The sequence below is a fragment of the Anaerobiospirillum sp. NML120449 genome (assembly GCF_023051105.1).
Taxonomy (GTDB): domain Bacteria; phylum Pseudomonadota; class Gammaproteobacteria; order Enterobacterales; family Succinivibrionaceae; genus Anaerobiospirillum.
In genome coordinates, this window is sequence record NZ_JALKIL010000040.1 from 1 (window position 1) to 44,648 (window position 44,648).

The 44,648-nt window shown below is 51.0% G+C and carries 22 protein-coding genes, 3 tRNA genes and 1 rRNA gene; 13 read left to right on the forward strand and 13 right to left on the reverse strand.

The annotated features are described in order from the left end of the window. Positions 1 to 88: ribosomal RNA gene (locus MXE41_RS10445) — 16S ribosomal RNA — on the reverse strand; the annotation flags it as partial. Positions 89 to 1,200: 1,112 nt separating this feature from the next. Continuing rightward, positions 1,201 to 3,078, reverse strand: a complete 1,878-nt coding sequence (locus tag MXE41_RS10450) for an ammonium transporter (RefSeq protein ID WP_247100450.1) — start codon at positions 3,076 to 3,078, stop codon at positions 1,201 to 1,203. A gap of 2,089 nt (positions 3,079 to 5,167) precedes the next feature. On the opposite strand from MXE41_RS10450, the gene MXE41_RS10455 reads away from it, so the two are divergent. Beyond that, positions 5,168 to 9,070 (forward strand): SpoIIE family protein phosphatase, encoded by a 3,903-nt coding sequence (locus MXE41_RS10455; protein ID WP_247100451.1) that lies wholly within the window; start codon positions 5,168 to 5,170, stop codon positions 9,068 to 9,070. A 450-nt stretch (positions 9,071 to 9,520) separates the two neighbouring features. On the opposite strand, the gene MXE41_RS10460 is transcribed toward MXE41_RS10455, so the two are convergent. Next, a complete protein-coding gene (locus MXE41_RS10460; RefSeq protein WP_247100452.1) occupies positions 9,521 to 9,844 on the reverse strand; it encodes a YcgL domain-containing protein in 324 nt (107 codons plus the stop codon). 847 nt (positions 9,845 to 10,691) lie between these two features. On the opposite strand from MXE41_RS10460, the gene MXE41_RS10465 reads away from it, so the two are divergent. The 7 genes from MXE41_RS10465 (at position 10,692) to MXE41_RS10495 (ending at position 17,672) form a co-directional block, all read left to right on the forward strand. Continuing rightward, positions 10,692 to 11,531, forward strand: coding sequence for a hypothetical protein (locus MXE41_RS10465; RefSeq protein ID WP_247100453.1), 840 nt, complete (start codon positions 10,692 to 10,694; stop codon positions 11,529 to 11,531). A gap of 972 nt (positions 11,532 to 12,503) precedes the next feature. After that, positions 12,504 to 13,328 carry a septum site-determining protein MinD gene (gene minD / locus MXE41_RS10470; protein WP_246977447.1) on the forward strand — a complete coding sequence of 275 codons (825 nt, stop codon included), beginning with the start codon at positions 12,504 to 12,506 and terminating at the stop codon, positions 13,326 to 13,328. Positions 13,329 to 14,123: 795 nt separating this feature from the next. Continuing rightward, positions 14,124 to 14,492 (forward strand): cell division topological specificity factor MinE, encoded by a 369-nt coding sequence (gene minE / locus MXE41_RS10475; RefSeq protein ID WP_246977394.1) that lies wholly within the window; start codon positions 14,124 to 14,126, stop codon positions 14,490 to 14,492. A 480-nt stretch (positions 14,493 to 14,972) separates the two neighbouring features. Continuing rightward, a tRNA-Leu gene (locus tag MXE41_RS10480) sits at positions 14,973 to 15,060 on the forward strand. An 857-nt stretch (positions 15,061 to 15,917) separates the two neighbouring features. After that, a tRNA-Leu gene (locus MXE41_RS10485) sits at positions 15,918 to 16,005 on the forward strand. Positions 16,006 to 16,852: 847 nt separating this feature from the next. Then, positions 16,853 to 16,940: transfer RNA gene (locus MXE41_RS10490), tRNA-Leu, on the forward strand. A 459-nt stretch (positions 16,941 to 17,399) separates the two neighbouring features. Next, positions 17,400 to 17,672, forward strand: coding sequence for a hypothetical protein (locus MXE41_RS10495; protein WP_247100454.1), 273 nt, complete (start codon positions 17,400 to 17,402; stop codon positions 17,670 to 17,672). Positions 17,673 to 17,679: 7 nt separating this feature from the next. Here MXE41_RS10495 and MXE41_RS10500 read toward each other — a convergent pair whose 3' ends face one another. From MXE41_RS10500 to MXE41_RS10520, 5 genes are all read right to left on the reverse strand, one after another. Beyond that, entirely contained in the window at positions 17,680 to 18,867 is a 1,188-nt protein-coding gene (locus MXE41_RS10500; protein ID WP_247100455.1) for a hypothetical protein, read from the reverse strand. Between the two features lie 268 nt (positions 18,868 to 19,135). Beyond that, positions 19,136 to 20,368, reverse strand: coding sequence for a phosphoglycerate dehydrogenase (gene serA, locus MXE41_RS10505; protein WP_246977396.1), 1,233 nt, complete (start codon positions 20,366 to 20,368; stop codon positions 19,136 to 19,138). Positions 20,369 to 20,879: 511 nt separating this feature from the next. Further along, complete coding sequence (aroG, locus tag MXE41_RS10510) at positions 20,880 to 21,992, reverse strand: 3-deoxy-7-phosphoheptulonate synthase AroG (RefSeq protein WP_246977397.1); 1,113 nt, start codon at positions 21,990 to 21,992, stop codon at positions 20,880 to 20,882. Positions 21,993 to 23,726: 1,734 nt separating this feature from the next. Next, positions 23,727 to 24,209 carry a GNAT family N-acetyltransferase gene (locus MXE41_RS10515; RefSeq protein ID WP_246977398.1) on the reverse strand — a complete coding sequence of 161 codons (483 nt, stop codon included), beginning with the start codon at positions 24,207 to 24,209 and terminating at the stop codon, positions 23,727 to 23,729. A gap of 601 nt (positions 24,210 to 24,810) precedes the next feature. After that, on the reverse strand, positions 24,811 to 25,623 hold the full coding sequence (locus MXE41_RS10520; protein WP_247100456.1) for an exodeoxyribonuclease III: 813 nt from the start codon (positions 25,621 to 25,623) through the stop codon (positions 24,811 to 24,813). Positions 25,624 to 26,042: 419 nt separating this feature from the next. On the opposite strand from MXE41_RS10520, the gene ybaK reads away from it, so the two are divergent. The 4 genes from ybaK (at position 26,043) to pfkA (ending at position 30,478) form a co-directional block, all read left to right on the forward strand. Then, positions 26,043 to 26,594 (forward strand): Cys-tRNA(Pro) deacylase, encoded by a 552-nt coding sequence (gene ybaK, locus MXE41_RS10525; RefSeq protein ID WP_247100457.1) that lies wholly within the window; start codon positions 26,043 to 26,045, stop codon positions 26,592 to 26,594. A gap of 516 nt (positions 26,595 to 27,110) precedes the next feature. Continuing rightward, the gene (locus MXE41_RS10530; protein WP_246977401.1) at positions 27,111 to 27,320 is read left to right on the forward strand and encodes a Nif11 family protein; all 210 of its coding nucleotides are present in this window, start codon (positions 27,111 to 27,113) and stop codon (positions 27,318 to 27,320) included. Between the two features lie 706 nt (positions 27,321 to 28,026). After that, positions 28,027 to 28,791, forward strand: a complete 765-nt coding sequence (gene tpiA, locus MXE41_RS10535) for a triose-phosphate isomerase (RefSeq protein ID WP_247100458.1) — start codon at positions 28,027 to 28,029, stop codon at positions 28,789 to 28,791. Positions 28,792 to 29,512: 721 nt separating this feature from the next. Continuing rightward, positions 29,513 to 30,478, forward strand: coding sequence for a 6-phosphofructokinase (pfkA, locus tag MXE41_RS10540; RefSeq protein WP_247100459.1), 966 nt, complete (start codon positions 29,513 to 29,515; stop codon positions 30,476 to 30,478). Between the two features lie 413 nt (positions 30,479 to 30,891). Here the strand turns inward: pfkA and MXE41_RS10545 are convergent, their stop codons facing one another. From MXE41_RS10545 to fabB, 5 genes are all read right to left on the reverse strand, one after another. Then, a complete protein-coding gene (locus tag MXE41_RS10545; protein WP_246977404.1) occupies positions 30,892 to 31,707 on the reverse strand; it encodes a copper homeostasis protein CutC in 816 nt (271 codons plus the stop codon). A 1,178-nt stretch (positions 31,708 to 32,885) separates the two neighbouring features. Beyond that, positions 32,886 to 33,842, reverse strand: a complete 957-nt coding sequence (locus tag MXE41_RS10550; RefSeq protein WP_247100460.1) for a D-2-hydroxyacid dehydrogenase — start codon at positions 33,840 to 33,842, stop codon at positions 32,886 to 32,888. A 2,335-nt stretch (positions 33,843 to 36,177) separates the two neighbouring features. Continuing rightward, positions 36,178 to 36,627, reverse strand: coding sequence for a hypothetical protein (locus MXE41_RS10555; RefSeq protein WP_247100461.1), 450 nt, complete (start codon positions 36,625 to 36,627; stop codon positions 36,178 to 36,180). A 957-nt stretch (positions 36,628 to 37,584) separates the two neighbouring features. Next, complete coding sequence (locus MXE41_RS10560) at positions 37,585 to 38,709, reverse strand: pseudouridine synthase (protein ID WP_247100462.1); 1,125 nt, start codon at positions 38,707 to 38,709, stop codon at positions 37,585 to 37,587. 1,006 nt (positions 38,710 to 39,715) lie between these two features. Continuing rightward, entirely contained in the window at positions 39,716 to 40,930 is a 1,215-nt protein-coding gene (fabB, locus tag MXE41_RS10565) for a beta-ketoacyl-ACP synthase I (RefSeq protein WP_247100464.1), read from the reverse strand. 1,824 nt (positions 40,931 to 42,754) lie between these two features. Here fabB and MXE41_RS10570 point away from each other — a divergent pair. Beyond that, positions 42,755 to 43,651 carry a formate/nitrite transporter family protein gene (locus MXE41_RS10570; RefSeq protein ID WP_247100463.1) on the forward strand — a complete coding sequence of 299 codons (897 nt, stop codon included), beginning with the start codon at positions 42,755 to 42,757 and terminating at the stop codon, positions 43,649 to 43,651. Positions 43,652 to 44,648 lie beyond the last annotated feature (997 nt).

The window sequence follows — 44,648 nt, forward strand, 5'->3', positions numbered from 1 at the left end:
GCAAGCTCCTCTGCTGTTACCGTTCGACTTGCATGTATTAGGCCTGCCGCCAGCGTTCAATCTGAGCCATGATCAAACTCTTCACTTTAATGATTCGTTTGAAGTGCAACTGTAACCAGTTGCCAGTTTGTTGGCAAAACTCAAAGTTCTTAACTTAAAGAACCCACACAGATTGTCTGTACTTACTGATTTTCAAAGAACTCAAAAGCGCCGGGCTTTTGCAGCTTCACGCCTCAGTGCGTGACAGCGGAGACGTATTTTAATGATTTCCAACCCCACGTCAACAACTTTTTTAAAGTTTTTTCATACAAACTTAATATTCTACAGCCCATGGGGAGGGATAAAACCCCATGCATATGAGCTTTTGTGACCTGAATCACGCCCTGAAAATTTTTTAAAAAAAGTTTATGACAGCCTGTAATTTTTAGTATCACCCCATCAAAAAATCCCTGTTAACCACCAATAAGTACCATTACTTTGACTACCCCACATATTTAAGCCACCGACAATGCCAGCTCTACACCAGAAAAATACTGTAACCTGGTCTGTACCAGGGGAAAAACCTGATCAACTTTGCAGGCCCGGGCCGACTGTGACATCCCTTGCCAGCACACTGTTAAGCCGAATACTTGCCGCGCCCTCACTCCTGTACCCAAAGCCGCTGTTGCTCCCGGCCGACATTCCCCAGTCTTTACCATGCGCAGCGCTGCAGCAGCTGCCGCTGCTGCAGCTGCTGCTTATTGCGTCTCTTAAATATGCAAAATCCCGGGACGCATTGCCCGGGAAAATGAAAGGCTGATGATCCTTTCCTTTCATACTGATAATACCGGATGGTGTGATTCCGGCATATGGCTCACTGATTGTCTGTCAGCCAGGTCTGACATGGCCAATGTTCCCCAACTCCCACGCTTATTGCTGTGCGACAGCCAGAGCGACAGCAATTGACACGGCAATTGTAATTGGCTTGTAATTGCCGTTGCAAGAGCAACTGCCAGAGCCACAGGCATTTCCGGTCATTGCTGCAGCCGGTTTTATACCTGAGGCCTTAGACTCGACCAGCAGTGTCGACCTGACTTGCCGGTGCGGCCTTTGACTCTGACAGGGCAATGCATCTGCTCTGTCATGGCTTTGCCATCTCTCGCACAGTCTTGCAGGAGACTGGGGGATGAATATTGAGATGACAGACAACAGTCTGAAAAGTTAAGAGGTATAGCCGCGCTCACCGTGGCAGGTCAGGTCAAGTCCAATGCGCTCGTCCTCACCTGAAACGCGCAGACCGCCAAACAGTTTTCCTGCAATCCAGAACGCAGCTACTGATACTGCTCCTGACCAGGCAACTGTAATAATGATGCTTCCTATCTGACCCATTGTCTGGCTTAACATGCCGGTATGAGAGCCTTTAAAGCCGGTACCCCCCAGATCAGGGGAACAGAAGATACCGGTAAGTATGGCTCCGGCAATGGCTCCAAGGCCGTGGACACCGAAGACATCAAGACTGTCATCTACTCCGGTCATGCGCTTGAAGCCTCTTACGCCCCACAGGCACAGCAAAGCTGCCAGTACACCTATAATGATTGAGGCTGCAGGGCTGACATAAGCGCAGGCTGGGGTAATACCAACAAGACCTGCCAGTACGCCTGATGATGAACCCAGTGATGATGTAGTGCCATTGAAAAATTTCTCGGCAAGTGACCAGGTAAGGGCTCCTGCTGCCGGTGCCAGAACGGTGTTGATAAAAGCCAGAGCACTTACACCATCAGGTGAAAGCTCAGAACCGGCGTTAAAACCAAACCAGCCTATCCAAAGCAGGGCACAGCCGGTATAGGTAAAAGGCAGAGAGTGTGGAGTTATGGCAGTGCGGTGCAGGTCAATACGGGGACCTGTCATCAGGGCTGCCGTAATACCGGCTACGGCGGCATTAATATGAACTACGGTACCGCCGGCAAAATCCCAGGCCTCAAAGAGATGTTCGATAAGTCCAAAGCCCCATACCATGTGAGCCAGGGGGAAGTAGGAAAAGACTGCCCATATGGCAATACCGGTCATGAGAGCGCCAAAACGGATACGTTCTGCGGTGGCTCCCACGATAATGCAGGCTGAAATAGCACAGAAAGCGCCCTGGAATACAATAAATACAAATTCAGAAAGGGAGCCTGATAATGATTCCGAAGTGATGCCCCTCAAAAAGATCTTGTCGTTACCACCTAAGATCAAAGAGAACCAGCTTTCTTCGGCATCTGCAGGACCAAATGCCCATGAGTACCCGAACAGGAACCATAAGATGAAGCAGATACCAAAGGCTACTATGCTCTGCTGAATAATGGAGAGCACATTCTTACTGCGCACCAGGCCACCATAGAATAGCGCTATACCCGGGACTGACATGAGAATGACCATGATGGCACAGACAATAACAAAACCATTGGCAGCACTGTCCGGTCCTTCAGGCGCTGCAGCAGACTGCACTGCACTTTCACTTTCAGCTGCTGAATCTGCAGCTGCTGGTGCGCTTTCATTTTCAGCTGCTGAATCTGCAGCTGCTGTTGTGCTTTCATTTTCAGCTGCTGAATCTGCAGCTGCTGTTGTGCTTGAAATTACAGCTGTTTCTGCAGGTGTCGCAGCAGCTGCCCCCTCGTCATATGTGCTGTCTGCTTCCTTGCTATCAGCTTCAAAATCGTTGTTGGACTCGCTGTGCAGCTGCTGGTAGCGCTCTATCTGCTCAGCTGCGGCAAATTCATCACTTATCAGCTTCTGGATAATATCTGCGGCATTACGCAGTGCCTCTTCGGTAAGGGCATAGTCATTGATCTCACCTGAATAACCGTAGTGCCCCTCATCCAGACTAAGATGCTCACGGCTGGCCATTTCAAAACTGTTCAGGCCCCTGGACGGCTCAGCTGTGCTGACCTGTTTAACTGCATCAATAATATTATCTGGGGTCGACTGCAGTCGTGCATTAAGACTGGTCATGGAACTTAAGGTTTCGGCAGCGACCCCTGCCAGAGGCTCGGCCGAAGCGGCCCCACAGATCATCATGCTCACAGCAGCGACCATGATGGAACAAAATTCACATCGCATAGATTGCATCCTCTTGTAGCTGAAACTATGCTTTTATTTTTCTTCGTTACATTTTTAAGTTCAAATTTTAGTTTTATATGCACAGCGAAAGCGCGCAATTACGGTATTTCTCCCCACTGAAAATGCAATTTTGCTGCAATTTAAAGCAAGATCTCCATCACACGCCCGATTAATGCACACAGCTTATGCTGCACAGGCGCAGATTTTTGCTTACAGCTCAGAGGCGCAGACTCAAATACCAGAGCTGACCCTGTGCACGCGCCCGCAGGCACGACCACTGCGCGCCCGCCAGCACGACCGTGACCTCGCACAAAACTGTTTGCGCAACCGCGATCTCGACAGCTTGCACAACCGCAAAGTCTGCCACGTACTCAGCCTCGATCCCGACTGCGCCAGGCATGGGCCAGCTATGCAACCAATATGCAGCTGCGCTGCAAACGGTATGCACCCGAACTGCAGCCAGCATGTACCCGAGCTGAAACCGGCATGCGCCAGAGCTGAAGCCAGCATGAGCCCGAACTGCAACCGGCATGCGCCAGAGCTGAAGCCAGCATGAGCCCGAACTGCAACCGGTATGCGCCCGAGCTGCAGCCAGCATGCGCCCGAGCTGCAACTGGTATGCACCCGAGCTGCAGCCAGCATGTACCTGTTATGCAAGCTGGCTCCTGCAGATGCCATGAACGTACGAAACCAGCCATATTTGCTTTGACTGCGCCCGGCAACATGGTCAGCTGCACCTGTTCATGACCATTTGTCTCACAGGTTTGCAATGAGTTTTAGCGGGATGATGCGAATATTGGAAAGGTGGCCATGGCGCACATATGAAGCTCAAGGAGTATGTTAAGTACAGTGCATTATAGATATATCGATATGTTACAGGGAGTTTTAACCACAGCCTGCCCTAAAAAGTCCTTATAAGGCGATCTGAGTAGGATTTTTGACTTTAAATAAAGGGGCTTTTGGGTCAAAAGTAATATGATCTTTCTATTCTGAGCTCATTGTGACTGATCAGCTGCCACAGAGCTTCCTGTGTTAACACATTCCAGCTGACCGGGCACAGGTAAAGGCCAATGCCGCCGCTGTCATGTCATGACATATGAAAGATCCAAGGCCTCAAGAATGGTCTACTGCATGCAACCCGGCTCAGGCAGGAGTCTTACTTGAGTCACGGCAATTTCCTTAACGCAGCATAGCGTACACCCCCGGGAGTTATTGCCCGACTGTCAAAGCTTGCGTAATATTGATTTAATAAGCCGTTCAGCCCTGTGCAGACAGTACTCAAGTCACTTTCTGGTTAAACACAGCTGGTGTCTGCTCATGCACTGTCATTTCAGTGCACTAAGCTCCTGCAGCTAATAGCAGGCTGTAACGACAAAAGCATTACCGCTTCAATCCCTAAATGACGCAACAGGAATGAATCTGAGCCCCGGATCCAACAAAAGCCTGTGGTCTGGAAACCAGCCTGAGCAGCCTGACGGGTTCTAATTGTTTGAAATTAATTTAAACGCTACATCTGCTAAGACAGAACTGTTCTCATTACAGTAATCAGAAAAGATGCAGACCGCCTCAACGCAATTCCGGATCAGCACATATCCCCTGTAAGGAAGTCACTCAGCTGTCCCGTGCATCATTGTCCAGCTGATTAAGCTGTGCAGTTTGGCTGTCCTTGTCGACAGACATAAGGCCTGACCGCAGGCTGATGCCCGATCACATGGCAGGTGTGACCCGACGTCTGGTGGGCATATCAGACGGTTTGCTCAGCGTATGGACTACAGCTGTGTCGGCCTGCCTTAAATACAGGGCAGTTCAGACATTTGGCTGCTTAACCAGCAGTCTGTTGAGCCCGTCAGCTTTGTGATTATCGGTTTTCGAACCAATGGGCTGGAGGGGCTGTCGGCTGCCTGCTGCCGACCTGGCTGCCGTTGAGGCAGTTGTCTGTCTGGCAGTGGGCTGTGCAACGGCCTGTGCAGTGGGCTGAGCAACGGCCTTTTCAGTGACCTCTTCTATTGAAGGCCTTTTTCTGCATAACAAGTCTCTGTTTATCTGCTTGAGACGGTCCAGGAATCAACATTTTCAGGCGTGGAATATCATGCGTTTGAATATCACCTCACTTAAGAGCCGCATGCTCCTTGTATCATCTTTGAGCCTGACCATCCCTGTTGTGGGCATGGTCCTCATCAGCTATGGCTACTGGGATAAAAGACAGCAGGAAGAACAGTTTCTTCAGCAGCAGCATGCCCTTAACTTCTGTATCCAGGATCTGGAAAACAGCATCTTCTACTCGCGTGTTTCCGAGCTTTCCAACCTTTCCATAATCAGAAATGAGCTCTTCCGCCTCTATCGCATAGTTGATCTTTCAGCTCAGTACACCCGTGTAGCTGATCTCAACCTGTCAGCCTCACATGCCCGCAGTGCCCTTATTGCGCCATCGCCATCTCCACACGCCATGTCTGTAGCATCCAATCAGGAAAATACTGACAGCGGCAGGACCATACCGCCATCGCGTCTGGAGCGGGATGACAGGAGCAAAGCCCCACTTAATGACTCAGCCGGTACCACGGGCCAGGGCACAACCATCAACCGTAATACTGGCCGTGTTGACTCTCCTTATATTACCGACCTCAAGGAAACTGTAGCGCTGCTGGACGGCACTACTGGTGCCTCTATTATTTCGGCTCTTGATAAAGCTCACTCAGGCGACTTTACGTACCACAGTCAGTATGATGGCAGCGATGTCACCATTCCAATGCCTCTGGATGCCCGCCATACCGAAAACAGCACCAGTTTTGCCGAAGCTCTTGATGCTGCCCACAACACAGCCTCAGATCCATCCCGTTTTGTAAACAGTGAAGGTCAGAGAGTAGATGCCATAAGTCAGGGCGGTCTGGCCACTATTGGCGCAGCTCCATTTAAAAACCAGTACACCCCTGCAGGACGGTATCACCCTGATTACGTCAAAACAGGATCAGCATCCGTCCCTGGCATGGATAAAAGCGCCACTTCATCTGACCTTTACCTCGAGTCTCTGGCTCACAGCATGGAGAATAAAAGCAAGGATGCTTCAGCTGCAGGTGGGGAAAATGATCAGGTGACCGCCGGTCCTGTTGAAGAAGAAAATGACGGCGGCAATATTGTCAAACTCGATCCGCTGTTTGACCGCTCACTGCTGGCAGAGCGCCAGCGTCAGCTGGATAACGGTCAGGCTCAGACAGATGATGCTGATGTCACAGGTGAATCCGATACCGCCAGTTCTCACCCAGTCTCTGACGTACAGGCAGTGGAAAGCTCCGATGTCATCTCATCACCAGGTGTTCGTGAGGCACATGAGGAATCAGGCCTCGCAGGCCTTGAGGACCTGGCAAGACGCATGACTGAAGGTGGCGCATCTGCTCCAGGCACTGCTGCCTCTGCAGCAAGTGCCGAGAAGGCTGCTCACTCATCTGCCGCCGAAAAGGAGGCAGTATCTGAGAACTTTGGCATTATCTACAGCCCTATTCCTCAGCTCAGCCGCACCAGCTCCAATGATGGATATGGCCCTTCTGCATCAACTCCATACGGCACAGGCATTCATGGATCCGCCCGCAATCTTGGCGATGCCATCAGGGCTCCTGGTGATGCTGATGTTGCTGCTGCAGCCGCTCAGGCTGTTGCTTCGGGTGATCTTGACCTTAATGAGGAAGACAACTCTCTGAGTATTCGTCGTCCTATTGTTGACCGCAGCCTTGAGCGCTACAGCAATTTCTTTATCAGCCCGGCTGATGATCCAAATGAGTCCTTTCTCATTGGTGCTGAAAGCCCTGACTTCAATAACAACAGAATCAAGCTGCAGAGCCATCTGACTCAGCTAAACAAGCTGGGCTTCATTGCTTTTTCCATCAATACCAGAAATCCTGAGCAGGACATTTTCATCAAGAACCGGGACCGTGTACTCCTTGATGAGCTGGCCAATGATGAGCGAACACTGAGCAACATTCTTTATAACAACAACAATGCTGATCACTCTTTCTTCGTTATTCTCAAAAGCGTACGTAATGCTGATACAGATGACAGTCCGGTCGCTCCAGGCATGTATAACCGCCTGTCAGGTGAGTACGAAGAAGACGAAGATATACATCGCGTTGACGTCCTGACCTCAGACGGTGACAGCTTTATCTCTGCAAACATGGGATCACCTGTAACTGCTGATAACATTGTTGGGCTGGACAGTGACGGTTCTGTTATTAAAAGCGGCACTGTCATCTCAGACTCTCAGGCCAGTGGTCCGCATCACAAAGATGATGGTCACAATCATGCCTTTAATGATGATGACCCTCGTTTTAACAACGACATCCAGGAACGTAACCTGCGCTACTCAACAGCTGCATCCATTGCAGCAGAGCGTGATTATCTACAGCAAAGAGATGTTTACTCTTCCAGTAGTGGCGCCCATGCTGAAAATGAAACTGATGCCATAACCACCGGCGCCAAAGCTGCAGAAGAACAGCCGCTTTCTTACCGTCAGGCGCAAAGGCGTCACAGTGTAAACAATGAGCGTGCTTTCCTTGCCATTGTGGCACCACTGAGCCTGAGCTCCAATCAGCTCATAGTCATCATTACCGACATTTCCAAGCTCAAACAGCAGGAAGATACCCTCAAACGCCTTATATCAAACTCTCTTAATGAGACTGTATTGTCCAACAGCATTACCAGTCCGTATAACATCACCCTGATCGACTCTGATCTCAATCCTCTGGCAGGAACTCTCAAGAACAGAGACGATATTGTCTCCCTGCTTGACGAGGATCTGATTCTCGAGGCCCGTCTTCGTGGTGCTGTTCAGTTTTATGACCCTGATACCGGTCAGTACGCCTCGCTGGGAGCCTTCAAGAATTACAACTGGTTTGTGCTGATTAACAGCGATAACAGCCGCATGACCACCCAGCTGTACTGGTTCCTGGCACTGGTGGGCATAGCAGGTCTGATCTTTGCCCTTATTATTGTCATTGTTCTGGTCAAAACGACCAGCCGTGATGCTGATGATATTAAGCTTATCAATAACAAGATTAAGCATCTTGCAACCCTGCTTCAGGATCCCGTCCTGCTGCAGCGTATATGCGACAGCCTGCCTAAGCGCAATGACGAAATCGGCGCACTGTCGTCCCACATAAGACTGATGGGCAAAACCGTGTACCAGTCGATCCAGGAAATTCTCCAGATCAACAAGGCACGCGACATGGAGGAAAGCGAGAAGCACTATATTGACCAGCTGCGTCACAGCGCGGTCAACCGTGAGATTTTCCTCAAGGAGAGCTTCAGCAATACCCTTAATGTCCATACTGAGGCCTGTTATCAGGGAGCATCGGACTTTTATGATGTCTTTGAGCTTGGTGACCACCGCCTGGCCATTTTTGTCGGATCAATAAATGATGCCGGTGCCCTTTCAACCAATATTGCTCTAATCAATATTGCTCTGATACGTCAGCTTATACGTCTGTCCGAGTCCATCAGACTGCCTCTGGGACGAGCCATGCAGGAGCTCAATCAGAACATTGTGGATAACAATCCAAAGTCCATTCTGACTTCTGTATGCATCATCATAGTTGACCAGCGCAACGGTAATGTTGAGTACTTCAATGCCGGTCACAACCTGCCTATTATCTACAAGAAGGAGCAGGGCTTTGACTACATTGACTGCCGTACCGCACCTGTCATCGGTGCGGCTGCCTCTGAGAACTTCAAGAGTATGACATTCAGCATCGATGATGGCGACAGCATCCTGCTGTATACCGACGGTGTGATGGACTGCGAGAACTTCAAAGGCGACAGCCTTGGACAGGTAGGTTTTGAAAACATGCTTCATGATGAAAGCTTTATCAGTCCTGTTGAGACTGTTAACAGCCTCACTACCAAGATTAAGCGCTTCACCAGGGACCGCAAGCAGACCAGGGACTACACTCTGCTGTGCTATCAGCTCAGCAAGATCAAGACAGGCGAGAGCAAGAAGAAAATGTAACGGCCGCTGGCAAGTCATGACAGCCCTGCAGTAAGTTCACCAGTCCTGATGTCAGGGCTGCTGCCATGCCCTATGACCAGGCTTATGCCATGGCTGATTCCGGCCCTATGACCGGCTTATGCCATGCCATATGACCAGACTGATGCCATGCCCTATGACCGGCTTATGTCAGGGCTGATGCAATAGCTGATTCCATGCCTTATGCCGGGCCAGCCCTTAAGTCATAAGGCAGTATCAGCCATGAGACTGATGTCCCAACAGCAGCCTTATGAACTGCACAATGCTTAACTGTCGGTACGATACGAAAAAAGCGCCCTCTCACCAGCCATGAAAGGGCGCTTTTCTATTGTGATCAGGTCAGCCGCTCTTTTGCAGCTCAGGCCTGGATAATGGAGGCCGCCTGCAGCTTCAACTCAACTGCATCTGCAGGACAGCCCCATATGCCGAAATCTAGTGGAAATAATCGGCAATCTGCTCGCGCTCAAGTGGAGGCAGGCCCAGACGCTTGCGCTCCTGATTGAGCATGTTCTCCTCTTCATCCTGCAGGTCAATACGCAGGAAGAAGCCCTTTTCATCCAGAGCCTTGCTAAGCTCCTCAGGGGTGATTTTCTGCAGCTTGCGGTCAGCATGGAGCTTGAAGACCATGACAAATTCAGGAGCACCAAAGGCATCCATCAGACCTGATGGAATATGGGAAAAAACGTCCTTTTCCACAATATAAAGGAAGCTGCGCAGCTTCTTGTTGCTCTTATAAACGTATACCAGACGGTCCATTGAAAGTGCTCCTCATCACTTAATTTCCATGGCCCTATTATGATTACCCATGCCCCAAGGTGCAACTGACTTGATCACAACTGCCCTGAAAAAAGGCTTTTGCATGCCTTACCGGCTGACCTGTCCCTGCATGACCACCTGTCTGTCCCTGCCTGCCTGCAAAGCGGCACCTTAACTTACAAGCTCGCTGTCATCTTAACTGACTGTTCACAGCCGCCACATGTATATCGCTCTCTCACTGCTTATACATGCTACGCCGCTGTGTAAGATGCAGAACTGCTGTGCTTTTGCACGGGCAGCCCACCTGCCGGTGCAGGGCAGCCCATCTGATGATGCACTGGCCGGCAATCTGATGGTGCACGGGCAACAGCATCCTGTCGTGAACAGGATTCTGCACTGGACTGCGCAGTTGTCTGGGAGGATGCTGGTCGGGGGAGTTGCTCTCAGGTAATTAATATGTACTTGTAAATCTGGCCAGTGCGGCTTTGGAGCATGATTTCAGCACAGCAAACTCCCTGGTAAAGCACCTGGGAAAGAGAGCTGTTTGGCCCTGTATTCCTTATATACAGGCCATCGAGGCCATCAGTAAAACTGTGATAGAATGTTATGATGTGCTAGAATCGAGTGATTTGACTAAGATACAGCATAAAAATTGCTTGTCATGGGCTTGCAAAGGCATGAGAAAGGCGTTTTACGTCGTATATTTGCCTGAGCTCACTCCTGACCTCAGGAACCTGGCATAGTTCATAAAGACAGGTCGTACTGAATTTTGCAGAAACCATTAACTGCGCTATTGCTGTAACATCCGGTCAGCATACGAAATTTCAGAATAACAAGGATTTTGATAATGGACTCAGCGCCAACAGGTAGCAAAAAGGTAATTCCTCTGGGAGACATCTCCCATACAGGTTTTTCCATAGCCGTCATAAAAATACGTGAAGGTACTGCCGCTGAGCTTGAGTCAATCCTGGCCTCAAAAATTGACGGCTCCATGGGAACATGGCGCAACTCACCTGTAGTACTCAATGTCGAAGACGTTGGTAACCTCAACTCTTTTGACTTTCTGACACTGCAGAGCGTCTGCCGGGAGCATGAGCTCTTCTTAATCGGCGTAACTGGTGTGGTCAACGAGGACCGAGCCGAATCACTGACCCGCCGCCGTATTCCTGTGGTTAACTCCTCACGCTACAACCGTATCCGTGAGTCCAACCTCAAGCCAAGGATCATTACCCAGTTTATCGAAGTTAAGGTCCCTGTTCCTATTATTAAGCCTTATGAAGTGCAGGTGCCTTACGAAGTAAAGGTACCAGGTCCGGTAAAAATCATCCGCCGCAATGTACGCTCAGGTGAGTCAATCAGTGCCCAGAACAGCTCCATTGCAATATACGGCTCGCTTGGTTCTCATGCACGAATCATTGCCTCACACCACATTTTTGTTTTCGGCAATGTAAACGAGGCTGACCTCTGTGCCGGCGCACCAATGGATGACGATGATCCAGGAATGGCAGACTCTCTTATCCATGTTCAGGGCAACTTCAACCCAGGCGTTGTCGCAATTGCCGGAAACTACAGCTCAGGCGAGGATCTTTACAACGATCCACTGCTTACTGCAGTGCGCAACAAAAATCGCGGCGTTGTAATTTCACTTGATGATACCAATCTTAAGTATCAGAGCGTGATCGACTGATTTGCCGGGCATTCCCTGATCAGCATGCAGCGCCCCAGCCAGGCCCAAAAGCCTGACGGCCAATGCGGCAAAGAGCGCAATATGCTCTGTAACAGACTTCAGGAAGCATCCTCAGTCAGTACCCGTCAACACCTGCAGGATAACAGTCAGCAGGGCTCAATAACACAGGAATGACGGGATAGAGCCCAAACAACGATCAATAATCTCATGGTCCCTGTCCTGCGCCGGTCAAAGCGTTGCCCGTGATTATGCGCAGCACAGGACCTCATCAGGCATGAGCACATGCATATGCCTGCCATTACCAAATTTTTCACCAACAGGTTGCCAAGGTAAGATTAAATGGCCCGTTCCAAGAAAAACTCCAGAGCTCAGACCTATACCTCCAGGAATGAAGCAGGCCTGTCTGCTGAAGCAGAAAAGGATACTGCCCTGACCGCTCAAAGCAATGCAGCTTCAGACAAGTCTGAAAGCTCCACTGCTGGCAAGGCCGACACCGGCACCGTAACAGACACTGACAAGGCTGAACAGAGCAAGGCTGCTGACAGCAATAACGACAGTGCCGATAAGGATAACAAGGCTGCTGATACTGTCAGCGATGACAAGGCTGCTGATGCCTCCAGCTCAGAAAAGTCCGACAAAAAAGCTGATGAAAGCGCAGATGATGAATCTGAAAAGGCCGTGACTGAGGCTGAAACTGACAAGGACGAAGCTGATAATGACAGCAAGTCCAAGAGCAAGAATGCAGATAACAAAAAGGGATCTGCCAGAGCAGCCAGGTCTGCAAAGACAGAAAAAGATGATTCAGCCGAAAATGATGACTCATCTGAAGATGACCAGAACAAAGTAGAGGCTGAAACAAAAGCTCCTGCAGCAAAGAAGGCAACTCCGGCCAAAAAGACTGCTGCTCGCGGAACAGCCCGCACTACCAGGAAGAAGGAGACCCAGAGAGTGTCTAACCAGGACGATGTCCCAATTAACGAGAAATTCAAGGCCAAGATCATCGTTGTAACATCAGGCAAGGGTGGCGTAGGCAAGACAACCTCTGCAGCCGCTATCTCCACCGGTCTGGCCTTAAAGGGTCACAAGACAGTAGTTATCGACTTTGACGTCGGTCTGCGTAATCTTGACCTGATTATGGGCTGTGAGCGCCGTGTAGTTTATGACCTGATCAACGTACTGCATGGTGATGCTACCCTCAACCAGGCTCTTATTAAGGACAAGCACTCAGACAATCTGCGTATTCTTGCTGCCTCCCAGACCAAGGATAAGGACAGCCTGAGCTACGAAGGCGTAGGCAAGATTCTTCTTGAGCTGTCAGAGATGGGCTTTGAGTACATTATCTGTGACAGCCCGGCAGGCATTGAAGCCGGTGCGCTGATTGCCCTGTACTATGCTGATGAAGCGATCATCACCACCAACCCTGAGGTTTCCTCAGTACGTGACTCTGACCGCATCATTGGCATTATCGACGCCAAGTCACGTCGCGCTGTAAACAGCTGGGATCCGGTAATTCCTAAGCTGCTGCTGACCCGCTACGACCCTGAGCGAGTTGCCCGTGAGGAAATGCTGTCACTGGAGAGCATTCAGGAACTGCTTACCATCCAGCTGCTGGGTGTAATCCCTGAGTCTGCAGAGGTTCTTACTGCCTCCAACAGTGGTGTAACCATCATCATGGACAAGAAGAGCAACGCCGGTCAGGCCTATCAGGACACTGTTGACCGTATTCTGGGTAATGAAGTCCCAATGCGCTTTACTACCGAAAAGAAATCATTTTTCAAGAAGCTTTTAGGTAAATAAGCCACGGCTTACACCCCTGGGCAGTAAATACTCTGCCATGGGCATCATTAAGCCCGGTTCTTAATCTGCCCTTTATCAGTATCCCGTTCATGCACGTGCATACTCAGTTGCGCCAGCTACAGAAACTGAAACTATGGGCTGACTGTTTACCCGCAGCCTGTTCTTCAGTGAACGACTATGCCTGTACCGACAGCCAGAGGCTCTCACACTGAGCCCGATAATGCAGCAGGCATTAGCACGGAAATCAGCTCATAAGAGCTTCATATTTCAGCAGTTGCTGACAAAACAGCTGTGAGTCTGCAAGGCAGGATCAAGCATGAGCCAGATGCATGAAACCATACCAGTGCCCTTTCACTGGCTGCAAGGCCGGTACCTGAGGCACAGGAAAAGGCCATAGCGATGGCGATGACAAATGCAGACAAGTGGCATATGTGCCCTAACCTGAACTTTTACATGCCCGACTGGCCGTACAATCAGCGGCTCTCAGGCAAAATCAGGTTGAGCACATGACATGCAGATACTGAAATAAGTAACAGTAAAGTCACACAGTGCTCAGACCAGAACCGTCAGAACACAGGCGTTATAAGCTTACGAACTGTATCTGAAGGTGAGGGTAAGTCTTTCAGAGCCACGGTTACTGACAGGGATCTTTGTGTGACAGCCGCCCCATGGGTAAGCCCGAACATAATTTCATTGCTGTTATGCCCGTAATTAAGTCCCGCAAGGGACAGTAGAGACAGTAAGGCGCAGTGCAATGTTCACAATTTGCTCAGAAAATTCACAGGACAAGCAACAATGTCTTTCCTTAATCTGATTAAGTCAGCTATTTCTTCAACGTCCTCATCTGCAGGCAAGCCGGCTGCACAGCCAACTGGCACAGCGCAGGCCGCCAAAAACCGTCTGCATGTACTTCTTGTAAATGATCGAGCAGGTACAAACTGTCCAGATTTTTTTCCTCAGCTGAGGATGGAGATAATGGAAGTGATCAAGAAGTACGTACCTCTGGTCGACATTCAGGACGTAGAGATCAAGTACGAGAACACGATGGACGCCCACATTCTTGAGATGTCCATTTCTCTTGAGAACGCCATGACCAACCGCTCCGCCCCAGAAAGCGATGGCGAAGAGCCACGTGAAGAGGAAGGTCAGAATATCCAGCAGTAAGCCGCCATGCTGGCTGAAACTCCAGCTCAGCCATCAACCGGCTCTGCTGTGCTCAGTCACAGCATGACAGGCTGCATAAGGGCGGAAATGCCTTATGTCAGCACCGTCTTATGCCTGTACTGAAGCAGATGCTTTTGATGTCATCCCGGGGCACCTGCCCCGGAATGTCATCCTCCCACGCTACAGGTGAAAATCTACAAATAGAGAGCGCCTGTCTACAGTTTCCAGCCCACCTGTCACTGCATCATTCATAACTGAATAACCTTAATACACTCACGTATCTGACCATATTCAGCCTTTAGTCGGTTATACCGTCATTTATATAGATAAATATAAATACATCGATAATAAAGCTGTTTTCATGGCAGCCGAAAAGTCAGATTTTGACCTGCTGTTTACATTTATTTTAAAAAAGACCTTGATTGCGCCAGTGAAATCCTTATAATGTGCACCGTTGTCGGCGACCAGACAACAAATTATGCCCAGATGGTGAAATTGGTAGACACAAGGGACTTAAAATCCCTCGGACTAAACATCCGTGCCGGTTCGACCCCGGCTCTGGGCACCACTCCAAAAAAGATGCTTCAGGCATCTTTTTTCATTTTAGCCCTGCCAAAAAACAGGCCGCTCAGGCCCCATCTTGCCAAGCTTTCAGCAACTCCAGGTCTAAGCCCCAATCAGGCCCTTTCTACCCTTTCCCTGCAATCAAAGCCCACCAAATCACATACACCTTCCAGCATGCAGCTGCCCTGCCTGCAGATTACCTAATCAAGACCACCAGTACCTGCAATGCAGCCATGCCGCCGCAATTTCATCTTGCTGTGGGGTCATGCTGAGGTGCAGTCATAATGAAGTGCAGTCATGCTTGAGTGCAGCCATTACGAAGTGCAGTCATGCTTGAGTGCAGCCATTATGAAGTGCAGTCATGCTCGAGTACGGTCATGCCAAAGTGCAGTCATGCTCGAGTACGGTCATGCCAAAGTGCAGTCCTGGTGCCATGCAGTGCAGTGTATTGACCTTGTACCTGACCTCATCAGGCCGCCCCGTCAGGCCTCCTTATGTCCAAACGTCTCCACCAGGGCGGCAACGCGCAGGGGTATAAAGTACTGCCATAGTGCTGTGCCTTACCTGCAAAGTGCAGCCCCAGTAAGCATAGCCTTAAAAGGTTGCACAGCAGCCCGTAATGGCGTGACTGATGTATGCAGTGAGCTGCCATGTTCATAAGCTGCTCATAAGCTCATCGCCTTTTACCCGTATGCCGAGGCATCTGCAGTTGCACTATAAAACACATAAGTACTAAGCAATCCTGCCTGGAATCTGGCAGTCTGATGACAGTTGGCCTTTCGCTCAAAAAAACACTTGCACAGCGGCCAATAATCTCTATAATTAGGTGCGTTGTCGGCGACCAGACAACATCAGAGTTTTGCCCAGATGGTGAAATTGGTAGACACAAGGGACTTAAAATCCCTCGGACTAAACATCCGTGCCGGTTCGACCCCGGCTCTGGGCACCACTCTCAAGAAGATGCTTTAGGGCATCTTTTTTCGTTTATGGCCCCTGTAAACTACAATCCCCATCCCCTGAGCAGCTCTGACCGGATTTGGGCAGACATGGCCTGATGTGGCCGGGCCTGGCCAGACTGTCCCCATCTCGCCTCATCCCCTTCTTTCGGACCTAATCCCATCCCATCCCATCCCATCTCATCCAATACCATACAATCTCATCCCATCCTTTCCTATCCTTTCCGACTCAATCCTGCTGCATCCAATCCATTACTACTTCATCCCATCCAGTACAGTCCAATGCAGTCACATACAGTCACATCTCGACCCTTCACATAGCAGCTATTTACCTGATATCTGTCTTTACAGCTGTCGACTGTGCAGCCTGAATCATGGCTGCCTGAACAAAGATATCTTCAAGAAAACAGGGATAGCTTTAGTTTAAGAACTGGCTTTCCGTAAGTCTGGCCGACCTGAACTACATGAGTCTCAGTAGGTATACCTCCGCACAAATACTCACCAGAACTCAGCACCAGACTCTACCTCCAGCCCAGGACAGCCAATCGTCCCGGGGGCCTGACAACTTGCAGTCATAAAAGTCAGCTCCCCTGCGGATGCAGGGGTTTGGCGCCAGCTCATCTGAGCGATAAAGCAAGCTTCTGCAATGAGTGACTAGGAGTGATTCTGCCATGCCTGCCGGTATGAATAGCCCAATTTGCTCAATCGCGCAAAGAGCAGCCCACAACTGTGGGGTTATTTGCTTAAATTTTGGTTAATTTTTTAAAAAATGCTTGCATGAAGTTAAATAATCACTATAATGGTCTGCGTTGTCAGTCACGACCGACAGCAAAAGATTAAGCCCAGATGGTGAAATTGGTAGACACAAGGGACTTAAAATCCCTCGGACTAAACATCCGTGCCGGTTCGACCCCGGCTCTGGGCACCACCCTAAAAGATGCTTCAGGCATCTTTTTTCGTTTATACGTCCCGCAAAATCACGGCACCAGCTCCAGCTGCCGCCCTCTCGGCTCTTACAGCCATTCCTCTCCCATTAAAGCTAAAGCCCTCGACCCCAACTGACTTCTATCCTGCTTAGCAGCTCCATCATTGCGCTGTACGGATTTCTGGGCCAGCACTCATATCCTTACCAGCATCTGTCCTGAATTCCCTTAAGCGCCCGTCATAGACATCAACCAGTGCATCTTAAGGTTCAGTAACAATCCTCCTGCCTGCAATAGTTCAGTCACGCACTGCCTGTCAAAAAATCAGGCTCACTGCCTGTCGAAAGGTCACGTTCAAGGACCATCTCAGAACGTAACAAATCCCCTGTTCTAAACGCCCCTGCAGGCCCATGCTGATCATGGCATCTCAGACAGTAAATACGCTGCAGCATTGACCAGGAGCAATGCTATGGCAAGGCTGCATGCTGCGCTTCATCTTCAAGTATAAGGACATGCAGCTTAGCCGCATAAGCAGCCCCGGCTGCCTGGTGTCTGATAAGCGGCTACGGGCAGGCAGCCTCGCTGCATTGCCTGCAGACTGGCTGCATTGCAGGCCTTCTGCCAGGCTGACTGCATTGCTGGCCGACTGCCTGCTTGCCTGGCTGGTCAGTTCAAAGTGTGCTCTCCATAAAGCAAAAGGTCACCTTTCGGTGACCCTTTGTTTTGGAATGCTTTAAGCTCGGATTAGAAAATGTCCATGGCGCCTGGATCGCCTGCAGCGTTGTTACCTGCCGGCTGTGGGCTCTGCTGACCTGGCTGCTGACCTGGCTGCTGGCCTGGCTGCTGGCCTGGCTGCTGGCCTGGCTGCTGACCTGGCTGCTGAGCTGGAGCCTGTTCCGGGGCTGGTGCAGGTGCAGGTGCAGGTGCCGGTGCGGCGCCCTGCTGGGCTGGCTGCTGGGCAGGTTGCTGGACTGGACGGCCATCAGGGCCTATCTGCATTGGACCTGTTGCATTACCAAGAGACTTGTCAACGGCTGCGCCTGCGGTACCGGTGTTCACACCACCTGAAGCGCCGACAGGACGACCATCAGGGCCAATGCTGGCTGGACCGCCGCCTGGAGCAAATGGCATAACCTCAGGTGGAGGAGCCTTTTCAGGCTTTTCTTCCTTAACTGTCTCCTCAACCACTACTGGCTTAGGAGCGTTTGGATCGATGACCTCTTCCTCATCTTCCTTGAGGTTGTAGTCCTTAGGTGCATAGCCCTCCGGCTCACGGCCCATATAGTCAGGCAGATAAGTACGCTCACCACGCCATGCACGGTTGTAATTCTGACAGCTCTGCACGAGAGCATCTGAGTGCTCCATAAAACCGGCCAGAGGAACTTCGTAAACACGAACCTTGGCTGTTGCACCCTGCAGCAGAGCAATCTTGAGGGTGCCACCCTCACGCATCTGCAGGAAAAGATCACTTAAGGAGCGCTCCTGATTTTCTGTAAGAGGAGCGAAAAGAATACGGTTACGGCCAGCAAGGTCGCCGCGCAGGGAGTATTCCTGACCCTTGTCGACAACGAAACGGGCAAATACGAAATCATTGACTGAGTCAAACAGACGGATATCGAGGCTGTTGACTCTCAGCTCCATCAGGGGAGTTGGATTCTGCAGCATACAGCCTACCTTGAAAGTAAAGCTGTCAATCATGCTGCGGTTAATCTTGATGCCCAGAGTATGGTGCAGTACGGCTTCCTTGATGCTGATAAGCTTGGAGGCCGAACCCTTGTTATAGCTGTACTCAGGATCCTCAGTAAACTGCCAGCGGTTGGCGTCTGATACCTGAGGATCAGCGGCATGGACCGGAGCAGCAACAAAGCCCAGAAAACCACTGACCAGCAGGGCCAGTGATGTGGATGAAAGTTTACTAAATCTGTTGAGCATGGCGCAGCTTCACTCTGGATAATCTACAAAATCCTGGGGTTACTCTGCTGCCGCTAAGCTGTACTGATCAGCTCACAACAGCGGTCACATCAGGACCAGCGGTGCAGATATGCCAAAAGCGCTGTTCACAGTTTTTTGACAGCTACAGACACGCTGTTGTGAAATTAACATTTCACCATGGCCGGTCGTAGTGTCCTGTGAGGGCAGCGCTTTTGCAGGAAAGGACCTGTTATCTGACAGATGGGATTTAAAGCCCGTAGATATCAGCTTAGAACAGGATACGGCACTTGAGAGTACCTGGAATTTCCTTGAGTAATGGAACAATGGTCTCAGGGGTTTCTGAGTGAATATCCATCACTACGTAACCTACATCACCACTTGTTTGCAAGTACTGTGCCGCAAGGTTGATGTTCTGGCTGGCGAAGACTTCGTTAATCTTCTGCATGATGCCCGGTATGTTCTTGTGCACGTGCAGCAGACGGGATACAGAGGTACGCTTGGCTGGCAGAGAAACCTCAGGGAAGTTTACTGCAGTCAGGGTGGAACCATTATCAGAGTACAGAGCAAGCTTCTGGGCCACCTCAATACCGATGTTGCACTGAGCTTCCTCAGTAGCAGCGCCAATATGAGGAGTGAGAATGACATTGTCAAACTCACGCAGCGGTGACTTGAACTCATCGTTATTGGATGCAGGCTCAACAGGGAATACGTCAACAGCAGCACCGGCTACCTTTTTGGAGCGCAGGGCATCAGCAAGGGCATCAACATCAACTACAGTGCCACGTGCGGCATTGACGAAGAACACGCCATCCTTCATGCGGGCAAAGGCACTGGCATCAATCATGTTCTTTGTGTCATCGGTTTCTGGAACATGCAGAGTAACGATGTCGGCCTGAGCAAAGAGCTCATCAATGGTATCAACCTGACGGGCATTGCCAAGGCTGAGCTTGTTCTCGATATCGTAGTAGATAACGGAAAGACCGAGGCCTTCAGCGATAATGCCTACCTGAGTACCAATGTGACCGTAACCGATGATACCGAGGGTCTTGCCACGGGCCTCGAAACAGCCGTGTGCAACCTTGTTCCAGCCACCACGGTGCAGCAGGGCATTACGGGCAGGAACATCACGTAACAGCTGGAGATACTCGCCTGTTACCAGCTCAGCTACAGAGCGGGTATTGGAAAAAGGAGCATTGAATACAGGAATACCGAGGCTGGCAGCAGTCTCAAGGTCTACCTGATTGGTACCGATACAGAAACAGCCGATACCGACAAGACGACGCGCGTGCTCCAGAACCTCCCTGGTCAGCTGAGTACGGGAGCGGATGCCAATGAAGTGGACATTGGCAATCTTGTCGAGCAGCTCCTGACCATCGTAGGCCTTCTTGTCATACTCAACATTGTTGTAGCCGGCTTTCTTAAAGGTATCAACCGCACTTGGGTCTACGCCTTCCAGAAGCAGGATCTTAATCTTGTCTTTCTCCAGTGATAAAGCCTGCATGTGTTCCTCTCTAATGCCGTGTTATCTCCCTCTGGCCTGACAGCCATGAAGGGGCTGAATTGTTTCTCTTGCCCGCCCTGACTGTGCAGCCATGTACGGGCTCTGTGAAAATCAGTAGTCAGTCTAGCAAATTATCAATGTAAATAAGTACTGACCGGTAATATCTGTAACCCTTTGGACAGCTCCTGAAACTGACTGCAGCAGGTGCTGCTGCACCAACAATCGGCGGTGCTGCAGAGCAGCTGTACTGCGTCACTGGCTGCAGCGACCATCAGTGCTGCAGAGCAGCTGTGCTGCTTACCTGCCGTGGCGTGCCGTATGCACTGCGTAAAGGCTGTTTTTCAGGGCTTTTTGCAGCCTGCCCAGCGTGCATACAAACGATTGTGGGGGCCCAAAAACTATATAAGCCTGGCTTGGTCAAAGTCAGGCTTATGAGTGTTCGACTAAAAGGACAGGCATAGAAGAGTGATGCTCACCGACATCATCCCCTTAATACCTGAGGGGGCTGCCCCTACTGTGCTTTGTTACGGGCACGGCGTGCCAGCACGGCCTCGTTAAGCTCGGCAAGCATGGCTTCGGTATCTTCAAAGCCTACGCAGGCGTCAGTTACAGACTGGCCGTATACGAGCTTGGACAGGTCTTCGCACAGATCCTGACGGCCCTCAACAATGTTGCTTTCGATCATTACGCCGAAAATCTTGTTGGAACCGGAAGAAATCTGGGTAGCAACATCATGGCAGACATCAAGCTGCTTCTTGAACTGCTTGGAGCTGTTAGAGTGTGAGAAGTCGATCATCACGGACTCTGGCAGCTTTGCAGCCTTTAACAGCTCGCAGGCCTGAGCTACGGCTACTGAGTGGTAGTTTGGCTCCTTGCCGCCGCGCAGAATGATGTGACAGTCATCGTTACCACGGGTATGAGCGATAGCTACGTGACCCATCTTGGTAACAGTCATGAAGGTATGTTCGTGCTGGGCTGCAACAACAGCATCTACAGCAATGCGGGTGGAACCATCGGTGGCATTCTTAAAGCCTATAGGGCATGACATGCCTGAGGACAGCTCACGGTGAATCTGTGACTCGGTGGTACGGGCACCGATAGCACCCCATGAGATCAGCTCATCAATGTACTGAGGAGAGATCATGTCGAGGAACTCGGTAGCTGCAGGAACGCCCATGGCATTGACATCTACCAGCAGCTTGCGGGCAATACGCAGGCCGTTGTTGATATCAAAGGAGCTGTCCATACGAGGATCGTTGATAAGACCCTTCCAGCCCACAGTAGTTCTAGGCTTCTCGAAGTATACGCGCATGATAACTTCGAGCTGATCGGCGTACTTCTGACGTAATGGCAGCAGGCGCTGAGCGTAGTCAATGGCAGCTACAGGATCGTGAATGGAGCAAGGGCCGGTAATGACTACAAGACGGTCATCCTGACCGCGCATGATATTGTGAATGTTGTTACGGGTATTAAATACGAGCTGGTCAGCTGACTCAGTGGTAGGGAACTTTTCGATAATAGCCACTGGTGGAAGTAAAGGTAACACGTTATTTATCCTTGTATCCACGATGCCGTCGCGGTAGAGAGGAGGCTGTGGAATCATTGGTTCATTAATCAGGTTCATGGTTAAAACGCCTTATTAGTAGTTGTAGTTAAAGTAATACCAGTAGTGATAACGAGCAGCGGATCCAAAGCTAAATCGGCCAGTGTCAGCGACACCGTTGTTCATTGAGATAACGTCTGATCTGCGACTGCAGTGTGCAGCGGCAGGCAAATTATTAAGATTGCGTGCTTTCATCTGTTATTCAGGTCCTTTCCGCAAAAACGGTCCGGGCCATGCCTTTTAGTCTGATTGGATTACTGACCACCAGGGCTCCCTGCATGCTCTCAAAGAGAATCAGGAGAGTATTGCAGCCTCAATGGCCTTGTCGTCGTCACTTCTGATACAGCCTTACTCAACTTTCCAATGATTTGTTACAAGGAAAGATTATGGCCCTGACGGGCCGCCCTCAGTTTCCTGGATACTGGCAGTTAACGCCTGTCCGGGACTGCTGTCTGCACTGTTCCCGGCTCCGGGAGCACTGTGCACTGGTGCTGCAGAAAAAACAAAGGCCCATAAAAGGCCCGATGAGCACCATTATGTTGCTGTTTGACAGTCAGCCTGACATGACAGGAGCTGATCAGAAATATCTGCACAGTTACCTGTACCGTCCTCAATGCTTTGGAAACACTACTGGTTTTTGGAGAACAGTGACAGTTGTGCTCTGCAGAATATGTATCCATTGTATGACCATGATCTGAAAGTAACAAGCCGCCCGCCCTATTTAGCCATGACCAGGCCCCTTTATCGCACCTTTTTGACGCACAAATCACGTACCATAACCATGCACGGCCACAAAGTGCACCACAACAATGCGACCGTGCAGCCCCCACATCACTGTGCCCTGGCAATACTGAGCGCCCCTCCCGTCCCTCAGGCGGTGTACTCCTCTCTTCTCCAGCGGCACTGGCGCAGCAGCTCAGCCTCTGGTCCTGGAACCGCAGCAGCTCAGCCTCTGGTCCTGGCACAGGCACTGGCAGGAGGCAGCAAGCTGCAATGTCCGAAAATGCATTGACATGCCCACATGTGTGCTGACACGGTACACTCAGCGCATCAGCTTCATGCTGTTCATCAAGATCGCAGTAGCTTTGGGGGCTGCATTTTCCCCTGGAGACAGATACATATATGCTGTCCAGCCCCGTGGCATCGACACCTGTCAATATGCCTTTGCGCGGCCCGGGAAACAAAATTACAGGTATATGAAAAAGAATCAGCTGTGTACTTGCATAGCACAAACGGTATTGATACAATTTACCTGAAGCACTTGGGCTGCAGTTCGGAATGCGGATTCTGGCTGCAGCTTTAAAATTTTATGGGCCCTGCAAAATAAATATGGCCTGTATATCAGCTTTATCAAGGCAGTCTCTACAGACTCTGACCAGCACTTGCGGGACCATCATGGTCCTTTTTCTTTGCCTGCTTTATGTATCTATCAAACACATGATAACGCCCATATTTATGCTGTTTTGACAAGCAACAGGCAAAAAAAATACCGCCCCTGTTACTGCATGTACAGTTCAGGGGCGGTATTTTTTAGTGCCGGGCCCGGTCGCACCTCAGGACGGCCCGGCTGTGACATGGCATGGTATGGCGCGGCCTGGCATGGTGTGCGGACTGGTGTATTACGCTGTTACGACAGCATGGCACCTTTTCGTCGCTGCTGCTCAGCTGAGCTTTATACTGCGTCTGTCAGCGCTGACCTGACGCGAGCAGCTATCAGACATAATAATTCAGACATCAGACTTTAGCTGTCTGCCATTAAACATTGGCGAGGTTCATCAGGGACTCACCAGAGAAGCGGTAGGTGGTCCAGTCATCCATAACCTTGCAGCCAAGTTTGGTGTAGAAGTTAATGGCATTGGTGTTCCAGTCCAGACATGCCAGCTCCAGACGGCCACAGTTACGGGACAGGGCAATCTGAGCCAGAGAGTGCAGCAGGAACTTGCCATAGCCCAGCTTGCGGTACTCAGGGATTACAAAGAGATCCTCAAGGTAGATACCGCCCTTGCCAAGGAAAGTGGAGAAGTTGTAGAAGAAGAGCGCAAAGCCCACTTCGTTTTCGTTGGAGTCCAGTGCAAAGATAACATCAGCTACCTTGCGGTCAAAAAGCCATTCGGTGAGCAGCTCAGGAGTTGCGGAAACCTCGCCTTCGAGGTGCTCAAAATGAGCCAGATCCTTGATGAATTTAAGGATAAGAGGCACATCTTCAACAGTGGCAAAACGGTAAGTCTTATCAGCCATAATTAACTCCTGTCAGTTGACCCGGTTAACAAATCCGCAACAGCATGAAAGCCGTCCGGTCCTTACTCCTATCTTACTCCCAAAGCCAGGATGCTGATATCGCACCACAGTTGCATAATTACAAAAGTGTTATCTGCGTCATATCCCTGCCCGCCTGAGCTTTCCATACTGAATACCAGCCAGTCAGCTCACAATGGTCCACGGTGAAGCCTCATAAGAATAAACGGCTAAGGCGGGCCTTAAGGCCTCTCAGGCAGAGGCCATCTTGAGCAAAGCAGCCAAGGTCTGGCTCTGCGGCGGGGCAGAGCATGGCGCAGCCATGTGCGTGGTTAAGCGCATGGGTTCAGGCCATGGCCAGGCTGACCTGCAGGCAGACTGACGGGCAGCAGGACTCAGGTTCAGGCGGTCCCGCCACTCCAGCCAGCATGACATGACAGCCGGATGCAGCAGGTAGCCCGGCTGCCTGCAGGGCATCTGGTGCTGTGGGCCTGAAACGGCACGGGGCGCTGTCCTCAAAGAGAACAGCGCCCCGTGTTATGCAGCGTGAACCTGCGGCCACTTTGCCATCAGCCTGCTGATGCTTCAGCTGCTCTTACAGCTGTTACAGCTCGAGGGTCAGGTTGACCGGGCAGTGGTCGGAACCAAAGACATCCTTTTCAATGGAGGCGTCCTTGATGCAGTCCTTAAGCTCATCGGAGACGAAGAAGTAATCGATTCTCCATCCTACGTTCTTGGCGCGGGCCTGCATCTTGTAGGACCACCATGAATAATGACCTTCCTCATTTCCTTTGATGTGGCGGAAAGTGTCGACATAGCCTGCTGAGGTGAACATGTCGAGGAAGTCACGCTCAATCTGCAGGAATCCGGTAGTATTCTTGTTTGTCTTTGGACGGGCAAGGTCTATCTCATGGTGTGCAATATTAAAATCGCCGCACACAACAATAGGCTTGCTCTTGCGCAGTTCCTGAGCATACTTAAAGAAACTATCAAAGAAACCCATTTTATACGGGACTCGCTTAAACTCTCCTTTGATAGGCTTACCATTCTCATCTAAAACCTCGGCGCCACCATTTGGGAAGTAGCCGTTGAAGAAGTGGAACTTCTCAAACTCAAGGTGGACAATACGGCCCTCACCCTGAAACTCAGGATCAGGCAACTCAATCTCTACAGATAACGGCTTGATACGGGAAAATACGGCAGTGCCGGAGTAACCCTTCTTGACCTTGGAGCTGGCAAAGAAGCTCTCATAGCCCTCTTTATTGACAATAGCTTCAGGGATCTGCTCTTTTTCAGCCTTGGTTTCCTGAAGTCCAATGACATCATACTTATCCTGAGCAAACCACTCCTGCCATTCAGGCTTGGCAGCCACTGCACGAATGCCGTTGACATTCCAAGAAGCAAGCTTTATTTCCATCAGTCCCCCTGACTTCAATGACACTGTAATGTGTACGGAACACAGCAAGTGCTGCCTGATGAAAACGTGCATCAATACCTGTAATGATGTCGTGCCAGTGGCTCACTGTCTGTGTCTGCATGTGTTATCTGTACGCTCTGCACCGCTAACAGCCAAAGTTCATGACATATACCGGTTCAGATCGCGCATATCATACCAGGCAAAACATGACTGATCTCACAGCAGTCACCATGGTGCAAAAAAATATCTATCATACCTGCCACAAAGGCCGCAAAAATCGCCGCCACTACCTCCATCCTGCTCTGATTTGTCACCATAATCCCAAACCTCCGGTAACAGCCCCGGCGCCCCACTGAAGACACAGCTGCAGACGGTGGAGTACATCAGTGAGGTTACGGTATGTCTAATACGGACATATAATGAGCCTTATCAGCTCACAGCCATACTCAGAAGTGCCTCAGACACCATTTCCGGGTAAGGCCTGCAATGGAGACAATTCTGTGAAAACACCGGCTCTGGACTTTCTGGTCAAAAACAAAATCTCTTTTAAAGAATATGAGTATGTCAGCGACAATCATGACTTTGGCCGCCATGCTGCTCAGGCCCTTAACATGGATGAGCATAAGGTCTTCAAAACTATCATCCTCCATCATGACAAAACATATGTGACCTGCATTGTTCCGGTATCAGGAAGAATCTCCCTCAAGGCCGCCGCCCGCACTGCAAAGCTCAAGGACCTTGAGACCACTGATCCCCAGACTGCGCAGCGTGTCACCGGCTATGTGGTTGGCGGAATCAGCCCTTTTGGCCAGAAGCGTCGCACTGTTACCATTCTGGACTCCTCAGCTCTTGGACAGGATGAAATACTGGTCTCAGCAGGCAAACGCGGCATGTCGGTTGGTATCAGACCGGAGGATCTGATAAGACTGCTCGACGCCATCACGGGCGATGTGCTGGAAAAAACAGCCTGACCGTCCCGGCTGCCTCTGCCAATGCCTCTGATTCTTAGCCTGCAGGCATACTATGCCTGTGCATCAGCCTCAGGCGGCGCCGCGAGACTGCCTGACGGTCAGGTCAATGTCATCTGCATGACCTTCTGAGCGCAGCTGCATAGCAGCTGCATGGGCTTCTGATCACAGCTGCATGGCAGATGCATGTCCCTGTGTTCTCACAGGGGCATGCCTGCAGAGCGGCAATTGAGGCCAGGAACTGGCGACAATGAACTGGCGGCAATGAACTGGCGGCTATGTCCGACAGCCCGGCCTGTGAGCTTTTAAGGGATAAAGTGCTTGTGGCAGTTGCACGTAAGGGGCGGACCAATCGGCATTTACAGGAGCCTGAACGTGGTCTTTGACAGCACAGACAAAGGCTTAACAGTGCCGCCTTTGTGTTTATATCGCGGTGCGATCAGTGTTATGATGCAGGCCATGCCCTGCAAATACAGGGCTCCGTTTAATCATTTTTCGCTGCGGCGATAAGGAGTTTTTATGAGCATTCAGGCTATTAATGATCTGTTTACCAGCCTTGACAAGAACGAAGAACTGACCAAGGAATTTGAGTCTATCCGTGCCGATGACAAGTTCCGTGAGAACCTGGTTGCTCTGGGCAAGAAGCACGGCTTTGAGTTCACCCTCCAGGAGCTTGAGGACGTAGCTGCCTGTGCCCGCGCTATTCAGCAGGGTGAAAAGGCTGAGTAAGCCAACTCTGAACACAGCTGTGTTTCTGGCATTGCATGCCTTATCAGAAGCCATGATCGCAATACGGTCATGGCTTCTGTCGTTTCCGGCCGTTCATATGGCCATGACATGGCATGTGTCGCTACTGCCAGGGACAGAGAACCCGGTTCAGGCTCATGCTCAGGCTGTGACTGAGCTGTCTTGCGTGCCAGGTCTTGTCCAGGTGTGGTCTGGGGCCATCATTACCTGGAGCAGTGAGTGCCATGTTGGCGCAGAGCGGGTGCTGATGGTGTGGAGGCACTGTTACGGGGCAACATGAGCGTGCCAGGCACACAGTGATGCGGGTCGATGAAAACGTTTTACCTGCCCTTTGTAAGCTGTTTGCCTTTGTGTCTTTCAAGTGGTGGCTTTCGTGCCTTAAGCAACGCCCCCAAAAGGGGCCCCATAATGTTTAGTGGGGCGCCTTTTTGTCTTTTTTTCAGCCCTCAAAAAGGTGTAAAATGACCCCTGACCTGATCATTTGTATCATCAACAATCTTTCATGTGATGAAAGACTGAGCACAGATCATGTTCAGGCATACCCCTAACAAGCTGATCAGCCTCTGCAGGCCTTGATCCTTTTCTGTATCAGACAGCACGGGAATAACGGCCTTACCAGGAATATTGATCCTGCGGGCCGGCTTGTAGATGCCAGATTCGTTATTTGCTTAACTATTGGAGATAAGACATGAGAACTCCTCTCGTAATGGGTAACTGGAAGCTCAACGGCACTAAGGATTCTGTAACTGCTTTAGTAAATGCCTTAAAGGAGCCAGCAAACAACGCTGCCGGTAAGGCTGAAGTAGCCGTTTGCGCCCCTGCCGTTTTCATCGGCATGGTTGAGAACCTTGCCCAGGGCTCCAAGCTTGCCTGGGGTTCAGAGGACTGCGATATTCACACCTCCGGCGCCTATACTGGTGAGAACTCCCCAGTGATGTTACGTGAGTTCGGCTGTACCTACGCCATCGTTGGTCACTCCGAGCGTCGTGAGTACCACAAGGAGTGCAGCAACTACGTTGCTCAGAAGTACCAGGCTGCTCAGCAGAACGGCTTAATTCCAGTATTATGCGTTGGTGAGTCTGAGGCTGAGTTCGACGCCAGCAAAACCATGGACGTTGTTCGTGAGGAGTTAAAGGCAGTTATCGATCTGTGCGGCATCGATTCCTTCAAGAATGCTGTTATCGCCTACGAGCCAATCTGGGCTATCGGCACCGGCAAGACTGCTACCCCTGAGATCGCTCAAAAGGTTCACGCTGACATTCGTGCTTACCTGGCTACCTTCTCTCAGGAAGTTGCTGACGGCGTACGTATCCTCTACGGTGGTTCCTGCAATGCCAAGACTGCCCCAGAGTTATTCGCTCAGAAGGACATCGACGGCGGCCTGGTTGGCGGCGCTTCCTTAAAGGCTGACGACTTCTCCGCTATCATCGCTGCTGCTGTTGCCAACGCCTAAAAGCCAAGGCTTATCAGTAAGTGCTCCGGGCTTGAGTCCCGGTAATAAGTGCGGCATATCATCAGCTGCATTTCAGCTGCTACAGGCACATGCTGTCTGTGGCAGCATAATCCTCAAATCCGTGTGTGCAGGGTATTGTGAGGACTTTCTAATCAGCTTGCGCCGGCTGCTGCTGACGCAGGAGAGTCTTATGGACAGATATGGTTAAGCTGTCCCAGGTTGAGTGTGACCTCCAGGCTGATGCTTCAGATTATTTTTTGGAACTAAAGAATAAGTTTCAACCACAGTTTTTACATTTGAGCTTTAGCATAATATGCACAGGCTCTCATACTGTCCTGCCGGATCCATTCCGACAGCTGCTGTCATGCCAGAGGGCATAAGCTCCTGCCGTGGTCAGCACTCCTCCAGCAAGGTGTCAGCATCAGCTGGCAGCCAGGAGCGCAAGGCTTCAGGATGCTGCAGGAAATTTTGACAGATGTGGTCTTATTACTCCAGGACGCCCCGGCCAATACAGGCGCTCCTGCCCGCCTCAAGCAAAAGTAAGTACCGGTCCAGGTTTTCAGTACAGATAAAGCTTTTCCCGTCTGGCCCCCAGCATGGGGATAACACTGTGCCCGTCACCTCATAAGGTGACCTCCATAAGAAGACCAGGACCCTTGCCTGAGCTGAAAAAGGCGGATTATTTCAGGTTGGCTTTAGCTCCAGATCCAGGAAACAGAAAATGGCTATTAAAAAAGTTGGTATTTTAACCTCAGGTGGTGACGCCCCAGGCATGAACGCTGCCATCCGTGCTGTAGTTCGTACTGCTCTTGATTACGGTTACGAAGTTTGCGGTATTCAGGACGGCTATCTTGGTCTGCATGAGGGTAATATCATCCCATTAGACCGTAAGAGCGTTTCTGACATGCTTAACCGTGGCGGCACTTTCCTCGGTACTGCCAGGTTCCCACAGTTCAAGGAAGAGGCTATCCGTCGCGAGTGCGTTGAAGTAATGAAAGAGCACAACATCGATGCTCTGGTAGTTGTAGGCGGTGACGGTTCCTACATGGGTGCCAAGCTCCTTTCCGAGCTGGGCTTCCCTTGTATCGGCCTGCCAGGCACCATCGATAACGATATCGCCGGTACCGATACCACCATCGGCTTCGATACTGCCTTAAACACTGCTGTTATCTGTATCGACCGTCTGCGTGACACCTGCTCCTCTCACAAGCGTATCTCCGTAGTTGAGGTTATGGGCCGTCACTGTGGTGACCTTGCTGTTAGCGCCGCTATTTCCTGTGGTGTGGAAGCTGTTCTGGTTCCTGAGAGACCATGGGACAAGGAAACTGTTTACAAGTCCATCGACGACTCCATTGCCAAGGGTAAGCGTCACGCCATTCTGGTAGTATGTGAGAACCAGACTGACGTTCACCAGATGGCTCAGGAAATCGAGCAGAGAACCGGTCTTGAGACCCGTGCTACCGTTATCGGCCACATTCAGCGTGGTGGCACTCCATCCGCTGCTGACCGTGTGCTGGCCTCCCGTATGGGTGCCTACGCTATTGAACTGCTGCGTCAGGGCCACTCTGGCCGCTGCATCGGCATTCAGCGCGGTGAGCTTGTACACCACGACATTATCGACTGCATCGAGAACATGAAGCACAAGTTCCACGAAGATCAGTACGATCTGGCCTTCTCCTTAAGCTAATCAGCTAAGGCAAAAGCCCGGCTGGTACGGCGCCCGCGCCCGCACCGACCACAAGGCCCTCTGTCAGACATGACAGGGGGCTTTGTCATTTTTGCAGACCGGGAACCGGTTCTTGCCCGGCATACTAAAAACAGCCATCTCAAGCCCCCATGAATGCACAAAGCCCTCTGTCCTTGCCGACAGAGGGCCTTGTAATGTAGTGAGCGCCTGGTTCGGCACTGTCACAACTGAGCGTGGGGACCTGCTCCTGTGGCCTTGCTGCAGCTGCTTTGGCGGCAGCAGCGGCGCTCCTGCCGGTAACAGTATGCGCTGTTCCGGGATGCCGCAGCGGAGCTCCTGCCAGTCACAGTGCTGCGCTGTTCCGCGCTGCCATGCGTTTGTGCCTGGCAGCAGGGCAGGCGCGCCTGGCCTGACTACTTATTGAGCTCAGGGGCGCTGTTTAACAGGGCGCTGATGGTCTCCAGGGCAATTTCCTTGCTGGTGTACTGAATAGCATACTCATCAGAGCCTGGCAGGCCCATAAAGACATCAGGGTTCTTATAGCTCATCATTGATGGATAGGTGTCCCTGGCAGAAAAGTGGAATTCCTTAATGCCTGAAATACGGGCAATCTCAACAATATTGGAAGGCTTGACACCGGCACCGGCCAGAATATGGATACGGCCGTCAGCCTTATCATGCAGCTCTTTGATATTCATTGCACCTTCAAGAGCATTGGCCTTGCCACCTGAAGTCAGAATACGGGTCACACCAAGCTTAATAAGCTGCTCCATGGTTTCGATACGGTCAGCGCACAGATCAAAGGCACGGTGGAAAGTTAACTCCATGCCATGAGCAGCATCTAGCATGAGCTCCATGGCATCAACATCCAGCTTACCATCATGGGTAAGACAGCCCACTACTACTGCATTGGCATTGAACTTACGGGCCATCATAATGTCATGGCGCATGATTTCCAGCTCTTCGCTGGTGTAAATAAAATCACCGGCTCTTGGTCTGATCAGGACGTTGAGTTTTGTATCAACCTCTGCACAGTGCTCACCTGCCACACGCATCATACCGTATGAAGGGGTAAGGCCACCTTCACTCAGAGCTGAACACAGCTCAATTCTGTGGGCGCCGATTTCAGAGGCGACTTTCACGCCCTCAGTTGAGGTAACACACAGTTCAAAGGTATATCCGAGATCATTGGCGGCAGAGGTCACCAGATTCTTGCTGTTATTTTCCATGGGGCTCCGGGAGGTATGTTAATTAATCCTGATACCGGCTGTGAGCCTGAGCATCATAATAAAGCTTACAGTATCTCAATAAGAACTGAGAAAAACAGAAAGCAAAAGCACCAGCGCTCCTGTCAGTCAGGCACAGATATCACCTTGACAGAGCAGCTGTTCCCGGCCGTGACCATGCCTCAGGCAGTCATAACTGAAAACCTGAATGCCACTGTCCTCATATGCTCTGACGATATGGGCACCTGTCCCACAGACGCAACGCCCTGCAGGCATGCCGTGGCACTAAGGCTCCGGCCATATATACCTGCAGGTCATGCCCGCTGCATCATATGCATACATCATGTGCAAGCATACAGCTAAGTGCGCTCTGCACCCTGCGGGTCCCTGGCACAGTAAAGCTGTGCCATAAGCTCTGTACCATGTACACGGTAGCCGTACCTTGTACCCTGTACCCTGTACCCTGTACCCTGGCCATGAGGCTCTTTTGACTGTACGGGATGAGCACCTGTTGCTGGCATAAGACCAGCTGATGATGTTATGGGCAGGGAGCATAAGCCCTGGGCACAATTTGTCCGCATACTGGACAAACAGATTGCGCCCTGGCAGCACCTGGCGCATCCGGGCAAAATGTCAGACGAAAATGAAGTTCAGCAGCCACTAAACCGAAGATTCTGTATTACTCAACAGATTGCTGCGGCGCATATTATCCCACGATATGCCTTTTCTGTCAGATTATGTTGGACAAAGCACCAGAGCTGCACATTACTAAACCTCAAAGACTCATCACGCAGCAGACAGATCATCCTTATCTCAGTACATATTCGATCTGACAATGCCTTTGTACAGGCCTGTTGAGCTGCCATTATCCTCTGTGCCTGCATTACCCCATTATGGTACAACCAGGTTTAGTAACCTGGCCCCTGCAGGTGCCAAAAACAAGGCGGCTTAACCAGGCCCTTGCATCTGCCCTGAACCATGTCCAAGCCGACAGCCTGGCACCATGCTGCCCGACCAGTGTCCAGCAGCATGAGTGAAACAGAAGATGGCCGGCCACCGGCACGGCTGCAGGCATGCCAGGCAGGCCCGGCTGCCGGCCATGAAAAAGGGCCAGGATTGCTCCTGGCCCCTGCTGACCTTTGAGGTCAGCTGTGTTGTTTTGTCTCCGGGCTTATGAACCTTTAGACGATACGGCGTAAGGACTCACCCTTATGGAAGGCCTCGAGGTTCTCGCCAAACTGCTTGACCAGAGCCTGCAGACAGTCGTGAGACATCCATGCCTGATGAGGAGTGAGCAGGAAGTTGTCGTTGTTCTGTAACTTCACATATGGGTGATCGGCAGTTAAAGGCTCAACAGAAGCTACGTCAGCACCGGCACCGGCAATGGCACCACTGACAATGGCCTCAACCAGGTCATTTTCGTTGACCACACCGCCACGGGCATTGTTAATGATGAAGACGGACTTCTTCATTGTGGCGATTTCTTTGCTGGTAATGAGGTTGGTGGTGTCAGGAGTCAGAGGGCAGTTAACACTGATAAAGTCAGCCTGAGCAATGGCATCTTCAAACCTGGTGTAACCGTCACGTACGGACTGGGCACCACGGCGCTCGGCCTTGAGAACCTTCATGTTAAAGGCACTGGCAATAGCACCTACACGGGAGCCGATGGAGCCTGAACCGATTACGGTCAGGGTACGGCCGGCAAGGTCAACTACCGGATATGGCAGCTGGCAGAAGCAGTTGGCATTAACCCACAGGCCATTCTCCATTTCCTTGCGGGTCTTAATCATGGAGCGGCTTAACATCAGCATCATGGTGATGGCGTGCTCAGCTACAGAGTCAGTTGAGTAGCCCTGAATGTTAGCCACACCAATGCCGTGCTCCTTGCAGTAATCGATATCGATATTGTTAAAGCCGGTAGCCAGCTCGGCAATGAACTTTACCTTTGGGCACTGGGAGAGCACTTCAGCGGTTAAACGGCTCTTATTGGTCACGATAATGGTAGCATCCTTAACGCGATCAACCAGCTCATCAGGGGTAGTGGTCTCATAGCTTACCCACTCATGCTCAAAAGATGGACGTGGTAATGGATAGGCCTTAGGGATGGAAATGGCATCGGTGACAACAATCTTTTCCATGAATAACTAACTCCGCAGTTAAAAATCAAACTCGTTCAAGCTAAACCGCCCTGCCAGCACAGCCCCTGTCAGCCGCCCCAACAGGTCAGCAGCTCCAACATGGCAGCATACTCAGGCTCTGTCTGTACCCATGACATCTGTAATGGCAATGCAAAGGGACATTCCAGCACCACAGCGACACTGAGGCCAGGCATTCATCAGCTTTTGGCGCCTAAGTCTAATACAAAAACTACAGTTAATCTGTGCTCTACAGCCCAATGCAGTCTTATGAATAAAATACTCAAACAGCTCCAACTGCCCAGCCCCATGCAGCATTGTGGCCTGCAACGCCCTCCCGACACGGCAGCCTGACTCCTCAGCACTGCAGCAGGCTCCTAAGTACTCCCTTTCTTGCCCGACCTCAGGAGCGGCAGCCGGCTCCTCATACGCCCCCTATTGCCCGAAGCCCTGACAGAACGTCATAAGTCGCTATGACTCATGTCGCCGCGCGGCGCGCAAGACAGCGCACTGCGGCTCATAGAACAAGGCAGAGCCATACTGGCCATACGCCCTGTCAGAGCCGCAAAAGGCCAACTCTGCCCTAAGCCTCAGCAGCTTACACAGTCTCTGCTACTGTCATATGCTCTGCTGCTGTCACAGTACCAGTCTCTGCCACTGCCGCAGCCTCAGCCACAGTCATATCCCTGTCTACCGCTGCCAATTAAAACTACACCGGAAGACATGAGCCCTGAGCACTGCTCCATGGTGACGGGATGTCAGTAAGAACAGATAGTTGACCATATGCCATGAGAGACCAGCATACACCTGAGCGGGAAATATCTTGTCCTTGTTAATTTGCCCCCGCGATTCCCAGTAATTGTTCCGGCGGGAACAGTCCAGCCTGAAACAAGGGTGATAACTGTTCCCAGAGGGCTGTTACGCAGTGAACCAACCGCCCCAAAAATCAGATAAATAACGCATTTCCTGTTGGGGATTAATTTTTGACCTGGCGTGGAACAATTTTATTTTTTGCAATTTTGTATACACGTGGAACCGCGTGGAACATTTTTTAACATTTACTGCCGCATGAATTTAACAAGGGCAAAATAACAGACTTACGGTACAGAGCATTGCAGGCTGGTAAACACGGTATACAGGCCAGTCATCATACTTACACCAGGTCTCATGGACTGAGGCCCGCCCCACACTTTACCGGCAGAGCCTGGTGCTGCATAAAAATGGCAGGCACCCGACGCTAAAGATATTAGCCAGTCAGACAGCAAACTTACCGGATTTACCATAACATTTAATTTTTGCTGTCACCTTCAGGCAGATCCGGGTTGAACATACATACCTGAGATCGTCTATGCGACACAGTTTGGGGATAAAGACCTAAATTAAAGGAACCTGTTTTTGACAGACAGTTACTGGATTAAGAACAGCATATATACGCTAATTTTGAAATTTTTTGTCCCACCCCAGATCTATTTTTCTAAAATAATAGAATAAATTTAATCTATAAATCTAAATATGTAATAGCTTCATGTGATGGGATCAACAACCTTAATTGGAGCAGTTAAAGAAAACTTTTCATAATACGTTATCTCTCAGTTTTGCATGGCCTCACTAATACGACATTGCCTATGGCAACATTATGTCGCTTGCCATCCTTGCGGTATCTATGAATCACTCGTCCATATGCAGTGATGTATGCCCAGTCTGGGGGAGGCATATCCGTGATAATTTTTAAAATAGCCATCAAAAAAAACCTCAAATCAGCGGGATAACGCTATCCCAATAATTGTACAATTATTGGTTATTTTTCTAACTGTTATTTTACAAATATTCACTGAAAACCTGATTTTTAAGGATTTACGAATAACTTATCTTAGGATAATATTTTTTATTGCCAGTATCCTTTGGGACAAAAAATTTCAAAATTAGCGTATATATCAGACAAGGATCATTACCTGTCTGCATACCATAGATCAGCCTGTACAGCCCACTACATCCCCGTGCCCTGCCTTATGCCGCACTTCGCTCATTATCAGCTCCTCCAGAAACACAAAACCCCACGGGAATTTCTTCCTGTGGGGTGTGGCATTCCTGCCCAGGGCATGAGCTGGCGCTGACATTGACACCGGCACCGTACTGGTGCTGACACTTCCACCGGTTCTGGTGCTGACAATTGCACTGGTGCTGGTACTGGTGCTGACGCTGGCTACGGAGCTTGAGCCTGGTCATGACCTGCTTCGGACCTTATGATTGAACATGTTTATTATGCTCAGAGCGTCTCTGAAGAGCATGACCATCATGGGTATTGAGGACATCATGGACCTGCTGTGCAGGCTCCATATTAATCTTCCTCAGCGTTCTTGCGGGCCTCTGCAGCCTCTTCGAGATTTTCAATTGCTCCCTGCATGAGCTCAGTATGGAAAGAGGTAATGGTGCTGAGCTGCTCCATGGCGCTGATACGGCTTTCATTGCCCTCAGCATTGCTCATATATCCCAGTACCACTGCCATCTTATCGTAATAGTCGATATAGGCATTATGCGCTTTTTCGGCAGCTGCCATGCACTCTCTGGCATTTTCAGTTTCAGAGCAGCTCTTCTTTAGAGCCTCACAGGTGTCCTCAGCCTGCTTGCCAAGGTAAATCTCAGCTTCCTGAACACAGGCCAGACGGTCATTAAAGGTCTTTGCTCTGTCCATACATCGGTCGTAGTCAGGGGACATGTCAGCAGCGTATGAAACACCAATGAACAGTACTGCTGATACAGCGGCCAAAGCGCATAAAGTCTTTCTCATCGTAAAACCTTTTCTCAACTGACCATGATGGTCAGGCCGTTCCCTTATTTGAGCCGGCTTGAGCACCAGTCGGCATTAAGCATGTGACATTTTGCTGCAACCGGGGAACAGCAACCGGCCTGCAGCAACGCATATCATATCGATAGCAAGGACAAATTATATAAGATCACTATTAGCCCACTATTAGCCGGATCTTAAAGCCTGATTACACAGCATTCACGCTTACATACCATCGCAGCCCATAGTACAAAGTCCACTTTCTGTTATTTGAACCGCCGTCAGTAAAAGACTAATGTCACTGACTGTTCTCCACTCCTGCCCCATGCCCGATGAGCACCGCCCGCACCAGGGCCACGCTCTCCCTGGGCTCGGTTATTAACTCTGACGTCATCCCCGGTACAGTTAATTCCCCCGCACCGTGCCCCCGCACCGTGCCCCTCTCCCCGAACTCACAGCTCCAGCCCTGAGCGGGCGTTGCTGACAATACGGTCGATACGGTCAATGATGTTAATGGGCTAATTTATCCATATGGGCTAATCTGGCCAGCGGGCTGCTCTGGCCAGATCCGACTTTCACGTCCCTGCACATACCTGACCGCACATCTGGGCTGCATCCCTGCTCTTTAGTTGCAACTTATGTTTATGCCCGCCATAAAGAGCATAGCCCAGAAGCAGCAAAGCCCAATGGCTCAAACCATCAGGCTTTGCAAAACGTGGTACAGACAAATAACTTACCAGGCTTCATGATTGGCATGAGCAACCTGGCTTAACCTGGCAAAAGATGGGGATATCTGGCTTTTGCCGGTACCCTGGGGAAGTTTGAGCAGGCTGGCTTACACAGAAGCCTGGTCATCAGTAATAAGTAAGAGCAATCCTTTGGGCGCAGTAAAATCGCCGCACTGGACCACAATCCTGTTTGCTTTACTTATCACTTTATAAAGTATTATCACCGGATAAATCAGTAGATACGCAGATCGCCGTTCTCGTCCACCTCATCAAAGTCCCCCTCATCACCCCAGTCTTCATCACTGGTATCTGATAGCTTGGCTGCCCCTGTTGCAGCTGAGCTGGCGCGGGCATTGCCGTAAATGTCGGCGGTGTCAGGGTTTGAGGCTGAAGCTGCTGCAGCGGTAGCGCCTGCAGTGGAGGCTGCGGCCTGAGCTGCGCGGACGGCCTGTGCCAGGGCGCAGCTTGACGGCCACCACATTGGGCGTGATACCTCAAGGGCCTCACGGTAGCGCTCCAGAAGCATTTCCAGCTGATCAGGCTGATAGTCATAGCTGGTCAGCAGGGCTTCAATTTCTTCCTCTGACAGGCTGACATATTCACCAAGCTGCTGCTTTTCGTTGAGAGTAAGTGAGCCAATGGCCACACGCACCAGCTCCTGGACCTCACAGCCCACGGTCTCAAACAGGCGCTTGACCTCATGGTAGCGGCCCTCGGTAAGCTGCACGGCTGCCCAGTACTCTGTCTGTCCCTCATTTTCGCCATTGTGGGCAGACACTGGAGCAGCTACCTGAGGCTCGAAAATATGCAGGGAGCAAGGCAGGTAACGCTTCTTTTCCTCAGGGTGCCTGATACCGGCAGCAAAGCTTTTTACTGCTGATGGCGGAACCTGACGGTCAAGACGGGCAAGGTATACCTTGGAGAGCTGAGTCTTTGGTGAGGTCACGGCATGGTTGAGATCACCATCGTCGGTCACAATGATAAGACCAGTAGTATCAACATCAAGACGGCCTACACAGTGCAGCTGTGTGTGGTGTAATTCGTTTTTGAACAGAGACTGCACGGTATTGAAGTTACGGTCGCGGTCAGCACAGACAAAGTTAAAAGGCTTGTTGAGCATGAAAACACGCTTTTTGAAGGCCTCTGAGGCAGCTACTGCACCTGACTCGTCATCATTAAAACCGGCCACCACAATATGAGCATGCACGCTGATGCGGCCGGCGGCATCTGTTACCACCTCATCATCAACAGTTACATCACCATCCTTGATGGCACGGGTAGCCTGCTGACGGCTCATGCCGGTCAGATGGGCCACAATCTTGTCAAGACGCTGAACTTCCTTTGCTGCTTTAGCCACTGTTTTTACTTCCTGAAAAATTATGCAGCACCTTGCGCTGCCGCAGTACCAGAAACAAATAAATCCCGCCCGCCGCGCCATTACCAGGCACTTACCCCGGGCGACCTGCTGCCTTGCCACGCCTGTCCCCACCGCACTTCCTGTACAGGTACGCAGCTGAGCATTTTGTGCCATGCCCCGACTGCAGGCAGAGCAAAGTCCCAGTAATGCCCCGGCTGCAGCCATGCGGGCAGTACCAGTAATGCCCCGGCTGCAGGCATAAGTGCAGTCCCGGTAATGTTCTGGCAATGCTGGCATGTACAGAGATTCATACCGTAGTAATCTGCACTATGTGTCTGCAGGCAAATCACTCAGGTTTTTTCATGCCCGATATATTGCCTGGCATATCCTGGCAGTACCGGCTGTACACTTTGCCCGGCTGTAAACATATGTTCCATATGCAGTGAGTCTGAGCTTTAAGCAAGCTCTGACCTGAATGGACATACTGAGCATCAGCGGTACATGCCGGGGCTGAACATGACTGGGATGGACAGCAGATGGGTCAGCCAGACCTTGTTGCCTTGCCTTGCTGCCTTGCCTTGATGCCATACCTGTGCATTAAGTATGAGCTCACCCAGAGCTGATCTGTTACAGAGAGGGCCGCTATGGCAGGCATATTACTTATGACAAAGTTGAGTCTGACAGCTGACAGTGACAGGCGTAAGTGTTATCCCACTTTACGAGTGCGCCCGCAGGGCAGCCCATCAGGCCAGCGGCAAAGGCATGGCTGTTAACAGATGCCGGACGGTATGTCTGCGCTGTCCGGGAGGGCGGCCTGTGCTCAGCTTGATAATAAGACGCAAATGCAGGTATTGCCCTGTCTGCAAAAATGACAAAGGCAAAGTCTCCTTATGCCGGAAACTTTGCCTTGTGTGCTGCCCGGGGAATATGCAATTGCAATTGCATTCGTTCCACGAGAGCCTGGGGCCTGAATGCTGCAGCCTCAGCGGCTGCAGACCTGGGCATGTCAGTCCTGATACTTGCGCAGGATCAGGGTAGCGTTGGTGCCGCCAAAGCCGAAGCTGTTGGACATAATGGTCCTGAGCTGAGCATCACGGGTAGAGGTAACGATATCAAAGCCCTTTGCGTACTCGTCCATCTCTGAGATGTTGATGGATGGAGCGATAAAGCTATTTTCCAGCATCAGCAGGGAGAAAATAGCCTCGTTTACACCGGCAGCGCCCAGAGCGTGACCGGACATGGACTTGGTTGAGGAAATGGCAGGGCACTTGTCGCCAAATACCTCACGGATAGCCTCAAGCTCCTTGTTGTCACCAAGCACGGTAGAAGTACCGTGAGTATTGATGTAATCAACTGGAGTATCGCAGGTAGCCAGAGCGCGCTTCATGCAGCGTACGGCACCCTCGCCTGAAGGGGCAACCATCTCGGCACCGTCGGAGGTGGCACCACAGCCCACAATCTCAGCGTAGATACGGGCACCACGTGCTCTTGCGTGCTCCTCGGACTCAACAACTACGATACCGCCGCCGGCAGCGATAACAAAGCCGTCACGGTTGGCATCATAGGCACGGGAGGCAGTTGCAGGAACATCGTTGTAACCGCAGGACAGTGCGCCCATGGCATCAAAAAGGCTGGCAATGGTCCAGTCAGCAGCTTCACCGCCACCGGCGAAGACAATGTCATGACGGCCCAGCATAATCTCATCACAGGCTGCCTGGATACAGTGAGCTGAGGTTGCGCAGGCTGAGCTTAAGGAGAAAGAGGCACCCTTAATCTTGAAAGGGGTAGCAAGACAGGCAGAGGTTGTGGAGCTCATGGTCTTGGTTACGGCATAAGGGCCAATCTTCTTGACGCCCTTGGAGCGCAGAATGTCAGCTGACTCTACAGTGGCCTTTGTTGAACCGCCACCTGAACCTACGATAAGACCGGTGCGCTCATTGGAAACATCGGAATCCTCAAGACCGGCATCAGCAATGGCTTCCTTCATGGCGATATAGGAATAGGCAGCTGCCTCACCCATGAAGCGCAGATCACGACGGTCGATATAATCCTTGAAATCAATGTTGACCATGCCTGCTACCTGGGAACGCATGCCCATGGCTGCAAACTCTTCCTCTCTGACGATGCCGGAACGGCCTTGTCGTAAGGATTCAAGCACGGCCTCTTTACCTGTGCCGATACTGGCAACTATTCCTAAACCGGTAATAACTGCTTTACGCAATGCCATCTAGTTTTCTCCAAGCAGACGATCCAAATTAAAGTACTGCCCCTGAGGCTTAGTCATGCTGATTACCTCAGACGTCTACAGCCGGGACAGGGGCTGAATTGACAGGCAGAACATGCTGCCTCTGTCAATTGCTCACAGACCACCACCATAATTACCAGGCGCCCTTGAACAGGACCACGGCGGCCGTGTACTTCGCCAGCATATCCGGCCAGAAAAAGACACAGTAACGACCTGGCGCAAGGAAAAAATGCTGACAGTTAACAAGTCAACTGAAATACAGGAAAAACCTCGTCAGTTCGCCCGTATGATCATTGATTAGCAAAAAATACAGCTGAGCTGTTATGGCAGTACGGCAAGCCACAGTGGCAAACCGGCACAACCGCAAAATATGATAGCACAGCCTCAATAGACTTTAAAAATTACGGATGTGCCAGATCATGCATAAGACTTACCAGCTGTCCACATGAGCCCAGGTAAACCCAGGCAGCACACTGTGCATGCAGGACAGGCAGTCAAGACATTCATGCAGCCTGTACATTTGCCCCTCTGCCCCTGCAGGCAGGACGTAAAGGCAAGTAAGCATGGCATGACATGGCGCCTGTCCGCCAGCCGTCGCCAGCTTTTACAGCAAGAGTATGACAGGCAGTTAAGGACATGCATGTCCCGGCAAGGTCCGGCACCTCACACCAGGAATAAGTGCAGCATGCCGGCTATTAGCTATAAGCATCAGGCCGTTTGAGGCTCTGCCTGTCTGTGGGCATCAGACCTGTTGATGTATTGCCAGTCCATGGACCGCTGCCAGGATACATCTTCAGGAGCATGACCAGGCTTGTCAGAGCAATTAGCAGCTAAGCCCATTGCTGCATGACCATAGCAAGTCAGTATCTGATCTCCTGGTCGTGGCCTGTGCTTATGCGTGAGCTGTGCTCTGCAGAAGTAAGCGGCATAACCGCATGCCGCCAAGGGGCCAGGCTACAATACTGTACAGCCATGGCAACTGCAGACTTTGAGGGACTGAATCAGACATGCGGCTTGATATCTGTCTGTGCCTGCAGTCATGTCAGCAGCTGACTGCATCCTGCAACTGACATAGTTCTGCAGCTGACTGCATCCTGCAACTTACAGCGCCCGCCCCTGACAGCAAGTCCCTGTTACTCCATGCCAGTACGGGGCTGTGCAGCCCCACTTTTCAGTCCCTTTCAGCCCTTTTCTCAGGGCAGCTGTTTTGGACAGCCTGCCTGAGCAATGCACACCTGCATCATGCCAGACACTACACCCCATCCAGGAAAGGCCGGCCAGAGCATGCGGTTTAGCACGGGCCAGCACAGCTGTGCTCAGATTAGACACAGCTGCTCGCGGCGCATTATTCATATACAGGCTAAGCGCATACAGGCAAAGCCAAAGCCATCAGTGCTCTAGTACTGGCTATGAATACGGCGTATATCCAGGCCGGACAAAGTGAAACTTTTTTATCAAAAACATAGTGTTTTACTGTATGGGAGCGGGCGCTGAGGCTGGCTACCTGGGAAAAATGACCAGCTGATAATGGATTTAATGTCTTACGCCCTGGCCTTTGTTACAATACGCGCCGTCTGTATCTGGCTTTCCCCATGCACGCTGTCGGGGATAAGTGCCCTTTGCAGGACAGCAATACTTCACAGGTCCGGCTCTCTGAGAGTTCTGCCGGACGGCCGTCATGAACGGTTAAATGGTTAGCGTCAGCATGTCACCGGGCAGACAGACTGCCAGGCTGCAGCACAGTGCCCTGAAGCTGCCTGTGCACAGATGACATGCATCAGACATCCAAGGAGCTCCCATATGCGTACCGATTCCCTTTTCTACGAATTTACCGTCAAGTCCCTGCTGCCAGGCATAGTGCTTGGTCTTGCCTGCGTAATCTACGTTGCCTCTCCAATCAAATACATTGGTTCCTTTCTCTTCTCCCTTGGTCTGCTGACCATCATGGTCAAAGAGTACTACCTGTATACAGGCAAGGTGGGAGACTGGACTCCACAGTCGACCTTCAGACTGCTCTACATGTTTGTCCTTAACGGTACGGCCTGTGCCGCTACTGCATGGCTCTTTACCAATACCCGTATTGATCTGTCTGCAGCTCAGGACCTTGCGGCTTACAAGCTCAATGACAACATGCTCTCATCCTTTATTCTGGCTGTAGGCTGCGGTGCCATGATGCACATTGCCTATTACGGCTTCCACAAGGGTAAGAATCCTCTGTATGTCATCATGCCGGTCATGTTCTTTATTCTGGCAGGATTTGAGCACAGCATTGCTGACTGCGGCGTATTTGCCATGGCCGAAGTGGACATGACACTTACCGACTGGACCCGCCTTGGAGTAATTGTGCTGGGCAATGCTGTAGGCACACTGGTGTTCACCAAATTTATCCCCAACCCTCAGGCCCATCCGGTACCATTCCTTTTTAAGTCTGACCTCTACCGCGACAGCCACCATATTGCCCGTGCCATGGTTGCAAGCCAGCAGACCGGGCTCCAGCAGCAGACTGACGCACAGGCCACCACCCAGGCTACTGCCTCGGCCACTGCCCACACAGCTCCAGCCTCTCAGGCATCCGAGCCAGCCTCCCCAACCCCGCACGCCCCAAGCTTTGATATCAACCCGGCCAGCAACGCAGCCGTACAGCCTGCAGTGGTCACGGTAGCCGTTGAGACCTCAGCAGACAAGCGCGACCTCTAATCCACCCGCACAGCATCATGAAGGTGCTGTCCCAATATCCCACTGCAGCGTCGCCCGACGCTGCAGCAACCCCCCACCACTTCCCGGCCCCATCAAGACACAAACCCTTCCCTGCAATACCTGAAATATCTGCATATCTTAGAAATGCCTGCAATAACGGGGATACCTTCAATCCCTGGAATAACTGCATATCTGCATGCCTGCGCAGCCACGTAACCTTCTGCACACTGATCCAAAGGCATCAGATCCACGGTCTGATAATCAATTGAGCACAGTCACCTCAGCACGCAGGGCTGGAAATATACATGCCCGTGTACTTAAGCAAAATATGATATTTATGCCGATTACCAGGCACTAGCACACCAATAATGTCCAAGCATGTTTGTTTTGGGCAGTTTTTCCCAGCACATGAGGTGCATTTTGGAGGCGAAATTACTACTTTATTCCCGATTTTGGGGAAAAATTCAAAATACGTCACAAATTCTGTAAAAACCTGATAAACAGGCCATAAATAGAAAAAGGCTCCTTGTTAAACTGTTAAAAAAACTAACAATCACAGTTAAGGAACCTTTATGACCAACATACTAGCAAGAATCAAGTCATTAGGCTATGGGAAATATATGGCATTACCTCTGCGCCATACGCTCAGACCTGAATACAGAAGGCACTACAGCCCGCCCACCTACCTACCTACCTACCTACCCCAAGGCTGCTCCTGCCATGGGCACTTTCTGCATGGCATACCACCACAGCATCACCTGCCCCTCTTTAAACAGACAGAGAGCACGAAACAACCACACTGTGCGATACAAATCACAGGCTCGCATGCCTGATTGGAGATAACACTCTGGTAACGGTTATGACTGAGGTGAGGATGACACTCTGGTATCCGTCATGGCTGAAGCGAGGATGACACTCTGGTATCCGTCATGGCTGAAGCGAGGATGACACTCTGGTATCCGTCATGGCTGAAGCGAGGATGACACTCTGGTATCCG

Bases quoted from the DNA above. Each gene is read 5' to 3' on its own strand.
- MXE41_RS10450 (WP_247100450.1), bottom strand. From the start codon at position 3,078: ATGCGATGTGAATTTTGTTCCATCATGGTCGCTGCTGTGAGCATGATG.
- MXE41_RS10455 (WP_247100451.1), top strand. From the start codon at position 5,168: ATGCGTTTGAATATCACCTCACTTAAGAGCCGCATGCTCCTTGTATCA.
- MXE41_RS10460 (WP_247100452.1), bottom strand. From the start codon at position 9,844: ATGGACCGTCTGGTATACGTTTATAAGAGCAACAAGAAGCTGCGCAGC.
- MXE41_RS10465 (WP_247100453.1), top strand. From the start codon at position 10,692: ATGGACTCAGCGCCAACAGGTAGCAAAAAGGTAATTCCTCTGGGAGAC.
- minE (WP_246977394.1), top strand. From the start codon at position 14,124: ATGTCTTTCCTTAATCTGATTAAGTCAGCTATTTCTTCAACGTCCTCA.
- MXE41_RS10495 (WP_247100454.1), top strand. From the start codon at position 17,400: ATGCTATGGCAAGGCTGCATGCTGCGCTTCATCTTCAAGTATAAGGAC.
- MXE41_RS10500 (WP_247100455.1), bottom strand. From the start codon at position 18,867: ATGCTCAACAGATTTAGTAAACTTTCATCCACATCACTGGCCCTGCTG.
- serA (WP_246977396.1), bottom strand. From the start codon at position 20,368: ATGCAGGCTTTATCACTGGAGAAAGACAAGATTAAGATCCTGCTTCTG.
- aroG (WP_246977397.1), bottom strand. From the start codon at position 21,992: ATGAACCTGATTAATGAACCAATGATTCCACAGCCTCCTCTCTACCGC.
- MXE41_RS10515 (WP_246977398.1), bottom strand. From the start codon at position 24,209: ATGGCTGATAAGACTTACCGTTTTGCCACTGTTGAAGATGTGCCTCTT.
- MXE41_RS10520 (WP_247100456.1), bottom strand. From the start codon at position 25,623: ATGGAAATAAAGCTTGCTTCTTGGAATGTCAACGGCATTCGTGCAGTG.
- ybaK (WP_247100457.1), top strand. From the start codon at position 26,043: ATGAGCCTTATCAGCTCACAGCCATACTCAGAAGTGCCTCAGACACCA.
- MXE41_RS10530 (WP_246977401.1), top strand. From the start codon at position 27,111: ATGAGCATTCAGGCTATTAATGATCTGTTTACCAGCCTTGACAAGAAC.
- tpiA (WP_247100458.1), top strand. From the start codon at position 28,027: ATGAGAACTCCTCTCGTAATGGGTAACTGGAAGCTCAACGGCACTAAG.
- pfkA (WP_247100459.1), top strand. From the start codon at position 29,513: ATGGCTATTAAAAAAGTTGGTATTTTAACCTCAGGTGGTGACGCCCCA.
- MXE41_RS10545 (WP_246977404.1), bottom strand. From the start codon at position 31,707: ATGGAAAATAACAGCAAGAATCTGGTGACCTCTGCCGCCAATGATCTC.
- MXE41_RS10550 (WP_247100460.1), bottom strand. From the start codon at position 33,842: ATGGAAAAGATTGTTGTCACCGATGCCATTTCCATCCCTAAGGCCTAT.
- MXE41_RS10555 (WP_247100461.1), bottom strand. From the start codon at position 36,627: ATGAGAAAGACTTTATGCGCTTTGGCCGCTGTATCAGCAGTACTGTTC.
- MXE41_RS10570 (WP_247100463.1), top strand. From the start codon at position 42,755: ATGCGTACCGATTCCCTTTTCTACGAATTTACCGTCAAGTCCCTGCTG.